Origin of the sequence: Pseudomonas sp. Pseusp88 (assembly GCF_047303955.1) — a bacterium.
Lineage (GTDB): Bacteria > Pseudomonadota > Gammaproteobacteria > Pseudomonadales > Pseudomonadaceae > Aquipseudomonas.
In genome coordinates this window covers 1-55,193 of the sequence record NZ_JBGLYM010000015.1, presented here as the reverse complement: position 1 = coordinate 55,193, position 55,193 = coordinate 1, and the positions used below count along the sequence as shown (strand labels likewise).

General features: G+C 61.3%; 57 protein-coding genes (1 of these 57 running past the window's edge). 25 read left to right on the top strand and 32 right to left on the bottom strand.

From position 1 onward, the window contains the following. Both rssB and rssC read left to right on the top strand, forming a co-directional pair. A protein-coding gene (gene rssB, locus ACCD02_RS18875; protein ID WP_413304944.1) for a two-component system response regulator RssB crosses the window boundary here: on the top strand, window positions 1-340 show its end. The gene continues 842 nt to the left of window position 1, outside the view; the window shows 340 of its 1,182 coding nt (coding positions 843-1,182); its start codon lies beyond the left edge, outside the window; its stop codon occupies window positions 338-340. Continuing rightward, entirely contained in the window at window positions 340-825 is a 486-nt protein-coding gene (gene rssC, locus ACCD02_RS18870) for an anti-sigma factor antagonist RssC (protein ID WP_259100600.1), read from the top strand. Before rssB ends, rssC begins: the two co-directional genes overlap by 1 nt. Window positions 826-1,008: 183 nt before the next feature. Here rssC and tal read toward each other — a convergent pair whose 3' ends face one another. The 4 genes from tal to ACCD02_RS18850 form a co-directional block, all read right to left on the bottom strand. Continuing rightward, window positions 1,009-1,941 carry a transaldolase gene (gene tal, locus ACCD02_RS18865; protein WP_413304941.1) on the bottom strand — a complete coding sequence of 311 codons (933 nt, stop codon included), beginning with the start codon at window positions 1,939-1,941 and terminating at the stop codon, window positions 1,009-1,011. Between the two features lie 149 nt (window positions 1,942-2,090). Beyond that, on the bottom strand, window positions 2,091-3,101 hold the full coding sequence (dusA, locus tag ACCD02_RS18860; protein WP_413304938.1) for a tRNA dihydrouridine(20/20a) synthase DusA: 1,011 nt from the start codon (window positions 3,099-3,101) through the stop codon (window positions 2,091-2,093). A gap of 174 nt (window positions 3,102-3,275) precedes the next feature. After that, on the bottom strand, window positions 3,276-4,013 hold the full coding sequence (locus ACCD02_RS18855; protein WP_413304936.1) for an MBL fold metallo-hydrolase: 738 nt from the start codon (window positions 4,011-4,013) through the stop codon (window positions 3,276-3,278). Then, a complete protein-coding gene (locus ACCD02_RS18850) occupies window positions 4,010-5,509 on the bottom strand; it encodes a purine-cytosine permease family protein (RefSeq protein ID WP_413304934.1) in 1,500 nt (499 codons plus the stop codon). Before ACCD02_RS18850 ends, ACCD02_RS18855 begins: the two co-directional genes overlap by 4 nt. A 357-nt stretch (window positions 5,510-5,866) precedes the next feature. Between ACCD02_RS18850 and selD the strand changes: the two genes are divergently transcribed. Then, the gene (gene selD / locus ACCD02_RS18845; protein ID WP_413304931.1) at window positions 5,867-6,901 is read left to right on the top strand and encodes a selenide, water dikinase SelD; all 1,035 of its coding nucleotides are present in this window, start codon (window positions 5,867-5,869) and stop codon (window positions 6,899-6,901) included. Further along, window positions 6,901-8,001: a tRNA 2-selenouridine(34) synthase MnmH gene (gene mnmH / locus ACCD02_RS18840; RefSeq protein WP_413304928.1), complete on the top strand. Its 1,101-nt coding sequence runs from the start codon at window positions 6,901-6,903 to the stop codon at window positions 7,999-8,001. Before selD ends, mnmH begins: the two co-directional genes overlap by 1 nt. A gap of 37 nt (window positions 8,002-8,038) precedes the next feature. On the opposite strand, the gene ACCD02_RS18835 is transcribed toward mnmH, so the two are convergent. The 15 genes from ACCD02_RS18835 to ACCD02_RS18765 form a co-directional block, all read right to left on the bottom strand. Then, on the bottom strand, window positions 8,039-9,094 hold the full coding sequence (locus ACCD02_RS18835) for a permease (RefSeq protein ID WP_413304925.1): 1,056 nt from the start codon (window positions 9,092-9,094) through the stop codon (window positions 8,039-8,041). A gap of 75 nt (window positions 9,095-9,169) precedes the next feature. After that, on the bottom strand, window positions 9,170-9,895 hold the full coding sequence (locus ACCD02_RS18830) for a GntR family transcriptional regulator (protein ID WP_413304922.1): 726 nt from the start codon (window positions 9,893-9,895) through the stop codon (window positions 9,170-9,172). Between the two features lie 11 nt (window positions 9,896-9,906). After that, window positions 9,907-11,202 (bottom strand): amidase, encoded by a 1,296-nt coding sequence (locus tag ACCD02_RS18825; protein ID WP_413304919.1) that lies wholly within the window; start codon window positions 11,200-11,202, stop codon window positions 9,907-9,909. After that, the gene (locus tag ACCD02_RS18820) at window positions 11,199-12,326 is read right to left on the bottom strand and encodes a M20 family metallopeptidase (protein WP_413304916.1); all 1,128 of its coding nucleotides are present in this window, start codon (window positions 12,324-12,326) and stop codon (window positions 11,199-11,201) included. Before ACCD02_RS18820 ends, ACCD02_RS18825 begins: the two co-directional genes overlap by 4 nt. Window positions 12,327-12,347: 21 nt before the next feature. Next, complete coding sequence (locus tag ACCD02_RS18815) at window positions 12,348-13,055, bottom strand: ABC transporter ATP-binding protein (RefSeq protein WP_413304913.1); 708 nt, start codon at window positions 13,053-13,055, stop codon at window positions 12,348-12,350. Window positions 13,056-13,058: 3 nt separating this feature from the next. Beyond that, window positions 13,059-13,832: an ABC transporter ATP-binding protein gene (locus ACCD02_RS18810; RefSeq protein ID WP_413304911.1), complete on the bottom strand. Its 774-nt coding sequence runs from the start codon at window positions 13,830-13,832 to the stop codon at window positions 13,059-13,061. Next, window positions 13,829-14,986, bottom strand: a complete 1,158-nt coding sequence (locus tag ACCD02_RS18805) for a branched-chain amino acid ABC transporter permease (RefSeq protein WP_413304908.1) — start codon at window positions 14,984-14,986, stop codon at window positions 13,829-13,831. The genes ACCD02_RS18810 and ACCD02_RS18805 overlap by 4 nt, the downstream gene beginning before the upstream one ends. Window positions 14,987-14,988: 2 nt before the next feature. Then, the gene (locus ACCD02_RS18800; RefSeq protein WP_413304905.1) at window positions 14,989-15,924 is read right to left on the bottom strand and encodes a branched-chain amino acid ABC transporter permease; all 936 of its coding nucleotides are present in this window, start codon (window positions 15,922-15,924) and stop codon (window positions 14,989-14,991) included. Window positions 15,925-15,992: 68 nt separating this feature from the next. After that, a complete protein-coding gene (locus ACCD02_RS18795) occupies window positions 15,993-17,162 on the bottom strand; it encodes a branched-chain amino acid ABC transporter substrate-binding protein (protein WP_413304903.1) in 1,170 nt (389 codons plus the stop codon). 370 nt (window positions 17,163-17,532) lie between these two features. Continuing rightward, window positions 17,533-17,817, bottom strand: a complete 285-nt coding sequence (locus ACCD02_RS18790) for a type II toxin-antitoxin system RelE/ParE family toxin (RefSeq protein ID WP_413304900.1) — start codon at window positions 17,815-17,817, stop codon at window positions 17,533-17,535. Further along, the gene (locus ACCD02_RS18785; RefSeq protein WP_413304898.1) at window positions 17,807-18,049 is read right to left on the bottom strand and encodes a CopG family ribbon-helix-helix protein; all 243 of its coding nucleotides are present in this window, start codon (window positions 18,047-18,049) and stop codon (window positions 17,807-17,809) included. Before ACCD02_RS18785 ends, ACCD02_RS18790 begins: the two co-directional genes overlap by 11 nt. Window positions 18,050-18,195: 146 nt before the next feature. After that, window positions 18,196-19,299, bottom strand: a complete 1,104-nt coding sequence (locus ACCD02_RS18780; protein ID WP_413304896.1) for a DUF2817 domain-containing protein — start codon at window positions 19,297-19,299, stop codon at window positions 18,196-18,198. A gap of 69 nt (window positions 19,300-19,368) precedes the next feature. Next, entirely contained in the window at window positions 19,369-20,208 is an 840-nt protein-coding gene (locus ACCD02_RS18775) for a phytanoyl-CoA dioxygenase family protein (RefSeq protein ID WP_413304893.1), read from the bottom strand. A 5-nt stretch (window positions 20,209-20,213) separates the two neighbouring features. Beyond that, window positions 20,214-20,993, bottom strand: a complete 780-nt coding sequence (locus ACCD02_RS18770; RefSeq protein ID WP_413304890.1) for an ABC transporter substrate-binding protein — start codon at window positions 20,991-20,993, stop codon at window positions 20,214-20,216. Window positions 20,994-21,030: 37 nt separating this feature from the next. Further along, window positions 21,031-22,206, bottom strand: a complete 1,176-nt coding sequence (locus tag ACCD02_RS18765) for a M20 aminoacylase family protein (protein WP_413304887.1) — start codon at window positions 22,204-22,206, stop codon at window positions 21,031-21,033. Window positions 22,207-22,405: 199 nt separating this feature from the next. Here ACCD02_RS18765 and ACCD02_RS18760 point away from each other — a divergent pair, with 199 nt between their 5' ends. Continuing rightward, complete coding sequence (locus tag ACCD02_RS18760) at window positions 22,406-23,320, top strand: LysR family transcriptional regulator (RefSeq protein ID WP_413304884.1); 915 nt, start codon at window positions 22,406-22,408, stop codon at window positions 23,318-23,320. A 205-nt stretch (window positions 23,321-23,525) separates the two neighbouring features. Here ACCD02_RS18760 and argE read toward each other — a convergent pair whose 3' ends face one another. The 12 genes from argE to ACCD02_RS18700 form a co-directional block, all read right to left on the bottom strand. Continuing rightward, window positions 23,526-24,671, bottom strand: coding sequence for an acetylornithine deacetylase (gene argE, locus ACCD02_RS18755; protein ID WP_413304881.1), 1,146 nt, complete (start codon window positions 24,669-24,671; stop codon window positions 23,526-23,528). Continuing rightward, complete coding sequence (locus ACCD02_RS18750) at window positions 24,672-25,346, bottom strand: DUF1028 domain-containing protein (protein ID WP_413304878.1); 675 nt, start codon at window positions 25,344-25,346, stop codon at window positions 24,672-24,674. It lies immediately after the preceding gene. A 61-nt stretch (window positions 25,347-25,407) separates the two neighbouring features. Continuing rightward, a complete protein-coding gene (locus ACCD02_RS18745) occupies window positions 25,408-26,226 on the bottom strand; it encodes an ABC transporter permease (RefSeq protein ID WP_413304875.1) in 819 nt (272 codons plus the stop codon). 1 nt (window position 26,227) lies between these two features. Next, on the bottom strand, window positions 26,228-27,082 hold the full coding sequence (locus ACCD02_RS18740) for an ABC transporter permease (RefSeq protein WP_413304873.1): 855 nt from the start codon (window positions 27,080-27,082) through the stop codon (window positions 26,228-26,230). Window positions 27,083-27,133: 51 nt separating this feature from the next. Beyond that, entirely contained in the window at window positions 27,134-28,162 is a 1,029-nt protein-coding gene (locus ACCD02_RS18735; protein ID WP_413304870.1) for a polyamine ABC transporter substrate-binding protein, read from the bottom strand. Window positions 28,163-28,330: 168 nt separating this feature from the next. Next, window positions 28,331-29,263, bottom strand: coding sequence for a 2-hydroxyacid dehydrogenase (locus ACCD02_RS18730; protein ID WP_413304867.1), 933 nt, complete (start codon window positions 29,261-29,263; stop codon window positions 28,331-28,333). Further along, entirely contained in the window at window positions 29,260-29,706 is a 447-nt protein-coding gene (locus tag ACCD02_RS18725; protein ID WP_413304864.1) for a type II 3-dehydroquinate dehydratase, read from the bottom strand. Before ACCD02_RS18725 ends, ACCD02_RS18730 begins: the two co-directional genes overlap by 4 nt. Window positions 29,707-29,722: 16 nt before the next feature. After that, window positions 29,723-30,337, bottom strand: a complete 615-nt coding sequence (locus ACCD02_RS18720; protein ID WP_413304863.1) for a glutathione S-transferase — start codon at window positions 30,335-30,337, stop codon at window positions 29,723-29,725. Window positions 30,338-30,365: 28 nt separating this feature from the next. Continuing rightward, window positions 30,366-31,403 (bottom strand): NAD(P)H-quinone oxidoreductase, encoded by a 1,038-nt coding sequence (locus ACCD02_RS18715; protein ID WP_413304860.1) that lies wholly within the window; start codon window positions 31,401-31,403, stop codon window positions 30,366-30,368. Between the two features lie 13 nt (window positions 31,404-31,416). Continuing rightward, window positions 31,417-32,577 (bottom strand): ABC transporter ATP-binding protein, encoded by a 1,161-nt coding sequence (locus tag ACCD02_RS18710; protein ID WP_413304857.1) that lies wholly within the window; start codon window positions 32,575-32,577, stop codon window positions 31,417-31,419. A gap of 29 nt (window positions 32,578-32,606) precedes the next feature. Beyond that, the gene (locus ACCD02_RS18705) at window positions 32,607-33,032 is read right to left on the bottom strand and encodes a RidA family protein (RefSeq protein ID WP_413304854.1); all 426 of its coding nucleotides are present in this window, start codon (window positions 33,030-33,032) and stop codon (window positions 32,607-32,609) included. A 136-nt stretch (window positions 33,033-33,168) separates the two neighbouring features. Then, entirely contained in the window at window positions 33,169-34,419 is a 1,251-nt protein-coding gene (locus tag ACCD02_RS18700; protein WP_413304851.1) for a flavin-containing monooxygenase, read from the bottom strand. A 318-nt stretch (window positions 34,420-34,737) separates the two neighbouring features. Between ACCD02_RS18700 and ACCD02_RS18695 the strand changes: the two genes are divergently transcribed. From ACCD02_RS18695 to ACCD02_RS18670, 6 genes are all read left to right on the top strand, one after another. Beyond that, complete coding sequence (locus tag ACCD02_RS18695; RefSeq protein ID WP_413304848.1) at window positions 34,738-35,712, top strand: LysR family transcriptional regulator; 975 nt, start codon at window positions 34,738-34,740, stop codon at window positions 35,710-35,712. 140 nt (window positions 35,713-35,852) lie between these two features. Beyond that, a complete protein-coding gene (locus ACCD02_RS18690; RefSeq protein ID WP_413304846.1) occupies window positions 35,853-36,011 on the top strand; it encodes a hypothetical protein in 159 nt (52 codons plus the stop codon). Window positions 36,012-36,130: 119 nt separating this feature from the next. Beyond that, window positions 36,131-37,654, top strand: a complete 1,524-nt coding sequence (locus ACCD02_RS18685) for an amino acid ABC transporter permease/ATP-binding protein (protein WP_413304843.1) — start codon at window positions 36,131-36,133, stop codon at window positions 37,652-37,654. 34 nt (window positions 37,655-37,688) lie between these two features. Next, complete coding sequence (locus tag ACCD02_RS18680) at window positions 37,689-38,561, top strand: phytanoyl-CoA dioxygenase family protein (protein ID WP_413304840.1); 873 nt, start codon at window positions 37,689-37,691, stop codon at window positions 38,559-38,561. 28 nt (window positions 38,562-38,589) lie between these two features. Beyond that, window positions 38,590-39,423 (top strand): ABC transporter substrate-binding protein, encoded by an 834-nt coding sequence (locus ACCD02_RS18675; protein WP_413304837.1) that lies wholly within the window; start codon window positions 38,590-38,592, stop codon window positions 39,421-39,423. A 59-nt stretch (window positions 39,424-39,482) separates the two neighbouring features. Then, complete coding sequence (locus ACCD02_RS18670) at window positions 39,483-40,229, top strand: class II aldolase and adducin N-terminal domain-containing protein (protein WP_413304834.1); 747 nt, start codon at window positions 39,483-39,485, stop codon at window positions 40,227-40,229. A gap of 374 nt (window positions 40,230-40,603) precedes the next feature. Here ACCD02_RS18670 and ACCD02_RS18665 read toward each other — a convergent pair whose 3' ends face one another. After that, window positions 40,604-41,746 (bottom strand): L-lactate dehydrogenase, encoded by a 1,143-nt coding sequence (locus ACCD02_RS18665; RefSeq protein WP_413304832.1) that lies wholly within the window; start codon window positions 41,744-41,746, stop codon window positions 40,604-40,606. A gap of 290 nt (window positions 41,747-42,036) precedes the next feature. Here ACCD02_RS18665 and ACCD02_RS18660 point away from each other — a divergent pair, with 290 nt between their 5' ends. From ACCD02_RS18660 to ACCD02_RS18595, 14 genes are all read left to right on the top strand, one after another. Next, window positions 42,037-43,224, top strand: coding sequence for an MFS transporter (locus ACCD02_RS18660; protein WP_413304830.1), 1,188 nt, complete (start codon window positions 42,037-42,039; stop codon window positions 43,222-43,224). Between the two features lie 320 nt (window positions 43,225-43,544). Next, window positions 43,545-44,549, top strand: coding sequence for an ATP-grasp domain-containing protein (locus ACCD02_RS18655; protein ID WP_413304827.1), 1,005 nt, complete (start codon window positions 43,545-43,547; stop codon window positions 44,547-44,549). Window positions 44,550-44,613: 64 nt separating this feature from the next. Further along, window positions 44,614-45,759, top strand: coding sequence for a trypsin-like peptidase domain-containing protein (locus tag ACCD02_RS18650; protein WP_413304825.1), 1,146 nt, complete (start codon window positions 44,614-44,616; stop codon window positions 45,757-45,759). A gap of 59 nt (window positions 45,760-45,818) precedes the next feature. Beyond that, window positions 45,819-46,955 (top strand): phosphoribosyltransferase domain-containing protein, encoded by a 1,137-nt coding sequence (locus ACCD02_RS18645; RefSeq protein ID WP_413304822.1) that lies wholly within the window; start codon window positions 45,819-45,821, stop codon window positions 46,953-46,955. Beyond that, window positions 46,945-47,703, top strand: coding sequence for a trehalose phosphatase (locus tag ACCD02_RS18640; protein WP_413304819.1), 759 nt, complete (start codon window positions 46,945-46,947; stop codon window positions 47,701-47,703). The genes ACCD02_RS18645 and ACCD02_RS18640 overlap by 11 nt, the downstream gene beginning before the upstream one ends. After that, entirely contained in the window at window positions 47,696-48,787 is a 1,092-nt protein-coding gene (locus ACCD02_RS18635; protein WP_413304816.1) for a cysteine protease StiP family protein, read from the top strand. The genes ACCD02_RS18640 and ACCD02_RS18635 overlap by 8 nt, the downstream gene beginning before the upstream one ends. Next, window positions 48,787-49,734, top strand: coding sequence for an HpcH/HpaI aldolase/citrate lyase family protein (locus ACCD02_RS18630; protein WP_413304813.1), 948 nt, complete (start codon window positions 48,787-48,789; stop codon window positions 49,732-49,734). Before ACCD02_RS18635 ends, ACCD02_RS18630 begins: the two co-directional genes overlap by 1 nt. After that, window positions 49,731-50,486 carry an HAD family hydrolase gene (locus ACCD02_RS18625; RefSeq protein WP_413304812.1) on the top strand — a complete coding sequence of 252 codons (756 nt, stop codon included), beginning with the start codon at window positions 49,731-49,733 and terminating at the stop codon, window positions 50,484-50,486. The genes ACCD02_RS18630 and ACCD02_RS18625 overlap by 4 nt, the downstream gene beginning before the upstream one ends. A gap of 2 nt (window positions 50,487-50,488) precedes the next feature. Then, a complete protein-coding gene (locus ACCD02_RS18620) occupies window positions 50,489-51,076 on the top strand; it encodes a TerD family protein (RefSeq protein ID WP_413304809.1) in 588 nt (195 codons plus the stop codon). Continuing rightward, a complete protein-coding gene (locus ACCD02_RS18615; protein WP_413304807.1) occupies window positions 51,073-52,242 on the top strand; it encodes a TerD family protein in 1,170 nt (389 codons plus the stop codon). Before ACCD02_RS18620 ends, ACCD02_RS18615 begins: the two co-directional genes overlap by 4 nt. 47 nt (window positions 52,243-52,289) lie before the next feature. Next, on the top strand, window positions 52,290-52,739 hold the full coding sequence (locus tag ACCD02_RS18610; RefSeq protein WP_413304805.1) for a tellurite resistance TerB family protein: 450 nt from the start codon (window positions 52,290-52,292) through the stop codon (window positions 52,737-52,739). Between the two features lie 44 nt (window positions 52,740-52,783). Beyond that, window positions 52,784-53,782 (top strand): TerC/Alx family metal homeostasis membrane protein, encoded by a 999-nt coding sequence (locus tag ACCD02_RS18605; RefSeq protein WP_413305122.1) that lies wholly within the window; start codon window positions 52,784-52,786, stop codon window positions 53,780-53,782. A 31-nt stretch (window positions 53,783-53,813) separates the two neighbouring features. Continuing rightward, window positions 53,814-54,389, top strand: a complete 576-nt coding sequence (locus ACCD02_RS18600; protein WP_413304802.1) for a TerD family protein — start codon at window positions 53,814-53,816, stop codon at window positions 54,387-54,389. A gap of 34 nt (window positions 54,390-54,423) precedes the next feature. Next, window positions 54,424-55,002, top strand: coding sequence for a TerD family protein (locus ACCD02_RS18595; RefSeq protein WP_413304800.1), 579 nt, complete (start codon window positions 54,424-54,426; stop codon window positions 55,000-55,002). Window positions 55,003-55,193: the final 191 nt, after the last annotated feature.

Genomic DNA, 55,193 nt, shown 5'->3' with positions numbered 1-55,193 from the left:
GACCTACGCCGTTGGCGGCCATTTGCCATTACCGGTTCTGTACACACCGGGTGAATCCCGCTACCTTGAAGGTCGGGGCCTGCCGGTGGGACTGTTCAACGAAGCGACTTACCAGGACCATGTGCTGGACTTGCCCGAGTCCTTTAGTCTGACATTGCTCTCAGATGGCATTCTGGATCTTTTGCCGGGTGATACACTCAAAGAGAAAGAAGCCATTTTGCCTGAACTGGTAAAAACGGCGGGCGGCAGCCTGGATGGTCTGCGTGAGATTTTTGGATTGGCCACGCTAGGGGAGATGCCGGATGATATCGCCTTGTTAGTGTTGAGCAGGAACCTTTAATGAGTACCGGTAGAATCCAGTTTGCCGAGCAGGAAGGCACCTTTGTCCTGAAGTTCGTGGGTGAAGTACGTCTGACACTGTGCTCGGCTTTGGATGCGACTATCGAGCGAATCTTCACCGCGTTGAATTTTTCGACCGTGGTGATCGATTTGACCGAAACCCGCAGCATTGACAGCACAACGCTTGGCCTGCTGGCCAAGCTCTCCATTTTGTCGCGTCAGAAGGTCGGGCTGCTGCCCACGGTTGTCACCACCCACGAAGACATCACGCGGCTATTGCAGTCCATGGGCTTCGATCAGGTGTTCAACATCGTCGACCGACCGATCCCGCGCCCCGAGTGTCTGACGGACCTGCCGTCCCAGGACCAGTGCGAGGACGTGGTCAAGGCCAAGGTATTGGAAGCACACAAAATCCTCATGGGCCTGAACGACTCCAATCGTGAGGCGTTTCATGACCTGGTCAATGCCCTGGAAGGGCAGCGTTAGAACGGTTCTGTACATTATCCGTAGGCGCTGCCCAAGGCTGCGAACGGGTTCTGCCTGATATACCGCTTTCGCAGCCTTCGGCAGCTCCCACCCGATCATGATCACATGTTATGGGTCGATGCCAGATCAACAGGTACAAAAAAGGGCGGCACCCGCAAAGGTGCCGCCCTTTTAGTCATGCACTCAAGCCTTTGCGGAAAGCAACGCTTCGAGTTTTTCCTGGTCACGGGCGAACTGGCGGATGCCCTCAGCCAGTTTCTCGGTAGCCATGGCGTCCTCGTTCGACGCCCAGCGGAACTGGCTCTGGGTGAGCTTCTGCGCAGCCTTGGCTTCGCCGGTAGTGCCTGGGGTCAGCTTGCGCTGCAGGGTGCCGGTGTCTTCTGCCAGCTTGTGCAGCAAGTCAGGGCTGATGGTCAGGCGATCACAACCAGCCAGTTCTTCGATCTGGCTCAGGTTACGGAAGCTGGCGCCCATGACGACGGTCTTGTAGTCATTTTTCTTGTAGTAGTTGTAGATACGGGTAACCGACTGTACGCCCGGATCTTCAGCGCCTACATAGTCCTTGCCTTCGGCTTTCTTGTACCAGTCGTAGATACGACCGACGAACGGCGAGATCAAAAACACACCGGCTTCGGCACAGGCGACGGCCTGGGCGAAGGAGAACAGCAGGGTGAGGTTGGTCTGGATACCGTCCTTTTCCAGGCGCTCGGCGGCACGGATGCCTTCCCAGGTCGAGGCCAGCTTGATCAGGATGCGCTCGCGGCCGATGCCGGCTTCATCGTACAGGCCGACCAGGCGGTTGGCGCGGGCATAACAGGCTTCTTCGTCGAACGACAGACGCGCATCCACTTCGGTGGAGACACGGCCCGGCACGACCTTGAGGATTTCCTGGCCGATGGCCACGCCGAAACGGTCGCAGGCCAGACCGATATCGCCCTTGCTGCCAGCGAACGCGGCTTTCAGGCGTTCGGCGTTGCTTTCGCTGGACGCCGCCTTGAGCAGCAGGGACGGGTTGGTGGTCGCGTCGACGGGCTTGATCTTCTCGATGGCAGCGAAATCGCCAGTATCTGCGACAACCGTGGTGAATTGTTTGAGTTGTTCCAGCTTGGAAGTCATGAGTGTGCTCTGTCCTGTAGGTTGAGTGACATTACCCCAGCGTTATCGGTCGCTCAAGGCTGAACCGACAACGGCATAACTGATTCCCGTGGTGCGCATTTGCGCAAACGCAGACAGGGTTGGAGCCCCATGCTCGCCACTTGTTCCCTTTATCGGCCTTCGAGCAACTGCGCCGCCTGATCCAGCAAGCCGAGGGGGTCGTCGGTCTTGTGGATATCCACCGACAGCAACTGACGGAAACGCCGTGCCCCCGGGAAGCCCGTGCCCAGCCCCAGCACATGGCGGGTGATGTGATGCATGGCGCCGCCTGTACGCAAATGCTCGGCGATATAAGGGCGCAATGCCGATAACGCCTGAGCCCGGGAAATGACCGGTGCGCTGCTGCCAAACAGTTGCTGATCGACTTCGGCCAGCAGATACGGGTTGTGATACGCCTCGCGCCCGAGCATCACGCCGTCAAACACCTTCAGGTGCTCGTGGCATTGCTCCAGGGTCTTGATTCCGCCGTTGAGAATGATCTCCAGATCCGGGAAGTCCGCTTTCAGGCGCGCCACCACATCGTAGCGCAACGGCGGAATATCGCGATTCTCCTTGGGCGACAGCCCTTCGAGAATGGCAATTCGCGCATGCACGGTAAAACTGGTGCAACCGGCCTCGCGCACTGTGCCGACGAACTCGCACAATTGCTCATAACTGTCCCGGCCGTTGATGCCGATGCGATGCTTGACCGTGACCGGAATCGACACCGCATCACGCATGGCTTTTACACAGTCGGCCACCACCTGCGGATGTCCCATCAGCACCGCGCCGATCATATTGTTCTGCACCCGGTCACTGGGGCAACCGACGTTCAGGTTGACCTCGTCGTAGCCCACATCCTGCGCCATTCGCGCGCACGCCGCCAAATCCGCTGGCACACTGCCGCCCAACTGTAACGCCAGCGGGTGCTCATCCTGGTGATAACGCAAAAAACGTTCGCTATCGCCATTGAGCAGCGCACCGGTGGTGACCATCTCGGTGTAGAGCAGGGTATGGCGGGAGAGCAGGCGCAGGAAGAAGCGGCAGTGACGGTCGGTCCAATCCATCATCGGTGCAACGGAGAACCGTCGAGACACTGGAAGCCTTGTATTGTCTGGGCTGGAGGCGATATTTGGTAACATATTGGTCAACGTGTTTTTACCACTTTTCGGGGTGTTTTCAGGGGCGTGTACCACGCAGATCCCTATCAGAAAACAAGAGTGCGCCAGTTTACCAAGAGCGGCAGCGGTTCGCCCTGAAAGCGGGCTACCTAGAACGAAAAATGCTCCGCATCTTTCAATGTGGAGCATTCGTCATCAGGCGTTGCCCGATTTGTGACCGATAAACCAGTCATCGATCATCTCGTTCAATCTCTTCCCCGAGAAACTCGCGAAGTGGCCGCCGTGCACGGTACGCACTGGTAGTTGACGCAAGCTTTGCAGGCTGTTGGCGTAGTCGGTGATGTCGGAGTGGTAGGCGTCTTCGATCAGCGGGCCGTCATAGATGATTTCGCCGCTGAACAAGGTCTGGGTGCTGGCTTCCCACAGGCTGATGCCGCCCGGGGAGTGCCCGGGAGTGTGCAGGACTTGCAGCACGCGGTCGCCCAGGTCGATGATGTCGCCTTCGTCGACCAGGCGCGTGGCCGGGGCCGCCTTGACCTGGTACTCGGTGTAGCACAGCGGGCAGTCCGGGTGGGCTTCAAACATCTCGTCGCCCACGTAGGGATCGGCCAGGGTCGCGGTCCGGGTCGGCGTCGCGAGGATATGGGCCTCGGCCGGATGGACCAGGCGTTCGCTGAACTCGTGATGCCCGGCGATATGATCGAAATGGGTGTGGCTCGCCACCGCCAGCAGTGGCCGCTCAGTCAGCCAGGGCAGTTGCTCGCGCAGGCTGACCACGCCCGACCCCGTGTCGATCAGCACGTCACGGTCACGGCCCTGGATGTGCCAGAGATTGCAGCGATAAAACGGCCGAACCCACGGCTCGTGGATCAGGCTGACGCCGTCGGCACGTTTCTGCACTTCAAACCACTGGTCACGGGTAACGATTTTCACGGTTCTGCGCTCAGGTTGCCCGGCAGTGCGCTGTCGCTGTCGGGCGCGGTGACATGACGCGGGCCATACACGGCCTCGGGTTCGGGGAACAACTGTAGCAGGCCCAGGTACAGGACGGCTGCAAGCCCGAGGGTGATCGGCAGACTGATATCGATGCCGCCGGCCAGTTCACCGAGGGCGCCGACAAACTGCCCCGGCAGGTTAACGAAACACAGGCCGACCATCGCGCTGGGAATCCATGCGCCCAGGCCACGCCAGTTCCAGCCGTGATGAAACCAGTAGCGGCCGCCGCTCTCGCCGCGGGTGAAAACCTGCAAATCCTGTGGGTCGTACCAGCCGCGACGTTTTACCAGGCCGATGATCATGATGATGATCCACGGGCTGGTGCAGGTGATGATCAGCACCGCGAAGGTCGACATGCTCTGCACCAGATTGAAGGTGAAGCGGCCTACGAAGATAAAGATGATGGACAGCACGCCGATCAGCACCGTGGCCTGGGCCCGGCTGAGCAGGCGCGGTGCCAGACTCGACATGTCCAGGCCGGTGCCATACAGGGAAGTCCCGCCGGTGGACAGGCCGCCGATCACGGCGATCAGGCACACCGGCAGGAAGAACCAGCCGGGCGAGATCGCCAGCAGACCGCCGACATAGTTGTTCTGGGCGATGTAGTCCGGTGCCTGGACGGCGACGATGGTGGCGGTGGCCAGGCCAAACACGAACGGGATAAAGGTTGCGACCTGGGCCAGTATGACCGCTCCCATGATCCGCAGTTTCGACGTGTCGCGGGGGATGTAGCGGGCCCAGTCACCAAGGAAGGCGCCGAAGGAGACCGGATTGCTCATTGCCACCAAAGCAGCGCCAATGAACGCGGCCCAGAAGCCGGGTTGCCCATGGCTGACAGTACCGGCGTAGCTGGCGTCGAACGGCCCGGCAAAGGCGAAGATACCCAGCAGGAACAGCAGGCTGGAGGCGGTCACGGCGACCTTGTTCACGGCCAGCAGCTCGCGGATGCCGTAAATGCAAACGATCAACACCAGTACGGCGAACAGGCCGTAGGCGATACCCAGGCTCAGGTCGGTTTCCGGCAGATCGAACAGGCGCTTGGCACCGCCGATCAGGGCGTCACCGGAACTCCAGACCGACAGGGAGAAAAAGGCGATGGCGGTCAGCAGTGAGAGGAACGAACCGATAATGCGCCCGTGCACGCCGAAATGAGCGCCGGACGATACGGCGTTGTTGGTGCCGTTAAGCGGACCGAACAGGCCCATGGGGGCCAGGATCAACGCGCCGAACAGTACGCCAAGGACGATGGAGCAAAGACCGGCCTGGAATGACAGGCCGAAAAGTACCGGGAAGCTGCCCAGTACTGCGGTGGAGAAGGTATTGCTGCCGCCGAAGATCATGCGAAACAGATCGAAGGGGGATGCTGTACGCGCGTTGTCGGGGATCTGCTCGACGCCGAAACTTTCAATCCGGGTCTGATGGGACTCGCTCATGTTGTCGCCTTCCTGTGCCGGTCACTGGACTTGTACGGCATCCGTTCGGGTGCCATTTTTTAGCCTGCGCGATGCGCAAGGTGTGGGGGCAGTTGCGAAAGTGTGTTGTCAGAGGTGTGGCCAATCCACTTCTAGGAACGGTTTTGGCGCTGCCTGCATGGAAGTCATGCAGCACGCCCGGAGAGTGTGCAAAGGCCGAGGAAATTTAAATCGTAAGGAGGAAATACTTAGTTCAGGAATCAATGAAGTGAAAACAGGGGGCGGCAGATTGCGTCGTTTGTACCGCATGGCGCATTCATCAAGGCGCGTTCGCTGCTCTGATAGAATACGGCCCCTCGATAAACAGAGGGGTATCCCATGAGCGAACCGGTCCGTTTGACCCAGTACAGCCACGGCGCCGGGTGCGGCTGCAAGATCTCGCCCAAGGTGCTGGAGGTGATCCTTGCCGGCAGCGGTGCGCAGAATCTCGATCCACGCTTGTGGGTGGGCAACGCTTCGCGCGATGACGCTGCGGTCTACGCCATTGATGAAGAACGCGGCGTGGTGTCCACGACCGATTTCTTTATGCCTATCGTCGATGATCCTTACGATTTCGGTCGCATTGCTGCCACCAACGCCATCAGCGATATCTACGCCATGGGCGGCGATCCGATCATGGCCATTGCGATTCTGGGCTGGCCGGTCAATCTGCTGGCACCGGAAATCGCCCGCGAGGTGATTCGCGGCGGCCGTGCGGTGTGCGATGCCGCCGGTATTCCATTGGCGGGGGGGCATTCCATCGATGCGCCGGAGCCGATTTTCGGTCTGGCGGTCACGGGGCTGGTGGAGAAGCGTTTCATGAAGCGCAACGACACTGCCACCCTCGGCTGCACCCTTTATCTGACCAAGCCCCTGGGTATCGGCGTGCTCACCACTGCCGAGAAAAAAGGCCTGTTGCGCGATGCTGATGTCGGTCTGGCCCGGGATCAGATGTGCACCCTTAATACTGCGGGCAGCCGCTTTGGCAAGCTGGCCGGGGTCAAGGCGATGACAGATGTCACCGGTTTCGGCCTGCTCGGTCACCTTGTCGAAATGGCCGACGGCAGCCAGTTGACCGCGCGCATCGATGCCAATGCCGTGCCGCGTCTGGCCAGCGTTGATTATTACCTTGAGCAAGGCTGTGTACCGGGTGGCACCCTGCGCAATTTTGACAGCTATGGCGAGCGTGTCGGCCCGCTGACCGAGGCACAAAAGCATCTGCTCTGTGATCCCCAGACCAGTGGCGGCTTGCTGGTGGCCGTGGCGCCGGAGAGTGAGACTGAGTTCCTGCAAGTCGCCGCCGGACTGGGCCTGGCCCTGCGTCCCATCGGTACGCTGAACGAGCGACAGACCCATGCCGTCGAGGTGTTCTGATGCGCGATAACAGCGCCGATCTGCAACATATTTTCTTGAATGACATCCCGTTGATGGACGTGCGCGCGCCGGTGGAGTTCACCAAGGGCGCCTTCGCCCAGGCTATCAATCTGCCGCTGATGAATGATGCCGAGCGCGAGGCCGTTGGCACCGCCTACAAGCAACAGGGTCAGCAGACCGCCATCGAACTGGGCCATCGGTTGGTGTCCGGCGCGACCCAGCAGGCGCGTATCGAAGCCTGGGCCGACTTTGCCCGGCGTCAGCCTGAAGGTTACCTGTATTGCTTTCGTGGCGGCCTGCGCTCGCAGATCACCCAACAGTGGCTCAAGGACATAGCGGGTATTCCCTACCCGCGTGTACTGGGCGGCTACAAGGCCATGCGTACTTTCCTCATCGAAACCACCGAACGGGCGGTGGCGGAGTGCGAGTTGGTGTTGATCGGCGGCTTGACCGGTTCGGGCAAGACCGAAGTGCTGGTCGAGCTGGACAATGGCCTGGACCTTGAGGGCCACGCCAATCATCGCGGCTCCAGTTTCGGCAAGCGCGTCAGCGGTCAGCCGGGGCAGATCGACTTTGAAAATGCCCTGGCCGTGGACATCCTCAAGAAACGCCATCGCGGTGCCGAGTCTCTGGTACTCGAGGATGAAGGCCGCGCCATCGGCAGTCGTGCAGTGCCCTTGTCGTTATACCGGCAGATGCAGGCTGCGCCCCTGGTGTGGTTGCAGGACAGTGTCGAGCGCCGGGTTGAACGGATTCTCAAGGATTATGTGATCGACCTGTGCGCCGAGTTTGTCGCGGCGCACGGTCTGGAAGCCGGGTTCAACGCCTTCGCCGAACGCTTGCGCCAGAGCCTGGCGAGCAATCTCAAGCGCCTGGGCGGTGAGCGCTATCAGCGCCTGGCGGCGATCATGGACAGCGCCCTGCAGGCGCAGCAGGCCACGGGGCAGGTGGATAACCACCGGCAATGGATCGAAGTATTGCTTAACGAATACTACGATCCCATGTACGCCTACCAGCGTGACAGCAAGGCCAAGCGCATCGAGTTTGCCGGTGATCATGGGGCGGTCAGGGAGTATCTGCGCCAGCGGCGTCGGGCCTGATGCTCATCTGGACCGTTGGAGCGAGGCTTGTGTTTTGCTACAGCAACAAGCCACCCACAATCCCGCTGACTATGCCCACCAGCATGGTCAGCAGCGCGACCGCCACCAGCACCCGGCGATCAAAGGATTTACGCAGCATCAACAGCGATGGCAGGCTGACGCTGGGCAAGGTCATCAACAGTGCCACTGCCGGAGCAGTGCCGAGGCCCAGACCCATAAGGGTCTGCACAATGGGGATTTCCGCTGCCGTGGGGATCACGAACAGAGTGCCGACGATTGCCAGGGGCACCAGCCACAGCCAACCATTGCCCATGGCCCCATCGACGTGGGGAAACAGCCAGACCCGCGCCGCGCCGAGAATCAACACCGCCAGTACATAGATCGGGATCGTGGTCCAGAACAGCTGCCACAGGGTCTTCATCCAGCGTGTCAGCAGGCTGCCGCTGTCGGCGTTGCTGGCGATCTCGACGGCTTCCACGGCCGCTTCCGGCAGGACCTCTGGTCGTGAGATGCGCTGGGCGAACAGTGACACCCCCAGCACCAGCACGATCCCGGCCACCAGGCGCAGGGCGCTGAATTGCCAGCCGAGTACAAAGCCCATGAAGATCAATGTCGCCGGGTTGAGCACCGGATTGGCGATCCAGAACGCCAGGGCCGCGCCCACCGACACATTTTGCCGGCGCAGCCCGGCTGCTACCGGCGCCGCGCAGCAACTGCACATCATGCCCGGCAGGGCGAACAGCCCGCCGCGCAGGGTGGAGCCCAAGCCAGCCTTGCCGAACACCCGCAGCAACCAGTCGCGCGGGATCAAAACCTGCACCAGTGAGCCAAGGATCACCGCCAATACAGCGGCTTTCCAGATGGCCAGGAAGTACACCTGGGCATAGGCCAGCGCCGCCGCAATGGGCGATGCCGGGTTATCGTTGATGATTGAGCCACCAATGCTATGGCTATCAGCCGCGACGAACGACTTGAGGTAATACGGCGACCACTTCACGTAGTACAGGCCGATCACCGCCACCAGCAGGAACAGCAGGGGTTTGTACCAGAACGCCCAGGGGCGGGAGGAAGATGGGAGTGACTGGCTGGGCATGGCGAGAATCCGTGGCGTAGACAAACACCTATGATACGCCATTGCCGTTTCAGCCAGAGCCATTGGTTGACAGAGTCAGAGCTGCTTCACTTCCTCACTGCGCACACGGGCGCTGTGCAACATATGCAGGGTGATCTTGCGTACCTCGGCCTTGCTCACGTCGATGTGTGCCTTGATCAGCCGCTGTGCTTCATCCGAGCGTCGTTGCAGGGCCGCGTTGAGAATCTGCGTATGTTCGGCATAGGTGGTGTCGATCCGCGCCTGTTGGGTGAAGTCGAGACGACGGATCACCCGGATCTTGTCGGACAGCTCGGCGTGAATGCGCGCCATCTGGGCATTGCCAGCCAGGTTCAGCAGGCTGGCATGGAATTGTTCGTCGAGCAGGATCAGTTCGTGGGCGTCGCTTGAGCGCAGGGCAGGCGCCACCTCCCAGATCGCCAGCAAGGCTTGCAGGGTTTCCTGCTGGCCAGGTGCGTTGTGTTCGCAGATGCGCTTGAGCGCGGTCTGCTCCAGAACGATGCGCACGTCGTAAAGCTCTTCGAAAAAGGTGAAGTCAAAAGGGCGCACCTGCCAGCCGGCGCGAAAGTGCACTTCCAGATAATGCTCCTGCTCCAGACGGAACAGGGCCTGGCGCACCGGCGTGCGACTGGCGTTCATGCGCTTGGCGATCTCGCCTTCGCTGAAGCGATCTCCGGGTAACAGCCGAAACTCGAAAATGTCCTGTTTGAGTTGGGCATAGATCCGTTCGGCGAGACCTTCCGGGCGTTCCTTGCCTGGGGCTGAAGCGGAGGCGAGCTGCATGTTCAGTCCTTCTATTCTCTCAAATGTTGCTCTGCCCAATGGCAGAAAGCCAGGGTATCCGAATCGCTGCCTTCAGGACCGATCAGCTGTACGCCCAGCGGCAGCCCGGCCGGACCCACGCCCGTCGGCAGGTGCACGCTGGGCAGGCCTAGGGCGCTCCAGGCCCGGGAGAACAGCGGATCGCCGGTACGTTCAAGGCCAGACTCGGCTTCACCGAGGGCGCTGGGCGTAAGCAGCAGGTCGCAACTGGCGAAGACGCCGGGCAGATCGGCACGGGCCTCGGCGAGACGGGCGTGATTGTAACGGTTTTGCGCGAAGTCGATCTGCTCGCCGATGGCCAGGCGCTGGCGCAGATTGTCGCTCAACAGGTGCGGATGGCAGAGGCGCTCGTGGGCCAGGGCCTTGAAGGCTTCAGCCCACATGATCAGGTCGTGGACTTCGGCCAGGGGCGTGAAGCTGGCGGGCAACTCGACGTCGATCACCTCGGCACCGGCCTGACGCAGACGATCAGCCGCAAGCTGCAAGGCCTCGCGGCTACCGGCGCTGGCGGCATGCCAGTTTGGCGTGCGGCACAAGCCGATGCGCGGCGTGCCGGTCATGTGCAATTCGCGCCAATGCGGCGCGTCGGCCATGACCGAGGTCAGCAGGGCGACGTCGGCGACACTGCGACCGAAGCCGCCGATGGTGTCCAGTGATTCACTGAGACTCTTGACCCCGGCGCGGGGGATCAGGCCGAAGCCCGGCTTGAAACCGACGACACCGCAATAGGCGGCGGGGCGAATGATCGATGCGGCGGTCTGCGTGCCGAGTGCCAACGGGACCATGTGGGCGCCCACGGCCGCCGCCGAACCGCTGGACGAGCCCCCCGGAGTGTGTGCGGGGTTGTGGGGGTTGCGGGTTGGTCCGGGGGTGAAGGTGGCGAACTCGGTGGTCACGGTCTTGCCCAGCACAATGGCGCCGGCCTGTCGGCACAGGGCCACGGCGGCGGCATCCGCCGGTGGTTGCTGCCCGGCGTAGATGGGCGAGCCGTAGGTGGATGGAAAGTCCCGGGTGTCAAACAGGTCCTTCACCGCCAGGGGCAAGCCATGCAACGGGCCGCTGATGGGGCCTGCATCGAGGGCGCGCGCCTGGGTCAGGGCCGCCTCGGCGTTGAGGGCGCACCAGGCCAGCACCTGCGGCTCGCGCTGGTTGATCCGTTGCAGGCAGGCCTGGAGCAGGCGCTCGGCGCTCAGGCGCCGCTGTTGCAGCAGTACTGCGGCTTCGCTGGCGCTCAGGCGGACCAGATCATCGTCATGCCAGACAGTCATGACTGGCACCAGTCGAGGATCATGCGCTGGTACAGCTCGCAGGCCTGTTCGATTTTCGCCACCTCGCAATATTCATCGGTCTGATGCGCCAGGTGGGTTTCCCCAGGCCCCAGGATCAGGGTCGGCGGATTGCCCAGCGGTGCAAGCAGTGCTGCGGCATCGGTGAAATAGGTCACGGTGCCTGGCGTTTGGGTAGTACCGGCCAAGGCCATGACCCGCTGTACCCACGGCGACTCGGGCGGGGTGTAGACCGGTGGCAGGTCGATCATGATTTCCAGTTTGATGTCAGCGCCCAGCAGTGTCTGCAGCGTGTCCTGGATGCGGGCGTGGGATTGCCCGGCAACGCTGCGGATATCGATGGTCAACTCGGCGGCATCGGGCACTGAATTGACGTTCAGGCCGCCCTTGATCAAGCCGACGTTGAGGGTCGGGCTGCCCATCAGCGGATGTGGCGGGCAGTCGAAAGTAAACGCCTGCAAGGCCAGTGCGGCCCGGGCGATCTTGTACACGGCGTTGTCGCCATGCTGCGGCATCGAGCCGTGGGCGGTGATGCCCGTGGCCCTGGCCTTGAGCCACAACGCACCTTTGTGCCCGACCAGCGGGTTGTTGTAGCTGGGCTCGGCCACCAGCAGCGCCCCGGCCGGTTGCAGCAGTCCCGGCTGTTCGGCCATGTGGAAAGCACCTTCGCAACCGGTTTCCTCTCCAGCGGTGATGATCAGGGTGACGCCCGCAGTCCCTGCCAGTTGCGGGCTGCAGGCGATGGCGGCGCAGACGAAGGCGGCGACACCGCCTTTCATATCACTGCTGCCGCGCCCGTAGAGCTTGCCGTCGACGATATCGCCGCCGAACGGCGCCTGGGTCCAGGGGGCATCGCCAAGGGGCACCACATCGACGTGGCCGGTAAAGGCCAGCGGCAGGCCTTTGTCCGGGTCGCCGATACGGGCGATCAGGCTGGCGCGACCGGGCGTCAGCTCGGTGAGGGTGCACCGGAACCCGTAGGGTTCGAGCAATTGCGCCAGATAGCGGGTGCAGTGGGACTCATCGCCCGGGGTATTGCTGGTGTTGATGGTGTTGACCCTGACCAGCGTCTGGGTCAGCTGTACCGGATCGAGATTGAGGTTCATCGCAGGGACTCCTGGTAAAGGTCAGCCGAAATACGCGGCCTGGACTTCGTCGTTTTCGCTGAGGCTGCGGGCATCGCCCTGGGCGACCATGCGCCCCTGGGACAGCACGAAACCGTAATGAGAGATCGCCAGTGTCTGGTGCACATTCTGCTCCACCAGCAGCACGCTGATGCCCAGTTGGGCGATGTCGGCGATGATGCGGAAGTTTTCCTTCACGTACAGCGGCGACAGGCCCAGGGACGGTTCGTCGATGATCAGCAGGCGCGGCTTGGCCATCAGCCCGCGGCCGATGGAAACCATGGCCTGTTCACCGCCGGACATGGTCCCGGCCAATTGCTCGCGACGTTCCTTGAGGCGCGGGAACAACTCATAGACTTCATCGGCGCGCCGGGCGATTTGCGCCGCATCGCAGGTCTGGTAGGCGCCCACTCGCAGGTTTTCCGCCACTGTCATCTTCGGGAAGATCTTGCGGCCCTCGGGTATGCAGGCAATGCCCTTGGCGATGATGCGGTGAGTCGGCAGGCCTATCAGGGATTCGCCGTTGAACAGAATCTCGCCGCGATTGGGCGGGGTCAGACCGAGGATCGAGCGGATCAGCGTGCTCTTGCCCGCGCCGTTGGCGCCGAGGATGCAGGTGATATGGCCTTCCTGCAGCTCCAGGGACAGGTCATGGATGACGTCGATGCGGTCGTAGGCGGTGGCGATGCGTTGCACACTCAGAAGGGACATGGCTCACTCCTTGCCCAGGTAGGCAACCTGGACCTGTGGGTCCTTGATGATGTCGGCGTAAGGGCCCTCGGCGATTTTCTTGCCATAGTTAAGCACTACGCAGCGTTCGGAGATCCGTTGGATCAGGTTCATTTCGTGCTCGATCAAGACGATGGCGAACGGAGCGACGCTTTGCCGGACCTTGAGCACGTCGTCCATCAGTTCGTTGGTCTCGTCATGGGTCATGCCCGCTGAGGGTTCGTCGAGCAGCAGCAGGCGCGGTTCGCTGATCAGCGCCCGGCATATCTCCACCCGACGCCGGTCCAGCATGCTCAGGTTCAGTGTCGGCTCCCAGAGCTTGTCGGCGAGCCCGGTGTTAAAGGTTTTCAGCAACTGGTGCACGCGCTCGACCATCTCGCCGTGCTGGCGCTTGAAGGCCTGGCGGCGGAACAGGTTGAACCACAGGCTTTCGTCCAGGTGGCGGGTATTGCCGATCACCACGTTATCGAACACGGTCAGGGGCAATGACAGGCGCAGGCGCTGGAAAGTGCGGGTAATGCCGTGGCTGTAGACCGTCTGTGGCGAGCGGCCACTCAGGTCTTCGCCGCCGAAGCGCACGCTACCGGCACTGGCCTTGTACAGGCCGGTGATGACGTTGAAACAAGTGGTCTTGCCCGAGCCGTTGGGGCCCAGCAGGGCGAGGATTTCCTGGGGCGCGATGTCCAGGTCCAGGCCGTCCAGTGCGGTAAGGCCGCCAAAACGCATGGTCAGGCCGCGAGTCTGCAACAGTGGTTTCATGATGGGCGCCCCGGGAAAAATTGACGAACCTTGCGCGGCAGCAGGCCTTGCGGGCGGAACAGCAGGATAGCGATCACCAGCAGGCCGTAGAGCAGAAAGCGGTATTCCTGAATGGATTGCAGTTTCTCCGGCAGGATCATGACGATCGCCACCGCAGGAATGATCCCCCAGGGGTTGCCGATGCCGCCCAGGATCACGATCGACACCAGGATCAGCGAGTCACCGAAGGTGAAATTGTTAGGCGCGACATAACCGGTCATCAGGCCGTAGCTGGCACCGGCGACGCCGATCAGGAAGTTGCCGAACACAAAGGCCATGACCTTGGTGCGGGCGATACGAATGCCGAACGCAGCGGCCGAGATCTCATCGGTGCGCACCATGTCCATGGCCACCCCCAGCCAGGAGCGCTCCAGGCGCCGGACCAGCCAGAACGCGACGCTGCACAGGATCAGCGCCAGGATCACGAAGTTGGCATAGAAGGAGATTTCGCTGTCGCCCCACTCCAGACTTTCGCCAAGGTCGATGCCGAACAGGGTCATGCTGGGAATACGCAGGCCTTGCGGGCCGCCGAAGCTGTCATTGACCTCCATGAAGGTGCGAAACAGGATGCCGAAGGCGATGGTGACCAGCGCCGCGTAGTGTCCTCGGGTGCGCAATACCGGCAGGATCAGCAGCGAGCCCAGGGCTGCCGCTACCAGCCCGGCGATAAGGATTGCCAGCAGATCCGGCACGCCGCTGTGCAGGGCCAGCATCGCAGCGGTGTAGCTGCCGATGCCGAAGAATGCGGCGCCGGCGAAATTGACGATGCCGGCATAGCCGAACTGAACGTTCAGGCCCAGGCAGGCGACGCTGTAGATCAGCACAGTGGCCAGCAGCAACAGGGCAAAGTGCTCGTCATGGAACACCCCGAGCAGAATCAGCACACCGGCAATACAGCCCATGCCCAGCAGGCGCGGGTGCCCGGCGGCGCTGCTGCCCAGGGAGCGGGCCAGGCCCAGGCGGCCTGATAGCAGCGCAACGACAGTGATGCCGATGCCGAGGAACAGGATTTCGAGCTGGCTTTCGGCATGCAGCAGGGCCCAGGCGGCCAGAAAACTCAGCCCCAGGGCGGCCAGCAGCAGGCCGCGAGAAGGTTTGGAAAAGAATGTGCTCATGGTCAGACTCGCTCACTGCTGCGTTCGGCGATGAGGCCGGTGGGTTTCCAGGCCAGCAGGACAATCACCACCACGAAGGCGAAGACATCCTTGTAGGCGCCCTGGAAGCCGGGAATCAGATGCGGGAGCGCGACGGCGCCAAAGGTTTGCAATGCCGCGAAAAGAAAGCCGCCGAGAATCGCCCCGTAGAAGTTACCCAGGCCACCGAGGATCGCGGCGCAGAAACCGATCACGCCCAGCAGCAGGCCGACGTTGAAGTTGATTTCGTTGTAGTACAGCCCGTTCATCATGCCGGCCATGGCCGCCAGGGCCGAGCCGAGGGCAAAGGTCAGCAGCACGATGCGTTCGAAATTGATGCCCATGACCCGCGCTGTCTCGCCGTCCTGAGCCACTGCACGAATGGCCAGACCCAGTTTGCTGCGGTTGATCAGCTGATGAACGCCGAAGATGGTCAGCCCACCTGCCGCCAGCAGGATTGCACTGTCGGCACGGATCGCCAGGCTGCCCAGGTGCCAGGTCGCGGTGGGTAGTAACTGCGGGAATGGCTTGGAGTTGGACCCGTCTGGGAAGAACAGGCGGATGCACTCGCGCAGGACCAGACCGAGCATCAAGGTGATCAGTAGAAGATTGATCGGCGGCGCATTGCGCAGCGGCAGAATCAGAAAACGCGCGACCAGGGCACCTAGGGCTGCGGTCACGGCCAGGGCGGCGATCAGCATGATCAGCAGTTGCAGCCAGGGGTTGCTGATGCCGATGGATTGCGCACCGAGGTAGGCGCTGAGACCGGCGAAGCCACCGATCATCAGGACGTCGCCATGGGAAAACTTGATCACGTCCAGCACGCCGAAAAACAGCGTAAAGCCTACTGCGACCATCGCGTAGATCATCCCGAGCATCAGCCCGTTGACCAGGTATTGACTGAGAATTTCCAGATTCATTGGCAAGGCCCGAATGCAAGTGAGTCAGGGCTGCGCCCAGGGGGGGCGCAGCCGGTCATGCAGGTGGCTTACAGGCCCTTGAGCTTGCGTGCTCCGCTGGCGTACTCGCTGTCCTGCCAAGGCACCCATTTGCCGTCCTGGACCACATAGCTGGTGATCAGCGGCACGATGTTCTGGCGGTGATCGTCGAAGGTCACCGGACCGATCATGGTGCTGGCATCCTTGGTGTGGTTGAGCTCATCGCGTACCTTGCGCCGGTTCGGCCCGACCTTGTCGATGGCGTCCATCAGCAGGTTGCTCGCGACAAAGGCGAACGGTCCGTAGGCTTCTGCGGGTTGGGCATATTTCTGCTCGGCGTAGGCGGCGAAGAACGCCGGGCCCGCCGCCAGTTTTTCCCAGGGCGCGCCTTCGATGAAGGACAGTGAGCCTTCGGCCAGATCCTTGCCGGTGCCTTCGATATAGGCGTCGGACTTGATCCCCGAGGTGCCCTCGAACTGCGCCTCGATACCCAGCTTCTCCATCTGTGAGCGGATGCGAATGCCGATGGGCGTCAGGCCGCCGAAATAGATGACCTGGGGCTTGAGCTGCTTGATCTGGGTAAGCTCGGCGGTGAAGTCCTGCTGGTCGGCCGTCACGCCGAAGGTCCCGACGATCTTGCCTCCGGCTTTTTCCAGCGCTTCGCTGAAGTACTTGTTGTGGCCCTTGCCGTAGTCGGTGGTGTCATGGATCACGGCAAACGTCTTGTAACCATGATCAACCATGAACTTCGCCGCTTCCTGGTTCTGGTTGATCATGGTGCCGTTGACGCGGTGCACTTCCTTGAAGTCGTTGGCGTAGGTGATGTCGGGGAGCACCGCGCCCCAGACGATCACCGGCAGGTTGAACTTGTGATAGACATCGACCGCACTCATTGCCACGGCCGAGCAGAAGTGAGTGATGCCGCCGACGATGTCTTTGTCCGAAGCAATCTTGGTCGCGATCTGTACCCCGACATTAGGCTTGCACTCGTCATCCAGAGCCACCAGCTCGTATTCATAGGGGCTGTCGGCCTTGGCGTTGTGCTGTTTAACGGCCAGCTCGGCGGAGTTGCGGCCGCCCAGACCGATGGCCGAACTACCACCCGTCAAAGGGCCAACAAAGGCGATCTTGACCACATCCTTGGCCAGCGCGAAAGGCGCGGTGAACAGGCAGGCCGAGAGAACAGCGGGGAGCAGCGCAACGGTGATCTTGGTACTCATGACGTCTCCTGGGGAATAACCGCGCCGGCGGATGTCGGCTGTTTTATAGAAATACGATCTTGTATACAAGATGGTATTTTCTATAAAGCAACAAGGATGCCAGGCATTACGTTCGGCTGCGTAAGGCGCAGCCCAGGGCTGAATATGTTGGCGCGCAGGGGATAGGTTGCTGCGATCTGGGGCTGGTTGCGGTAGCGGATTTTATTTACGTAGTTGTCGCAAGAGCGGGAAATCGGGCACTGCTTTAGTGCCTGTGGTCGACGCTGGTGCTTGGGGTACTGGATGGAGTATCGGTGGTCAGCTTATGGCGGGAATGGTGGCGAGCGGGGTATATCCGTACTCCGCGAAGGGAGGGGCGTGCAGAACAATGTCACCACTTGGCGCGAGGGCGCTGGCGTGTATGAAAGATGCCCAGGATTTGCAAGCGGTCACCGCGAACACGGTAGGGAATAAGGTAGGACCAGTTCGGTAAAGGCCATTCACGGGTATTTTTGACCCTGCCTTCGCGTCCCATACCGGGAAACCGAGCAAGCTTGTCTACGCTGGCAAAGACTGCATCAGAAAAGTCATCAGCAGCCTTAGGGTTTTCAAGAGCGATATAATGTGCCTCGTCTTCCAGATTGATCAGGGACTTATCCAGCCACTCAACCTGCATCGCGACTCCAGCGCCTGGCGCGCATCGCTGCGACCTGTTCATTGCTCGCGAATTTACCCTCGTCGGCTTCTTTTACGGCCTGTTCAATCTGCGCCGTAAGTGTTTTCTCGTGCTCGATATAGTCACGCAGAACATCCTCGGCCAGATAGCTCACACTCAGGCCGTTGCTTTTAGCCAGGTCGGTGAGGGAGTTGGAAAGGTCTTCTGGCAGGTCCAGGGAAATCCCGGTCATGGCAACCTCGGCGGTATGGTGGACAAAGATGAAGGTATGTTACACGCTCGAATCTCAGTAGGGACCGGCAGGTTGTCGCATGATTTGTCTGGAACATCGGCAGTCGGGTGACTGCATCTGCAGGCACACATCTCTCTCTAATCACATCAATTCTTGCCCATCGCCGCCAACGCCCGTTCCCAGACCTGCCGGGTACGTAGCCACACCACTTCCTGCCAATCCCTGTCGGCCGGATAGAACTGCTCCAGCAAGCCGCGCTTGATGGTGCGCCCGGTGTCATCGAGTGGGTCGCCATGCAGGTGCAGCCACTGGTCATCACGCAGGTAGCGATGTACGTCGGGACCGGGGTAAGTGCCGCATTCGATGACGAAGGGCATTAGCTGGACATTGGGCATCGCTTCTATCAACGCTTGTGAGGTATAGCCCGTGGAAGTTGCCGCGACGCCGGTATCGCTGACTGTATTGGCGCCGGTGACCAGGGTGTAGAGCCAGGGGCCGAACAGGGCCTGGGCGTCTGGCAGGGCGGGGTAGGCGACCTGGGTGATGGTCATCAGCATCGGGTGGCCATAATCACCCGCGCCGGTATGCAGGTCGAAGGTCATCACCACCTGAGCGTCGGCCAGGTGTGTAGCGATGATCTGACGCAGGGTGCGATTCGACCAACTGGCCTCGAAGCCACCGAAGAACAGGCCATCGGCGAACTGATATTGCCCGGCTTCGACAATCGACATCAGCCCCGGCCAACCGTGCTCATCAATAAGTGCGGCGAGGCGTGCGTCGGCCCCGTCGCGCTGCGGGCCATGCAACTGCGTGCAACTGTAGATGTCATGTACCGCTGCGTAAGCGGGGTTGGCGGGCAGCGCTCGGCTGAAGTCGAGGTAGTTGCGATTGAGGTCGATGTTGTCTTCGTTGACCCGGCGCATCCAGGCGGTGCCCCAGGGGTTGATCAGGTGGATCATCAGAATGGCGACGTCGTCGGGCAGGGGGCGGTCCTTGAGAGTTTCGAGCCAACTGCTCTGACAGTCGGAGCCGTAGTAGCCCTCCACGCCGTGAGTGCCGCTCAACGCTACCAGCAGCCGTTTCGCCTGGGGGTCGCCCAGCAATGCCACATCGGTACTCAGCTCTTCGCCGAATGGTCCGGTCAGAGGATGGGCATAGCGGGTCAGGCTGGCGCCGGCAGCAGTGGCGGCCTGGAGGAAACGCTCACGCAGGTCGCGATAGCTGGGGCTGGCAAGGAACGGGCTAGGCATGGCGGAATCTCGCGGATGTGCAAAAAAAGTGGTGCCCGGGGATTCTACAGGCGATGGCCATGCACCGGTTCAGCCGAGCAGTAGTGGAAATAGTGGATGGTCCATCACCGCACCTTCGGCCAGGGTTTCACGCAGGCCTGGAAACTCCGGCGATGTCACCCAGGGGCGCGGCGCATGGCGTACGTCATCGCCCAGCATCCGCACCGAGAACGCCCGGCGCCTGTGGCTGCCGTCGACACCGGCGGATGCATGCAGGGTCAGCATATTGAAGCAGACCATGTCGCCTGGTTGCAGTGCCCAGCCGAGGATGGGGAAGTCTTCGCGGTGTTCCTCTATTTTCGGCAGATCGGCGAGGCTGCCTTCGGTAAACCACTTGGCCTGGTTGTCCATGAACGAACGCGGCATCAGCCACGGCCCCAGATGAGAGCCGGCGACGAATTCCAGGGTCGAGGCCCGGCTGACCGGGTCTACGGGGATCCAGAAGCTGATGGTGTCTACGCCGCTGATGTTGTAGTAGGGCTGGTCCTGATGCCAGGGGGTGCGCTGGCGGGTATTGGGCTCCTTGACCAGAACATGGTCGTGATAGAGGCGTATCTGCTGGCTGCCGAGCAGACGCTGAGCGATGGGCGCCAGCGTCGAGTCATGGATGAAGTCCTTGTAATGGGCATTGTCCTGCCAGTTGCAGAAGTCCTCGAAAAACCATCCCGGGTCATCGGCACTGCTGGCGACCTTGGCCCGGGGGCTTGGCCGGGCAAGGTTCTCCTCGATGCCGGCCTGCAATCCGGCGACCTGCGCCGCCGTGAACGCGTTGCGTATGCACAATGCGCCATGCTCGCGGAAGAAGCGCTGGGCATCGCTGCCCAGTTCGTTGGCTGGAAAGTCACCATGACTCGGCGCGAATGTGTTCATCGCCATCACTCACCCGAGACGTCGTAGCTGAAGTACTTACTGGCAATACGCTGGTACTCGCCGGAAGTATGCAGGGCGGCTATGGCGTCATCCAGTTGCGTGCGCAGAGCGGCGTCGTCCTTGCGGATACCGATGGCGACCCCATTGCCGATGATGCTCTTGTCGGTGATCGGCTCTCCGGCAAAGGCAAAGTCCTTGCCCTGGGGTTTTTGCAGCAGGCCGCTATCGCCCTGGGCCGAGGCCTGGAACGAGGCGTCCAGTCGCCCCGAGGTCAGATCGGCAAAGACCTGGTCCTGGGTCTGGTAGGACTGGATGGTGGCGCCGGCCGGTGCCCACTCGCTCTTGGCATAGCTTTCCTGCAACGAGCCCTGCACCACGCCTACGGATTTGCCTTTCAGCGCCGCCGGGGCAGGTGTCAGCCCGGAACCTTTCCTGGCGATCAGCGAGGATGGCGCCACATACAGGCGCCGGCTGAAATCGACCTGCTGACGGCGCGCAGGGGTGTCGCTGAAGGCCGACAGAATGCCGTCGAACTTGCGCGCCTTGAGGCTTGGAATCATGCCGTCGAAGGTCTGTTCGACCCATACACAGCGCGCCTTGAGTTGCGCACACAGGGCGTTGCCCAGGTCGATATCGAAACCGGCCAGTGAGCCGTCCGGCAGTTTCTGCTCGAAGGGCGGGTAGCTGGGGTCCACACCGAAACGAATGACCTCGGCGGCGTGCCCCGAGGAGGCCAGCACAAACCCGCTGATCAGCGCGGCGTATTGCAGATTGATTCGCAGCATTTGAGGCCTCGTGAAGGTCGACAGGGTAGTGGGGAAATCAGCCGCGTGGTGCCAGGTAGGCCTGGGTCAGTTTGATCCAGTAACCGGCGCCGCGCATGAGGATGTCGTCGTTGAAGTCGTAGCGGGGGTCGTGAATCATGCAGCTTTGGTCACCCTCGCCATTGCCGATGATCAGGTAGCAACCGGGCCGTTCGCGCAGGAACCAGGCGAAGTCTTCGCTGCCATTGAAGGGCGCGATATCGGTCAGTACTTCGTCCTCGCCCAGCCAGTCCCGTGCCACCTGGGTCGCCAATTCGGTCATGGCCGGGTCATTTATCAGCAGCGGGTAATCGGCGCTGTAGTGGACATCGGCAGTAGCCCCGAAGGCATCAGCCTGGGCGTGGATGAGATGCTTGATCCGGGCCTCCAGGCTGTCGCGCACGGCGTTGTTCAAGGAGCGCACCGAGATCAGCATTTCGGCGCTGTCGGGGATCACATTGGAAGCCTTGCCTGCGGTAATGGAGCCGACGGTAATCACGCTCATTTCCTGCGGCGAGACGTTGCGCGAAACGATGGTCTGCAAAGCCATGATGATGCTCGCGCAGACCACCACCGGATCGACGCAGTGATGGGGCATGGCGCCGTGGCCACCATGGCCGTGAACGATGACTTTGATCTGGTCGGCAGAGGCCATGAAGGCGCCGGCGCGAAAGCCCAGCTTGCCGGCGGGATAGCCGGGCATGTTGTGCATGGCGAACAGGGCGTCACAGGGGAATTGCTCGAGCACGCCTTCCTGGATCATCCGCCGGGCACCGGCCAGGCCCTCTTCGGCAGGCTGGAAGATCAGGCGCAGGGTACCGTCGAAGTCGATGTCATCGGCCAACACCCTGGCAGCGGCGAGGAGCATGGTGGTATGGCCGTCATGCCCGCAGGCGTGCATCTTTCCGGGAGTCCGGCTGGCGTAGGGCAGGCCGGTCTTTTCCAGGATCGGCAGGGCATCCATGTCGGCGCGCAGGCCCAGCACCCGGGAACTGCTACCCTTGTGCAACGTACCGATAACGGCGGTTGCGGCGATCCCGCGGTGTACCTTGTACCCCCATTGCTCGAGACGCTCGGCGACCAGGTCACTGGTGGCGTATTCCTCGTAGCCAAGCTCGGGATGAGCATGGATGCGCTGGCGCAATTCCCGCATCTGGGCTTCGATGGGCTGCAATTTCTGCTGGAGGTGCGGCATTGGCAGGATTCTTCCATAGTCCGGGCATGGCATCGATTAACGGCCTGAACCGCCACATCACGCGCTCCACGGCGGAGCAGGCGCTTTGTTCTGGGGCGCGTATGCGGCGTTACGCGGTCCAGCATAGGCGCGTCACCTGGGGCCTCAAAGGCAATCGGCGTTGAACGCGGCAACCCTGGGTTAACAACGGCAGGTATCCATGAAGTTCTATCAACTCAACGCCCTGGTGGCCGTCGCCGACGCGGGCAGCATCCGTGGCGCGGCCAAGCGCCTGGACACGTCGCCGGCGGCGGTGACCAAGGCCGTGCAGAAACTGGAAAGCGAGATTTCCCTGCAGCTATTGGTGCGCAATACGTCGGGCATCGATTTCACCGAAGCGGGCAAGCGGTTACTGGTTCAGGCGCGCTTGCTGGTGGCACAGATGGACAGCGCCACCCATGTGGTGGCCGATTGCAAAGGCGAGCTGACCGGGCGCCTGTCGGTTGCGGTTACGCCCTGGCTGGCCATGACCCTGTTGCCAAAGGTGATGGTGAAGTTTCGCCAGCAGTTTCCCCATGTGCAGCTGGAACTGCATGAAGGCCTGCATTCGATTGCCTACCCACGCCTGCGCGACGCCAGCCTGGACCTGTTTATCGGCCGCCTGGACAGCCAGTGCTCCAACGTCGATCTGAACTATGTGCCGTTATTCACCGCTGATTGCGCGGTAGTGGCGCGGCGCGGACATCCTTTGGCCGACTGCCGCTCCCTGGATGAACTGGCTTTTGCCGACTGGATCCTGTCCGCCCGCCATGACGGTGAGTTCGTCGCCCCGGGCCACGTGCATTTCTCGCACTCGCTGTCGATTACCCTGAGCCTGCTGCGCGATACCGACATGCTCAGCATCTTCCCCTGGCCCCTGGTGGAGGTCTGCGCCCAGCGTGAGGGGCTGTGCACACTGCCCTTGCGCGAACCGGTGGGCAGTGCCCTGGTCGGGGCGATCAGTCGCAGCGGCCAGCCGTTGCGCCCGGCTGCGGAAAAATTCCTGACCTGCCTGATTGAAACCATCGAGCAGGAAATGGACTCGCCGCAGTCGCCCTACCGGCGGATGTTGCAGACGGTGGAGTGGGTGAGTTAAAGAGGATATAGAGGCCATGTGGGACCGGCTTCAGCCGGGAAGACGATAGCAGGCGCCAGAACCGTATCGACCCTGCCTAAGTTTTCCCGGCTAAAGCCGGTCCCACAAAAACCGTTCTGACTGAACAAGTACGATTTTTTCGTAGGAGCGGTCCGATGTTTACCACGCCACAGTGCTGGCAGGGTCGCGGCAACTCCTACGGGACCTATCGCAACGCCTGAATCAGCCGCTTCAGCATCCGCTCACAACCCTCAAGTTGCTCGATGCTGACAAACTCATCGGGCTTGTGCCCCTGGTCCATGCTTCCTGGCCCGCAGACCACCGTGGCAATGCCTGCGGCGTCGAACAGGCCGCCTTCGGTGCCGAACGCCACGGTGGTGAATTCGCTGGAGCCGCAGCATTGGGCGATCAGTTTCGCCGCTTCGCTCTGGGCATCGGTGGCCAGGCCCGGGTAGGACGACAGCTCCGAGAAGCGGATACCAGTGGCAGCATTGACCGCCTGCATTTTCGGCACGACCTGCTGCTGGGCGAAACTCTGCAATTGCCGGGCGATGTCGTGGGCATTCTGGTCGGGCAGGGTGCGGATCTCAAAATCAAAGCGGCAGTCGGCGGGGACGATATTCAGCGCCTTGCCGCCCGCAATGACGCCGGTCTGCACGGTGGAGAAGGGCGGGTCGAAGCGCGGGTCTTGCAGGTGCCCGGCACGCAGGCTGGAGCCGATGCGACCGAGTTCGCCGATCAGCTCGGCGGCATACTCGATGGCGTTCACCCCTTGCGGCGCGTAGGCGGAATGGCAGGCGGCACCATGCACGTCGCAGCGCATGGCCAGTTTGCCCTTGTGGCCCAGCACCGGCTTGAGTTCGGTAGGCTCACCGATGATGCACAACGCCGGTTTATGTGCACGTTGGGCCAGCCCGGCGAGCAGGCTGCGCACGCCCAGGCAGCCGACTTCTTCGTCGTAGGACAGGGCGATATGCACCGGCATGCGCAACGGCTGGGCCAGCAGTGCCGGGACAGCCGCGAGCACGCAGGCGATATAGCCCTTCATGTCGGCGGCGCCACGGCCATACAGCTTGCCGTCCTTTTCGCTCATCTCGAACGGCGGCACTGTCCACGGCTGACCATCCACCGGCACCACATCGGTATGCCCCGACAGCACCACACCGGGACGATCATCGCTGCCGATGGTAGCGAAGAGATTGGCCTTGCTGCGTTCATCATTGAAGATCAGCTCGCAGGACACCTCATGACGGGCCAGGTAGTTGCGCACGAACTCGATCAGTTGCAGGTTGGACTCGCGGCTGGTGGTATCGAAGCCGATCAGCGTGGCGAGGATCTCCTTGCTGTTCATTCATTCGTCTCCCGGCACGCCATAGCTCGGTGCCTTGGTCGGGTCGAGGGCGCGGGTCAGGTAGTCCTGCATCTGTGGCTTGTAATCCGCCCACAGTCCGGCCAGCACGCCCACCGGGTCTTGCTCGGCCCAGTCGACACGCAGGTCGATGATGGGCCAGCTTACTTCGCCCACCACCTTCAGCGCTGCGGAGTGCACCGGGCCGGCCTCGCCGCCGGCGGCCAGGGCGGCCTGCATGGCGGCAATCAGGCGATCGGCCAGTTGCCCGGCGGTGTTTTCAAAGGTCTTCACCAGCGCACCTATGACGGCGGTATCGGCCAGCATATTGCCCGCGCCGACGCATTGCTCTCCGGCGACCGCGTGGTAGCAACCCAGGGTCTGGCTGCCGCTGAAGAACGCCGTATTACCGTTGCTGTCGATGACCGTGACCTGGCGGAACTGGCTGTAGTTGTCGAATGCAGGCACCGTGGCCAGGGCTTGCTCGGGGGATAGCCCGCTCTCCAGCTGATCCAGGACATGACTGCCCAATGCCGGCAGTGTGATGTTCTGCGTCGATACCGCGCCGACCCCGGGGCGCAACCAGGGGCAGCGCGCGCCCACGGCGATGCTCGATGAGCTGATGGCGATGCCCAGCTGGCCGGTTTCGGCGCAACGGCCGATGATTGAAAAGGTCATGGTCTGTGATCCTGTCTGTGACTGATTCGGTGTCGATGTTCTGTCGGGTGTCGTGGGCCGCTCAGCGTGCCCCTTCGACGTTGAGCACGCGGCCCAGGCCAAGGAAGCGGTTGGCCAGGGTCAGCAAGGTGGCCGTGGCGGCGATATACATCACCGACAGCGCCGCCAGGGTCGGGTCGGCGAATTCGCGCACGTAGTTGTACATCGCCACGGGCAGCGTCTGGGTCGCCTGGGTGGTGACGAACAGCGACGCGGTGAACTCGTTGAACGAGAGAATCGCAGCGAATAGCCAGCCGCCGAACAGCCCGGGAATCATCAGCGGCACGGTAATGGTCCAGACCACACGCAAGGGCGAGGCCCCAAGGCTGGCAGCAGCCAGTTCGACGCGCTGCTCAAGGTTTTGCAGCGACACATACAGACTGCGCAGCACGAACGGCAGCACCAGTACGATGTGGCAGAAGATCACCAGGACGTAGCCGCGGCCCAGATTCAATTGCGACACCAGCATCAGCAGGCCCAGGCCGATGGTGAAGTGGGGGATGAACAGCGGCGACAGCAATACGCCCTCAAGCAGGCGCTTGCAGCGAAACTCGTAGCGGTGGATGGCAATGGCCAGGGTCGTGCCGATCAGTACCGCCAGGCTTGAAGCCCAGGCAGTGACGATCAGCCCGGCATAAAAGCCGCTGCGAAAGTCGTCGTAATTGACAGCCCGCTGGAACCAGCGCAGGGACCAGCCCCTGGGCGGAAAGAACAATACCGACGTGCTGCTGAACGAGGAGATGATCACCACAATGGTGGGCAACAATACGAACAACAGAATCAGCGCCACCAACAGGCGGCCCGCATGGGCGAGCCATTTATCGCGATGGGAACGGGTCATGTCAGTGGCCTCCGACGCTGTGCCGGGAGCGGGTCATGCGCTTGATCGCGCTCAGCAGCAGAACCGTTAATACCAGGCTGGCGACGCTCAGGGCAGCGGCGAAGGGGAAGTTCAGCGAAGAGAAGCCCAACTGATAGACCAGAGTGGCCACGGTGCTGACCTTGCCACCGCCAATCAGCTGCGGCGTGGCAAAGGCGCTGAAGGTCCAGGCGAAGGCGGTGGTGAGGCTGGCAACGATGCCCGGTAGCGACAGCGGCAGGGTGATGGTCATAAATGCACGAATTGGCCCGGCGCCCAGGCTGGTGGCGGCCTTTTCATAGGCCGGATCGATATGGGACAGCCCGGTGGCCAGCATCAGCACCATGATCGGCATGGTCACGTGAACGAGTGCCAGGACCACGCCGGTCTGGGTAAACATCAGTTGCAGCGGTTTATCGATCACACCCATGGCCAGCAGCAGGCTGTTGAGAAAGCCACTGCTGCCCAGCACAATGATCCATGAATAGGTGCGCACCACTTCGCCAAGAAACAGCGGCGTAATGGCGATGATCAAGATGCCCGACTTCAGCCAGCCGGTGCGCGTGCGAACCAGTGCATAGGCCAGCGGGTAGCTGAGCAGCAGGCCGAACAGTGCGGTCTTGAAACTCAGCGCCACGGTATTGAGAAACGCCTGGGCGTAAAGACTCTTGAACAGGCCATGGAAGTTGTCGAGGGTAAAGCCGCCGACGTCCAGCGAGCCCGGAATGAAGGCGCGCACGCTGTATTGCAGCACCGTCAGCAGGGCTATCGCCAGGCCCATGGCGGTCAGTGCCGAAGGCAGCACGAACCACAGGACAAACGCAGGTTTTCGAGTCATGAGTGTTTCCCGGCAAGCGGTCCTTAGGGCTGGCCGCTGAGGTGAAATAAATCAGTGGGCCATGATGTTTTCCGAGAACCACTTGCGCCATTCGGCGGACTTTTCGGCGCGCAGTTCAGGGTCGATATTCAAGGTGGCGTCCCACTGTGCGGGGGTCGTCAGCATCCCCGGCAAACCGGCAATTTCCGGGTCGACATGGGCATTGGTCACCACCGGGCTGCCACGATTGATTTTGGCGATCCTGGCCTGCACCTCAGGGGACAGGGCAATGCTCATGAACTTGTAAGCCAGGTCGGCATGCTTGCTGCCCTTGTTGATGCCCATGGCGTCGACGCCCAGTACGGCGCCCTCCTTGGGAATGGCGAGCTTGATGTCCACGCCTTCTTCCATCATGTGGTAAGCGTTCATGGAGAGCATGACCTGTACCGGCGTCTCGCCCGTGGCGATCAACTGCTGGCTGTTGGCGTCATTGGTGTAGAACGACTTGATATTGGGGATCAGCGCCTTGAGCTTGTCTTCGCCCTTTTCCCAGTGCCCGGCGTCGCTGCCGGAGAGCTTGGCCGAGACCGCGATGATATGGCTTGGGTCCCAGTCGGGCAGGGCCAGGGTGCCCTTGAGTTCGGGTTTCCACAGGTCTGCCCAGCTATTGAACGTCTCGCCCTGAGGCACCAGGTCCGGACGGTAGCCGATGGTATAGACATAACCCCAGACGCCGATGTGGGACGGACTCAGCCTGGCCTGCCGGACCAGGTTGGCGGCGTTGGCGATCCTGCTCATGTCCAGGGTTTCGAACAGCTTGTCGTGGGTATACAGCCAGCCGACGTGGGAGGTGGTGAAGGTCAGGTCGGTTTCCGCGATGCCCGCCAGTTTGGCCTTGTTCAGGCGGTCGATGGTGCCGCCGGTGACATACTCGACTTCGACCCCGGTTTCCTTGGTGAACTGCTTGCCGATGGCTTCGTCGATCAGGTCCTTGAAGCTGCCGCCCCAGGTGCTGACGATCAGCTTGTCGGCGGCATTGGCATTCGCGGCGGCCAGGAGGCTCGCGCTTAACAGGGTCAAGGCAATGGCATGACGCAGCATCTTCTATTCCTTCTGGCGGGTTCTGAACGGACTGACCTCTTGCCAACCTGTTTGCACGCAGGGCCTGGCTCGATGGGGTCATGATGGAATGGCGCAGCGGATCCGGTAAAACAGCCTTTGCCGGGCTTCTGCATCAGGATTTCCGATGCAGGCCCGACATGCGGTTTGTCAGTAGCCGCGAGCCGGATCGACCTGATGCAGTACTGCCTCGCCACGACCCAGGCGCAGTATGTTGTCCGCCACCTGTCGGGCGGCGCTGGCCGGGATGGCAACCGAGGCCAGATGCGGAGTGATCAGCACATTGTCCAGCGCCCACAGTGGATCTTCAGGGGGCAGTGGTTCGCGGTCGAAGACATCCAGGGTCGCTTCACCGATCTGGCCGCTGGTCAGCGCGTCAGTCAGTGCCTGCTGATCGACCACGGCACCACGCGAGACATTGATAAAGCAGGCGCCTTTGGGCAGCAGGGCCAGGCGTTCGGCGTTGAGCAGGCCGCGGGTCTGTTCGGTCAGGGGCAGCATCACCACCAGAATGTCGCTGCTGGCAAGGAACCCGCCCAGCGTGTCCATGCCGTTGACGCAACCGACCCCCTCGAGCTGCTTTGGCGAGCGCGACCAGCCGCGCACATCGAAGCCCTGGCGCGCCAGTTCCAGTGCGGCACAGGAACCCAGTTCACCCAGGCCCAGCACGCCGACCCGGACGCTGGCAGGCAGGCGCGGGTGCAGATAGTGCCAGCGATGTTCGCGCTGGGCGCGTTCGAAGGCGGGTATATCCCGGGCATAGCGCAGCACGGCAAACAGCACGTAGCTGGCCATCATGCGGCCCATATCCGGATCGGAAACCCGGGTGATGGGTACTGCGGGCAGGTCATCGCGTTCGACCAGTGCATCGACGCCGGCGCCGAGATTGACCAGCAGTTTCAGGTTGGGGAAGCGCGCGAAGAAGCCGTGCGGCGGCTTCCAGGTCAACACGTAGTGCACGCTGTCCGGGTCCTGGACCTCATCGTCGCGGCAGATGTGCACGCCCGGCAGCAGCGGGGCAAGCAGGGCGCTCCATTCGGTAAAACTGTCGAACTGACTTTGGAATACCAGGGTCGAGGTCATGGCTGCTGCTCCAGCAGTTCGGCCACCGCCGTCAGCGCCAGTCGATAACCCAGGGCACCCAGCCCGGCGATTACGCCGGTGGCGGCCTTGGACACGTAGGAGTGATGACGGAAGCTCTCGCGTTTCCAGATATTGCTCATGTGCGCTTCGATGATGGGGCCGTCGAACGCCAGCAGGGCGTCGAGAATCGGCACCGAGCTGTAAGTCAGGCCAGCGGCGTTGATGATCACGGCGTCGGCGTTCAGGCGCGCTTCCTGAATCCAGTCCACCAGCACGCCTTCATGATTGCTCTGGCGAAACTCCAGTTGCAGGCCCAGTTCGGTGGCGTGGCGCTGGCAACGCGCCTGGATACTGGCAAAGCTCTCGCTGCCATAGGTGCCGCTCTTGTCCAGGCCGTACAGGTTGGCGTTGGGGCCATTGAGGAAAAACACGGTGCGGGGCATGACGGACTCCAGGGCTTTATTCGAAGGGACGGGTGGCGACCATGGCCGTATGGCGGTCAAATTCGGCGAACCAGGCGGCTGTGGCCGGGTGCCCGGCGCGCCAGTTCAGGCTGGCAAAGCGGAAATCCAGATAGCCCAGGCCGCAGCCGAGCGTGATCAGGCCGATATCATCGGGAACCGTGCTGTAGTGCGGCACCTGTTTCTCGATGTCGGCAAGGGCGGCCCAGACCTTGGTCAATTGCCCGTCGAGCCAGCCATCCCACTGTTTGTCGGCGGGGCGGGCGACGGCTTCGTAGCGGGCCAGCATGGCGGCGTCCAACAGGCCGTCGCCGAGGGCCTGGCGGGTCAGGCTGAGCCAGCGTTGCCGACCCTCCCGGGGGAACAGCGAGCCACCGGCATGGCTGTCCAGGTATTCGCAGATCACCCGGCTGTCATAGAGCATCAGGCCGTCGGTGGTCTGCATGGCCGGGACCTTGGCCAACGGGTTGAAGGCAGCGATTCGCTCGTCACGGCGGATCGGGTGGGCGGCCGATTCAAGCTTCTCGATCTGCTGGCTCAGCCCCAGACAGTGGGCGGTCACCATGACCTTGCGCACGTAGGGCGAGGTGGGGGCGAAATACAGTTTGAACATGGGGGCGTTCCGCTCTGCGGGTGTCAGATTAAAATGCCGGATTGATCAGCAGCACCTTGCCAAGATTGGCGTTGCTCTCCAGCAGGCGGTGGGCATCGGCGGCCTGATCCAGGGGCAAACGGCTGTGGATCAACGGGCGTACCTGTCCCGAAGCCAGCCACGGCAGCAGATTTTCCTGAATGCAGCGGGCCAGGCGAGACTTCTCTTCGCGGCTCATGGGGCGCAAGGTGGAGGAGGTCAGACTCAGGCTTTTACGCATCAGCAGTTGCAGGTCCAGCTCGATCTTCGCCCCTTGCAGAAACGACAGGCTGACGTGACGCCCGCCCGGGGCCATGGCCGCAAGGTTACGCGCCACGTACGGGCCGCCGACGTTATCCAGGACCACATCAACGCCGCGTCCTTCGGTGCATCGGGCGATCACGTCGACGAAGTCCTGCTCGTGTCGATCAATGGCGCGCCAGACTCCCAGTGCCTGCAGCATCGCGATTTTTTCCGCGCCACCGGCGGTGGCAATCACTCTGGCACCGGCGGCATGGGCGCACTGCACGGCAAAACTGCCGACACCGCTGGCGGCACCGTGGATCAGCACGGTCTCGCCCGCCCCGAGGCGGCCCAGTTCAAACAGGTTGTGCCACACGGTAAAGGCTGCTTCCGGGACACCGGCGGCATCTTCCAGGGACAGTCCTGCGGGTACGGGCAGGCAGTGCTCCGCCAGGGCCAGGCAATACTCGGCATAACCGCCGCCATTGAGCAGGGCCATGACCCGATCACCGGGAACGAAGCCGGTGACGTCGCTGCCCACCGCAACCACTGTTCCCGCGGCTTCCAGGCCCAGTACATCGGTCACACCCGCTGGTATCGGCATGCCGCTGCGCTGCATCAGGTCGGGGCGGTTGACCCCGGCGGCGGCCACGCGAATCAGCAGTTCGCCAGCCTGGGGCTGCGGCATCGGTCGCTCGACGCTGCATAGCATGTCGGCTGCTCCCGGTTCGCGGGCGATAACGGCGCAGATCGTGTCAGGCAGCAGACGGCTGATGGGCGAGGTAACGGAATCAATAGCGCTCATGAAAGGCTCAAGTTCAGGAAGTGGGCAAGGCATCGGCGGCAAAGGCGCAGATGCCCTCGCTGTCGAAGCTCAGGCCAGCGGCAGCACCGACTGGCCAACGGGTCAGGGCGTCGAGGCCGGACTGACGGACGAACAGGCGTTTCTGGCCCAGGGCCGGGACGTCCAGATGAATGTCGACGTGATCGCCCTGGAACACATGGGTGACCACGGTGGCGCTGAGCAGGGTGTCCGGCCCCAGTGCAGCGAGGCGGATGTTTTCCGGGCGCACATAGATATCCAGCCGTGCACCGACTTCGGCATGAACGCGGTCAGCGGGCAGGCGCAGGGCGCTGTCCCCCATGGCCAGGATCGCCAGGTCGTCGCGGCTCAGGTAGCGGCCGGGGAGAATATTGACGTCGCCGACGAAGCTGGCCACGAACGGGTCCTCGGGGCGGCGATAGATCGAATCCGGGGTGCCGATCTGGCGCACATGCCCGGCAGACATGACCACCACTCGATCGCTCATGCTCAGGGCTTCGCTCTGGTCATGGGTGACGAATACGGTGGTGACCCCCAGCTTGCGCTGGATGTCCTTGAGTTCGATCTGCATCGACAGGCGCAGGTTCTTGTCCAGGGCCGAGAAGGGCTCGTCGAGCAGCAACACCTTGGGCCGGATTACCAGGGCCCGGGCCAGGGCCACGCGCTGTTGCTGCCCCCCGGAAAGTTCGCGGGGCTTGCGCTCGCCGAAACCCTGCAACTTGACCAGGGCCAGGGCCTGTTCGACCCGCTCGGCTATCTCTGCCTTGGCCACGCCGCGCATGCGCAGGCCGTAGCCGATGTTTTTTGCCACGCTCATATGAGGGAACAGGGCGTAGTTCTGAAAGACGATACCGATCTCCCGCTGGTAGGGCGGGGTTTCGGTGACCAGTTGGCCGTCAATGAAAATCTCGCCGTTATCCGCTTCGGCGAAACCGGCCATCAGGTTGAGCAAGGTGGTCTTGCCGCAACCGGATGGTCCCAGCAAAGTGATGAATTCGCCTTCGTGGATCTTCAGCGAGACCTCATGCAGGGCAATGGCGTCACCGAAGCGCTTGAGCACCCTGTCCAGTTGCACGGCAATATTGATCTTCGCCGTGGCAGGGCTGTCCACGGCCACGATCGCAGGTGCTGAGGTCTTGATCTGTGCAGTTGCCATGGGCGCTCCGTGGCTCGATGGGGAGAATTTCAGGCGCCGGTCCAGTCGTCCGGGATCACCGCAATCACATCGATTTCCATCAGCCACTCAGGCTGACCGAGGCCGGAAATCACCAGGCCGGTGGAGATGGGGAACACGCCCTTGAGCCATTTGCCGACCACCTGATACACCGGCTCGCGGTAGCGCGGGTCGATGATGTAGGTGGTGGTCTTGACGATGTGGGACAGGTCGGAGCCCGCTTCTTCCAGCAGTTGCTTGACGTTTTTCATGGCCTGTTCGGCCTGGGCGCGGGGGTCGCCGAGACCGACCAGATTACCGTCAAAGTCAGTGCCGATCTGGCCGCGCACATACACCGTGTTGTCGGCGCGCACGGCCTGGCACAGGTCGTTGTCCAGGGTCTGGTTGGGGTAGGTCTGCTTGGTGTTGAACATCCGGATGCGGGTGTGAGTAGGCATGTCGGGAGCCTCCTGGAGAAGTGAATGGAGCAAGCTTCACATTGCCCCGGCTTTGCCGAAACCAGCATTTGGACGGGGCAATGCTTAGGAAAAACCGAAGCCCGGGATTGGCCAGTGCGCCACCCCGGGAAGCAGCTCAGGATGGCTCGTAAGCCATGTATTCGTTTTGCAGGACGATATGGTCGGCGATGTATTTCGCGTCATGCCACACGCCATAGATAAACGAAGAAGCGCGGTTGACCAGGTTGGGCAGGCCGAGGAAGTAGATGCCGCTTTGCGCACAGATCCCGCGCTTGTGGAAGGGCTCGCCCTTGTCATCGAAAGCATTGACCTGCAGCCAGCTGAAATCGAACTTGAAGCCGGTGGCCCAGAGAATGGTGGTAATGCCGGCCTGCTCCAGGTCCAGACTCAGGACCGGATGGGTCAGGCAGTCCGGATCAGGCAGCAGCTCCCAGGCATCGGGTTCCTGGGGGAACGGCAGGCCGTTCTGCTCGATATAGGCATCGGCATCACGCAGCACGTCGAAGTACGCCTTGTCACCCTCGGCGACGTTGGCTGCCAGGCCCGGCTCGAATTCCATGACGCCGTTATTGCAGGACTTGGTCAGACCGACCAGGGTGATGCCCTGATGGGCGAGGCGGCGGAAATCTACGGTCTTGCCGCCTTCATAGCCGCTGACGGCAAAGGCCACGTGCTTCTTCTTCGGGGTGATGCGCACTTCATCCCACAGGCCCAAGGCACCCAGCCACCAGCAGTAGTCGCGACCGCGGTACGAGCGAGGCGGGCGGTAGTGCTCACCCACCGAGAGGTAGACCTTCTTGCCTGCCTTTTGCAGTTCTTCGGCAATCTGCGAACCGGAAGCACCGGCGCCTACTACCAGCACCGCGCCCTCGGCCAGTTGGCCCGGATTCTTGTAGGCACACGAGTGCAGCTGCTGGACCTTGACCTGTTCGGAAACTATGTCCGGCATGGCCGGGCGCTGGAAAGGGCCGGTCGCCGCGACCACATTGGCGGCTTCGATAACGCCTTGGGAAGTCGTCACCTTGAAGCCGGGGCGGCCGACGTGACGTTCGACCTTGAGCACTTCGACACCGGTGCGGATCGGCGCATTGAGCATGGCAGCATAGGCTTCGAAGTAGTCGGCCATGCGCTCTTTCGGCGGAAAAACTTCCGGGGAAATGTTGCTGAATTTCATGCCCGGAAAGCGATCGTGCCAGGCCGGGCCGTTGGCAACCAGGGAGTCCCAGCGCTCCGAACGCCAGCGTTCGGCGATGCGGCTGCGCTCCAGTACAAGATGCGGCACCCCCATGAGTGAAAGATGCTCGCTCATCGCGACACCCGCCTGGCCTGCGCCGACCACCAAGGTGTTGATTTTTTCTACAGACATTTGGGTTTCCTAAATTAAAACGACCTTGATCGGTTTCGCCGATGCCATTGCATCAGCAGCACGTCGAGAAGGCACAGGAGCCTTGCAGACTTCATTCATCCACGGCGGCCAGTGTGATCAAGGGTGGTTCTGATAGGAATTCTGCTTTTTGAACGTAGAGCTTAGGAAAAACCGAACCCCGCTTGAACGTGGGCAACGGGATGATTGCACCTCGTCGCGTGCAGAGAGGTGGTCGGACTTCCCGGCATGAACTCTGCAACGCGGTCAACTCAAGGTTGGCACCGTTGTTCGCCAATCCGTGCAGATGTGGAGGGCTTCATGCTCAGTCGTATTACCCAGCGCCAGCTGGAATATTTTGTCGCTTCCGGGGAGGCCGGCAGCATCAGCGCGGCATCCGAACGCATTCATGTGTCGTCACCTTCCATCTCGGCGGCGATCACCCACATGGAGGCCGAGCTGGGCATTCAGTTGTTCATCCGGCATCACGCCCAGGGCATCTCCCTCACCGCAGTGGGACGCCAGGTCATGCAGGAAGCCAAGTTGATTCTGGAGCAGATGAGCAATCTTTATACGATTGCCTCCGAGTCGCTCAATACGGTACGCGGTCCGTTGCGCGTGGGTTGCCTGCACTCGCTGGCCCCGATGATCACGCCTGAGCTGGTGTTCGGTTTCGGCCGCGCCTTTCCGGGAGTGCGTATTACCCAGGTGGAAGGTGATCACGAGCAGTTGCTGGAAAAACTGCGCAGTTCCGAGATCGATATCGCCCTGACCTACGACCTGGTCAGCAGCGCCGATATCGACTTCCAGCCCCTGGCCAAGCTGCCGGCGTACGTGATGGTCGGTGACTATCATCCCCTGGCCAATCTGCCTGCGGTGACTACTCAGGATCTGGAAAACTATCCCATGGTGTTGCTGGATATCCCCTGGAGCCGGGAGTATTTCCTCGGCCTGTTCACTCAGACCGGTACTACGCCGAACGTGGTCATGCGCTCCAGCAATCTGGAAACCGTACGGGCCATGGTCGGTAATGGCGTGGGCTTTACCATTGCCAATGCCCGGCCCAAGGGCAATATCTCCCAGGACGGCAAGCGCCTGATCCGTATTCGTCTGTCCGGTGACCTGCGACCCCTGCAACTGGGTTATGCCACAGCCACCAATGCCCAGCTGTCCCGGGTGGTCTCGGCGTTTACCGAGCGATGCCGCATGTTCGTGTCCGACCAGTACATCCCCGGCATGGCCGCACCGAGCTTCTTTGACCCCCATACCGTGCGCCCGGCTGCCGATATCGGCTGAGCAGTCTCGCACCACTGTTGATCATTCCTCGAAACAACCTCTGCTTCGGATTTTCTCGCCCCAGTTGTAAATCAGAAACGAATTTAAGCAACGGCTCCCGGCCTGCAGACTTTCAGCAAGAGACAAGCCCAGGGAGGACCATGGATGCGCTGCACCAACGTGTGGCGTCCGCGCGGCGCGTGGAATGGTTGCTGCGCTTTTATGGGGCGATTCGCTGGCAGGCTGGTCAGGCGCGCAACACGACACATAAAAAACGTCATACCGCTGCATCGGTTCTGCCTACGCACTGGTCCAGTTAATCCTAATTGACCGTGAACGCCTCTCTCCCCGAACCTCGTTTCAACGGTGCATACCGTCAGACGTATTCGAGCGGGGCGTCCGGTTGCACTTTCTGATTTTTTTGTTGAGCACGGCGACGATGACATTCGACTGGAATTACATGTTTGGTTTGCTGGCCGATGCCGAGTTCTGGCGAGCGACCTGGACCGTTATCAAGCTGAGCTTCGTGACCTGGGTACTGAGTATCGGCCTGGGTTTCTTCGTGGCCCTGGCCAAGCAGTCGAAACGCCCGCTGCTGAACGCTCCGGCCCGTGCCTATATCTGGCTGTTTCGCAGCCTGCCGCTGCTGGTCCTGCTGATCTTTGTCTACAACATTCCCCAAGCATTTCCTGCCGCTTCGGCGGTGCTGGGCGACCCGTTCTGGGCCGGTCTGCTGGCCATGGTCCTCTGTGAAACGGCCTACGTTGCGGAGATCCATCGCGGCGGCCTGCTGTCGATTCACAAGGGCCAGGCCGAGGCGGCGCGGGCCCTGGGCCTGAAGTTCCTGGGCACCCAATGGCGGGTAGTGATTCCTCAGGCCCTGCGGGTGGCCTTGCCGTCCCTGGCCAACGAATACATTTCCATCGTCAAGCTCAGCTCCCTGGTGTCAGTGATCTCGCTGACCGAAATCCTCATGGTCGGCCAGCGCCTGTATTCGCAGAACTTTCTGGTCATGGAAACCATGGCGGCGGTGGCGTTCTACTACGTGCTGATCGTCACGGTGTTCGACTACCTGCTCAAACGCCTGGAGAAGTTTCTCGACGTCAATCAGCGCAACGTCTCCCGGGTACCCGATGCCGAAGTCCTCGCCCTGGCGACCCAGCAGCGTGCCGTGGTGCAGCGTGCAACCAGCAGCGAGCCACAGGTCCCGGCGTTGCAGGCCAGCCGTCTGCACAAGGCTTATAACAATGTCGAGGTACTTGGCGCCGTCAGCCTGCAGATCCAGCCCGGTGAAGTGGTCTCGGTGATCGGCCCGTCCGGTTCGGGCAAGACCACGCTGATTCGTTTGCTCAACGGCCTTGAGCAGATCGACAACGGCGATATCAAGATCAACGGGCAGCCCTTCATTCATCTGAGCAAACAGGGCGCTTCGATGCCGCAATATGTCGAGCACGCCGAGCACCGCCTGAACATCGGCATGGTGTTCCAGAGCTTCAACCTGTTCCCCCATCTGACCGTGCTCGACAACCTGCTGATGGCGCCGCGTTACCACCGCCTGGGCCGTATCGAAGAGCTCAGGCAACAGGCCTACGCGCTGCTGCACAAGGTGGGCATGCTCGATCACGCCTGGAAGTACCCGCATCAGCTGTCCGGCGGCCAGCAACAGCGGGTAGCGATTGCCCGGGCCTTGATGATGCGTCCACAGATCATGCTGTTCGACGAGCCGACCTCGGCCCTGGACCCGGAGAAAGTCAACGAGGTACTGCAGGTCATCGAGGCACTGGCGAAGGAGGGCATCACCATGGTGATCGTCACCCACGAGATGAATTTCGCATTCAAGGTTTCCGACCGGATCGTCTTCATGGAGAAGGGCCGCGTGGTTTGTGATGACAAACCCCAGGTGCTGCGCAGCGGCCACAACCCTCGCGTCGAAGCGTTCCTCAAGGATGTTTCGCTGGCATGACCCTTAATTTTTCAGGTTGCAGGAAGAGCAGAACATGATCGAGCAATGGCAGGTTGAGCAATTTCACCGGGACGGCTTCCTGGTGGTGGAAGGGGTCCTGGCGGCCGATGAGGTAGCGGCGCTGCAGCACGACTTCGACCAGTGGGTTGAAGAGAGTCGCGGCCATGCCGAGGGCTGGGGCGAAACCATCGACGGTCGTGCGCGCTTCGATCTGGAGGGCGATCATCGTGCCGATCATCCGTCGTTGCGCCGGGTCAGCTCGCCGACCGAGATTTCCCCGGCCTACCGGCAGGTGGCACTGCAGTCGCGCATGGCGGCGATTTCCGCGCAGTTGATCGGCGGTGGCGGTACGCGTTTCCATCACAGCAAAATCAACTCCAAGCTGCCTCACACCGCCACCCAGGTGAAGTGGCACCAGGACTTCCTGTTCACCCCCCACAGTAACGACGACATCGTCACCGCCTTGTTGATGGTCAGCGAAGTGACCCCGCAGAACGGCCCGCTGAATGTGATCCCCGGCAGCCATAAAGGTCCGCTGTGGTCGCACTGGCACGAGCAGCGCTTCACCGGCGCGGTGGATGACCGGGTCGTCGAAGAACATTGCCAGGAGCCGGTTGCCTGCTTCGGCCCGGCCGGTTCCGTGTGCTTCATGCACACACGTTTGTTGCACGCTTCAAGCCCTAACGAGACCGAGCTGCCGCGCACTCTGTTCATCAGCGTCTATGCCGCTGAAGACGCGCTGCCATTCGGCGAAAACCCTCTGCCCAGCCAGCACTCCGGCCTGATGGTGGCCGGTCAGGAAAGTGGCCTTGTGCGCTCCACGAGCAATCAGATGCGCTTGCCGCAGAAGCCGCGCGGTGCCTCTTTCTTTGTGCAACAGGCTGGCCAAGACCAAGCCACTGCCTAACTTTTCTCAACCTTGCGGGTACTAATAAATGACAGCGATGCACAAGTTGGTTCGTCCTATTGCCCTGAGCCTGATCGGCGCAGCGGTGGCAATGACTTCGTTGGCGGCTTCGGCCTTTCAACAGGATGGCAAGATCGTCGCCGGTTCTGACGTGACCTTCTTCCCCTACGAATACATGGACAACAATCGCCCGGCCGGCTTCGATATCGAGTTTCTCGACGGCCTGGGCAAGGTCATGGGGCGCAAGGTGGAAACCGTCGACACGCGCTTTCCCAACCTGATCACCGGTCTGCAGGGTGGCCGCTTCGACGTGACCAATTCGTCGATGTACATCACCGCCGAGCGGGTGAAAGTCATCGACATGATTCCTTACCTGAAAAGCGGCGAATCGATCCTCGCCCTCAAGGGCGGCGAGTTCCAGCCCAAGCGTCCGGAAGACTTCTGCGGTCACAAGATCGGTTCCATGGCTGCCACGTCCTGGCTGGCGCAGATGAACAAACTCTCGGCAGAGTACTGCGTCAAGAATGGCCTCAAGCCTATCGCGATCAGTGAATACGCCACCGACCCGCAAACCACCCAGGCCATGCTTGCTCACGCCGTCGAAGCACAGATCACCGACGCCGCCGTAGCCCGTGGCGTGGTCGACAAACTCGGCGGTCGCGTGGTGATTTCGTCCGATACCCTGATTTACCCGGTACTCAATGGCTTGGGCGTGAAGAAGGGCAACGACGAGGTCAAGAAGGCCCTGGTCGACGCTCTGGCCAAATACCGCACCACGCCGGAATACGCGGCGCTGCTGAAGAAGTACAACTTCCAGGCGCCTACCGATGAAGACATCGCGACCCTGATGCCTAAACCCTGATAAGAGGCTATGGCGTGGGCCGCACTCCGTTGTGGCCCACGCCCTGCGGAGAAAGATTCATGTCGTTAACTTCAGAAGAGCAGGCCTTCGAAAAGCAGGCTCGCATCGATCTCGCGGCGACCTTGCGCATCGTTGCTCACCTGGGCATGCATGAGGCGGTGGCCAATCATTTCAGCGCTGCGGTGTCGGCGGATGGCAAGAAATTCCTGATCAACCCGAAGTGGAAACATTTCTCCCGCATCCGCGCCAGCGACCTGTTGCTGCTGGATGCTGACGACCCTGCCAGTGCCACGCACCCGGATGTCGACTCCACCGCCTGGGCGATCCATGGGCAGATCCACCAGCGCCTGCCTCAAGCTCGCACAGTGCTGCATTTGCATCCGGTCTACACCACGGCGGTAGCCTGCCTGGCCAAGCCTCAGGTGTTGCCGATTGATCAGAACACCGCGCGCTATTTCAACCGGGTTGCCGTCGATGAAATGTACGGCGGCATGGCCGACACCGAGGCCGAGGGTGAGCGCCTGGCCGGGCTGCTGGACGGCAAGAGTCGCCTGCTGATGGGCAATCACGGGGTCATGGTGATCGCGCCGAATATTGGCGAAGCCTTCGACGATATCTGGACCCTGGAGCGGGCCTGCCAGATCCTTGTCACGGCATGGTCCACCGGACAGCCGTTGCGTGTGCTGTCGGACGAGGTTGCCGAGAAAACCGCCAAGGGCTGGGAAAAAATCACCGACTTCTCCCGTCGTCACTTCGAAGAAATGAAACAGCTGATGATCGATGCCGATCCTTCTGTCCTTGACTGATGGAGCAGTAAACGCCTTGTGGGACCGGCTTTAGCCGGGAAGGCGTCGCGGGGTTCAAAGTCTCTTTCCCGGCTGAAGCCCGCAGTAGTCCGTGAATATCATCGAATCTGTAGGAGCGGATTCATCCGCGAAGGGGCCAATACATCCAACACATTAGCGGCGTCCGGAATAAAGCTTTCGCGAATGAATTCGCTCCCACAGTAGCCCGTGAATATCATCGAGATCTGTGGGAGCGGATTCATCCGCGAAGGGGCTACTCTGGCTTTACAGCAAACATAGAATCTCCCACGGTAGTCTCTTTCCAAGTCAGGCTTTGGCGTATCAGGCCACCGGCTCAAGCCTCTCGCCAGCATGCTGGCTTCTGCCACCTGGTTTCAGCGCCTGAGCAGAATATCGCGATTGACCTCGCGGATATCGGTCCTGCCGCAGAACGCCATGGACAGGTCCAGTTCGTTCCTGATCAGCTCAAGTGCCGTGCTTACACCTTGCTCACCCAGGGCGCCCAACCCGTAGAGCATGGCGCGGCCGATATAGGTGCCCTTGGCGCCCAGGGCAATCGCCTTGAGCACATCCTGACCCGAACGAATGCCACCATCCAGATGCACTTCGGCATAGCTGCCGACTGCGTCGACGATGGCCGGGAGTGCCGAAATGGATGAGGCCGCACCATCTAGCTGGCGCCCGCCATGGTTGGATACGATGATCGCATCGGCACCGGCCTCTACTGCCAGCCGGGCGTCGTCGGGGTCCTGGATCCCCTTGACGATCAGTTTGCCGCCCCAGCGCTGTTTGATCCACGCCACATCCTGCCAGGACAGGCGCGGGTCGAACTGATCCCGCGTCCAGTCGACCAGAGAGCTGATGTTATCGACGCCTTTGGCATGGCCGATGATATTGCCGAACTGACGATTGCCGGTGCGCAGCATATTCAGGCACCAGCGCGGTTTGCTGGCCATATTGGCGATATTGCGCAGGGTCGGTCTGGGCGGGATGGACAGGCCGTTCTTCTTGTCCTTGTGGCGCTGGCCGAACACCTGCAGGTCCATGGTCACCACCAGGGCCGAGCAGTTGACGTTGCGCGCGCGTTCGATCAGGTCTTCGACGAAGCTTCGGTCACGGGTCACGTAGACCTGAAACCAGAACGGATGACGATCCGTGCCTTGCGCCACCGCTTCGATGGAGCAGATGCTCATGGTCGACAGGGTGAAAGGGATGCCGAAGTTCTTCGCCGCCCGTGCCGCCAGAATCTCTCCGTCGGCGTGCTGCATGCCGGTCAGACCGGTAGGGGCAATGGCCACTGGCATGCTCACCGGCACACCGACCATGCTGCTGGCGGTGCTGCGTTGGGTAATGTCGAACGCCACACGCTGGCGAAACTCCAGGCGCTGAAAATCCGCCTCGTTGGCGCGGTAGGTGTATTCGGTCCAGGAGCCGCCATCGACATAGTCATAAAACATGCGCGGCACCCGCTTGCGTGCGAGCCTGCGCAGGTCTTCGATACAGGTAATTTCAGCCATGTAATCCGTAAACCCGAGTGAGAGAAGCATCAAGCTTTACAGCGCGCAGCGTGGGCGCGAAACCAGTATTTCCGGCGGGCAGTGGTTAGGCAAAAGTGAAGCGCGATTGCGCCGCAAACGCAGTGGTGGTCGGGCCTATGCAAAGCTCATCTCAATTCAGCTGTTGGCGTGGTGCCTCTCGCCAACAGGTCGAATAGGTGCAGGTTTTCATATCCTGACTCCTGAACTGCACTAACCAACTGCGCCCATGAGCATGCTAAAAACGCTATCCCCCTGCATGGAAGGCTTCAATGGACAGCTTGCCCCCGGCTCAAGGCGACACTCACTTCGGTGCCTTCTGCATTGCCAGTTTTCTGCTGTCGGTTGCCTACGGCGCAACCTTTCTGCTGTCGCTGCTGGTGAGTTCCTTTGGCGGCAACGAAAACAACGCCGGGCAAGTGTTTGCCGTGGCGATGGTCAGTACTCTGGCCACGGTGCTGTGCTCCGGGCATGTCCTGCAGCGCTTGGGTGCTGCGCGCTGCATTGGCCTGGGAGCGCTCTGCCTGGTGATCGCCTCACTGGGCTTTGCCCTGGTGCCGGGTCTGGGAGTCGCGCTGCTGCTCTGCGGATTGATGCTGGGCATTGGCTGGGGGCTGTTTTATACCGTCGGGCCGATCATGGTGGCCGCAATGGTCAAGCCAGCGCGCCGAACCCACTGCTTTGCGCTATTGTCGGGCAGCATGCTGACGGGGATTGGCTGTGGTCCCTTGGCGGGCAAGCTGGCAGGGTATTTCGGGTTGCCTGTGCAGGCGGCTTTTTTCTGTGCGGCGATCGCTGCCACCCTGGGCGGTGCCTATTTCTGCTGGCTGGACGCGCGGGGGGGAGAGTCGACTCACCGGCCCGGCACCCCGGCGCATATCAGTCTTGCGTCGGCCGTTGAGGTACTGCGTTCGCGCTCGGCTTTTTCGATTGTCATGGTTGGCCTGGGCGGAGCAATCTTTGGTGGCCTTGGCAGTTTCCAGACCAGCTATTGCGCCAGCCTCGGGCTGGACTACTCGCTGTTTTTCACGAGCTTCATGGGCGCGGCCATCGGTTGCCGCCTGTTCATTTCCGGATGGCTGGTCAAGCGCGATCCGTTCGCCGCCTCGGCGGTCTTGACCACCTTCATGCTGATCGCCGTCAGCGGGTTCGATCACTGGGTGCATGACAGCTTCAGTTACGTAGTGACGGCGGCGTTGCTCGGGGTTGGTTACGGGCTGAATTACTCGGTCATCAACGGTCTGGCCGCCAATGAAGCGCCACCGGGCCTGACAGCTCAGGCCCTGTTGCTGTTCAGCCTTGCCTATTTCATTGGCGTATTCGGCTTCCCCTTTATTGCCGGCAAGGTCATTGCCGACATGGGTGTGCACGGGATGTTGTTGGGCGTGGGGGCAATTGCCGCGCTGGTCTGGGTGCTGAGCGTGGGGCGCTGGGTTCGGGCAATGCTTGTGCGGGAATGATTTGCAGATTCTGTCATTTGACTGGCATGAAGTTCCTGTGGATTTGTGTCTGTCGCACACCTGCATGGCGGCAATATGCCATGCCTGAAAGCACCTCCCTCCTGTAAAAACTGTGCACCCGTTCACCTTCGCTCGGGTTACGTTTTGAAACTATTGTTTACCCGCCGTGTACTAATACACGCCACTGGTTGGACTTTGCCTTAGGCATAATGGCGCCCTTTAGCGTGCCGGTCCGCCATCCTTCAAGAGATGCCCACTGTTTTCCGGGCCCGCCTTGACCTTGTCTTCATCCATTCGCATGCCTCAAAGGTGCTTTTTCAATGATCTGGTTTCTCGAAGGGCAGGCCTCTCAGCGCGACGTCATTATCGGCGCCCGCGATGCTTTGCCTTCAGGTACCCGTATTGTTGCTTCCCATCGCCGTGACCGCCCGGAGATTACCGGCGAGGCCGACCTGGGTCTGCAGGAGCCCGAGGACCATGAAGAACGCCTGGACTGGGTGATCGCGACAGCCAGGGCTCATTCGATCAAGGTGGTGGTCGCCGGGCGGATTGGCGGCTCCTACGAAGCTCATCGCGCCGATTTCGAAGCGGCTGGCGTGGTGCTGGTGACCGGTGGTAGCTCGATGCGCACTTTTGAGCTGGTGGACGACAAGAGTCTTTTTACCGCCGAGGCTGAGCGGGTCGGCCTGGCCTGTGTCCCGGCGATTACCGTGACCAACGCCCAGGAGCTGACCAGTGCCTACGAGACCCTGGCGGCCGCGGGCGAGGTCTGCGTCAAACCCACCGTGGGCATCTATGGTCAGGGGTTCTGGCGCTTCAAGGACGGTATCGATCCATTCCGCTGCTTTGCCAATCCGGATGCCCGTGAGGTCGATTTTGCCGCTTACCTCCAGCTTTACCAGACCCAGGCAGACCGCCCGGCGATGCTGGTAATGCCTTATATGGCCGGGCCGGAGTGTTCCGTCGATATGGTGTGCGAAGCGGGGCGGGTGGTCGGGTTCGTCGGCCGCCGCAAGCAGGGCGTGCACCAGACCTTCGAGCGAGACAGCGCGGCGGTCCGTCTGGCGCTCAAGGCGGCAGAACACTTTGGCTGCGACGGCATCGTCAACGTGCAGACCCGCGACGACGCCGATGGTGTGCCGCATCTGCTGGAGATCAACCCGCGCTATTCCGGCGGCATCGGCTACACGCGCGCGACCGGTATCAACCTGCCGGGGATCTTCGCCACGCGGCGTCTGGGCTACGCTGAGCCGGTCGGCGAGTGGATCGATGGCGTGCGGGTCAAGCCGATTACCGTTGCCGTCGCCGTCCCGACCTCATGCTGACCGGCAATAGCGTCATCATGCATGGCTATACCGATGTACACATTCATACTCATGGAGTGAGAGCATGCTTCTGGCAACAGGCGCCAATGCGGTTCTAGCGTCAGCCGATACGGGCTGGACGCTGGAGGTCGATCAAGCGGCAGCATTCGGTGCGACTGCGGCGATCGCCTTGCTGCCCATGGATGACAAACGCCAGCCCAAAGGCACGCCTGCACTGTTCCATACCCCGCAAACGCAGTGGATGGAGTGGAGCGGGGAGCCTGCGAAGATCGGCTGCCGGCTCAAGCTGGCCAGTCTTCCGGCTGGCAGCGACCGCGTGCTGTTGGTGGTCTACACCTTTGCGGCGATTGGCCCGGTCAGTGAACTGGGCAGCCTGCGCCTGGAAGTGGACGGCAGCATTGAGCATCACCTCGATCTGCGCAAGAACGGCGAAGCGGCAATAATCGTCGGCGAATTCTACCTGCGCGGCGGGCAATGGAAGTTTCGCGCGCTGGCGGAAGGCTCGGCCTACGGCCTGGCGGCCATGGCGCGGCGCATGGGCATCACCATCGACGACGGCAACCCCGAGCGTCGTGGGCCTGGTCATGACCGTGCCAGGCCCGGTGAAGGTTCAGGCGGTGCAACGGGTACCGGCTTTGCAGTGTCGGCGGGAGTTGTGCTGACCTGCGCCCATGTGATCGAAGGCATGCAGAACATCCATATCAGCTCATTTAACGGCCGCTACCCCGCAGAACCTGTCATGGTGGACGGTCGCAATGATATGGCACTGCTCAGGGTTCAGGGTGTCAATCTGGAACCGGTGCATTTTTCCGGCGGCCCGGGCTGTTCGCTGGGCGATTCCGTGGTCGCCATTGGTTACCCGCTGTCCGGTCTTGCCGGTGGGGGCACCCACGTGACCCAGGGCGGTGTGTCTGCGCTGTTCGGACTGCACAACGATTCGAGTCTGTTGCAGTTCACGGCAGCGATTCAGCCGGGGTCCAGCGGCAGCCCGTTGTTCGATTCAGCCGGAGCAGTCATCGGCATGGTCACCTCGTCGGTGCCGGATGCGCAGAACATGAACTTCGCAGTGAAGTCCAACCTGCTGCTGTCGTTTCTCGATGCCTGCCACATCGGTGCTGTCAAAGACGTGGAAAAGTCGTCTCTCAATGCCGCCGAGATCGCTCGTCGGGTCCAGCCCTCGCTTTGGAAAGTCGAGGCGCGCAGTCACTAGAAACGTTCACCGTTTATCGCGCACCTCAGTTACATCACCATCGGCCACAGGGAATCAGTATGGAGCTCACCACCACGAGCCAGCAGTCGACCAAGCTCAGCGTATCGCTGTTGCGCGGATCGCTTCACGTCGACGTAGATCCCTCCTCGATTGCCCCCGAGAGCCTGTTTGGCTTTGCAGAGCGGCGTAACCCGAAACGCGCATTTCTTTTTGTTTCCCGCGTGCTGGGCAAGCACATTCCGGTCCGGCCTGCGGTGATGCAGGCCAGCTACGAGCATCTGGCGGCAAAGATCCCGGTCGATCTACCCGGCCCGGTACTGGTCATCGGCATGGCCGAGACCGCCGTGGGCCTGGGCGCCGGCGTGCATCGCGCCTACAGCGCAACCCGTTCCGACAGCCTTTATATCGTCAGCACCCGTCATCCCGTAGGCGAGCAGATGTTTGCCCGCTTCGAGGAGGAGCACAGCCACGCCAGCGCGCACCTGATCCATATGCCGGTGGACCCGGCGATCCGCGAAATGATGCTCAACGCGCGTTCCCTGGTGCTGGTCGATGACGAAGCCTCAACCGGCAAGACCTTTATCAACCTGCACAGGGCCCTGGCCGACGCCGGCCTGAGCAAGGTCGAGCGGGTCGTCACCTGCGTGCTCACCGACTGGTCCGCAGGCGCGGTGTCCAGTTCCATCGGTGCGAGTGCCGATCAGGTCTCGCTGCTGCGCGGTGCCTACCATTTCATCGAGGACCCGGACGCTCTGTTGCCGGAAATGCCCGAGACCGGCACCGTCGCCGTGGGCGAATGGCCCATCGATCCGCGCAATGACTGGGGACGCCTGGGCGTGCGATCGGTGGCCGATACTCTGGCACCGGATCTTCAGGTCAAGCCGGGTGAGCGCATCATCGTCCTGGGCACCGGCGAATTCGTCTGGAAGCCGTTTCTCCTTGCCGAGCGCCTTGAACGGGCCGGAGCCGATGTGCATTTCAGCTCGACCACCCGCTCGCCCATCGCCATCGGCCATTCGATTCACCATGCGCTGTCCTTCTCGGACAACTACGGGCTGGGCATTGTCAACTTCCTCTATAACGTTGCCCCCGGCCAGTTCGACCGGGTGTTGATCTGCAGCGAGACTGATGTCCTGGCGGTGCCGTCTGCGCTGATCGAAGCGCTTAACGCCGAGGTAATCGTCGATGGCCGCTAATCGCCCCCTCGCTCTGGTCGATCTCGACGACACGTTGTTTCAGACCGGGCGCAAGATGCCTGAAGGCAGCCCGCGCCATCCGGCTTCGTTCGACGTCAACGGCGGCGTCAGTGGCTATATGAGCGACGTGCAGAAAAGCTTCGTCGAGTGGCTGCTGGCGACCACCGATGTCGTGCCGGTCACGGCCCGTAGCGCCGAGGCATTTGGTCGCGTACGCCTGGGCTTCAACCAGGGCGCCGTTTGCTCCCATGGCGCCGTGATTCTCAACCCGGACGGTTCGGTGAATGCCGACTGGCATGCGCTGATGGGCGAGCGTCTCGACGCCTATCAGCAGCGTCTGCCCGCACTCTGTGCCGATGCTTTGCAGATCGGCGAAGAACTGGGCATTTCCCTGCGTGGCTGGGTAGTTGAAGAGGCGCAGCAACAGCATTACGTGGTAATCAAGCACAACGACGGCACCGACGCGGACTTGCTGCGGGTGCTCGAACATATCCGTGGTCGCGGCCTGCTCGACGGCATGCACGTGCACAGCAACGGCAACAACCTGGCGCTGCTGCCCGAGGGGCTGGCCAAGCGTGTGGCGGTGGAACACCTGCTGGAGCTGGATCGCGCCGTTAATGGCGTGCGGCCGATACTGGGTTTTGGCGATAGCATCACCGATCTGGGCTTCATGGACCTGTGCACCTTCTGGTCGACCCCGGCGCGCAGCCAACTGGCTGCCATGGTCAAGGGCGCTCTCCATGGATAACGCCTTCGCGCAACTCAATACCGTGGGCAGCGGCAGTTACTTGCCAGCAGATGTGCACTTTCTGCTGCAACCGGTCGATATGGCGATGACTGACGTTGTTGAAAAAGAGCGGCTGATCCAGAGCCGACAAAAACACTATTCCGAGATGATCAGCGAGGAATCGGCGCCTTCGGCCACGCATATGGCGCTCTATGAGCGTGCCATGACCCAGAACGCTGTGCGTATGGCCGCTGATGTGCAGTCACTGGCGCTGGCACTTGATGCCCAGTATCAGGGGGCGAGCATTGCCCTGGTGTCCTTCGTGCGCGCCGGGTTACCCCTTGGCGTGCTGCTGCGTCGGGCGTTGATCGAGCGGGGCCGTGATGCCCATCACTATGGCATCAGCATCGTCCGCGATCGCGGTATCGATATGGTGGCCCTGGAGTTGATCATCGGCCGCCACGGCGCCGAGAACATCGTCTTTGTCGATGGCTGGACCGGTAAAGGTGCCATCTCCGGGGAAATCCAGCGCTGTCTCGCTGGCGATTCGCGTTTTCCCCGGACGCCGCGGCTGGTAGTACTGGCCGACCCCTGCGGGCGGGCCTGGCTTGCGGCATCGTCCGACGACTGGATCATTCCGTCGGGGATTCTCGGCGCTACCGTTTCCGGTCTGGTCTCGCGCTCTATCTGGCCTGCCGCCGGTGGCTTGCATGGCTGTGTCGTCTATAAGCACCTGCACGAACATGACGTCACGGTCGACTTCATCGAGCGCATCGAAGCCGTGCGCTCGTCAGTACAGGTAGCACCCGCCCGGCCATGGAGCGAAGAACAGGCCCTGGCCCTGCAGGCATCCGCCCTTGGTGTGGTGGAGCGGCTGGCCAATCGATTCCAGATTGCCAACCTCAATCGCATAAAGCCCGGTATTGCCGAGGCGACCCGTGCGGTGCTGCGTCGTGTTCCTGATCGGGTGCTGGTGCGTGATCGTGCCGACCCGGACGTGCAACTGCTGATGCACCTGACGGGCCTGGCCGGTATCGACGTGGAAGAAGCCGGTGCCGAACTCGGGCCTTACCGAGCGGTTACCATCATTCGGAGTGTGAGCTGATGAAGCGAATTTCTCCTTACGCCCTTGGCGCGACGCTATATATGCCCGCCACCCGGGAAGACATCCTCGATATCGCTCTGGGCCATAAGTTGCCCGAGCTGCGCTCGCTGGTGATCTGCCTGGAAGACGCCGTGGCGTTCACTGATGTCGATACGGCCCTGCAGAACCTGCGTGACCTGCTGCTGCGGATCGAAGCCTGGGGCGGTCGTCCGACCAACGGGCCTCTGGTGTTCGTACGGCCCCGGGATGTCGAGATGGCCGCTGTGCTCAACGACTGGCCGCTGATGTATCTGATCGACGGCTTCGTGGTGCCCAAGTTGACGCTGGCCTCGTTGCCCGCCTGGGCCGGTGCGGTGTCGGACCCGCGCCTGGCGCTGATGCCGACTCTGGAAACCCGCGAGGTGTACAGCCCCAATGCCATGGTCGAATTGGGCGAGGCCCTGGCCCTGACCTTGGGTGAGCGGATCATTGCCCTGCGCATTGGCGGTAACGACCTGATGGGGTGTCTGGGCCTGCGCCGCAATCCGTCTGCGACGCTGTATCAGACGCCCATGGGCTACGTGATTCCCATGCTCGCCGGAATTCTTGGCGCGCAAGGCTTTGCCCTGACCGCACCGGTATTCGAGTCAATCGCGTCACCTGCGTTGCTGACGGAGGAACTGGAACTGGACCTTTCCCACGGCCTGGTGGGCAAGACGGCCATTCATCCGGCGCAGATACAGCTGATTCACGAAGCACTTCGCGTCGGGATTGAGGAACTCAATTGCGCCCGGCTGATTCTCAATGAGTCTGCCCCGGCGGTTTTCAAGCACAACGACGCGATGTGCGAGCCGGCAACCCATTTCAATTGGGCGACGAAAATTATCGAACGGGCGCAGTGGCATGGGGTGAAACAAACCGATGTCAGTCTTATGGAACCCATTCGCCTGGCCGAGGTAGGTCGATGACACAAGAAATGCTTGAAGCAGGCCCTGATGGGGCAAAGGTGCTGTCGGTATTCGATTTCGACGGCACCCTGACGACCCGGGACAGCTTCGTCCCGTTCCTCAAGTTTGCCTTTGGCAATCGTGCTTTTGCCTGGCGCATGGTGCGTATGCTGCCCTCAGCCCTACGCTACCTGGGTAAAGGTCTGACACGAGATGAATTAAAAGCGAACTTGATCGCCAACTTTCTTACCGGCATAAAAGTGGATTGGGTGGAGCAGAAAGCCGTGGAGTTCCGCGCGCGCTTCTGGTCACGGCTGATGCGTCCGGCGGGCGTGCAGTCCGTTGCCGGTGAATTGGCTTCCGGGGCCCAGGTGACCATTTGCTCGGCCTCGCCCAGCCTGGTGCTAAGGCCCTTTGCCGAGCATCTGGGCATCAAGCTGATCGCCACTGAACTAGAAGTGGTCGATGGCTATCTGACCGGGCGTTTGAGCGGCAACAACTGCCGCTGTGAGGCCAAGGTACTGCGCCTGGAGGCGGTCTACGGGCCGCTCACGCAGTATCGCCTGCGGGCCTGGGGCGATACCCGCGGCGACCATGAACTGCTGGCCGCCGCCCAGGACGCCCACTGGCGGCACTTTCACCCGGCCTGGCAGCGCGGTCGCCTGCGCATCGCCAGGATCGGCAGCCGGGTCAAGCCCGGGGAAGCCACACAGAATTCGGTAACAGGTGTCTCTGGCGTTGGCCAGGGGCCGAATGATCAACAAGGAGCGTAACGATGGCATTGACACTCACCAAGAACCAGACGATTTCCCTGGAAAAAACCGCAGGCAGCAGCCTGAGCAAGATTTCCCTCGGTCTGGGCTGGGATGCCGCGAAAAGCGGTTTCTTCGGCAAACTGATGGGCAACGGTGGCGAAATCGATCTGGATGCATCCTGCATTCTGTTCGACGAACAGCTCAAGCCGGTGGATCTGGTCTGGTTCCGCCAGTTGCAGTCCAAGGACGGCTCGATCCAGCATTCCGGCGACAACCGCACCGGCGAAGGTGATGGCGACGACGAGTCCATCGCCGTTGATCTGAGCCGATTGCCAGCCAGCGTCAAATACCTGGTGTTCACCGTCAACAGCTTCACCGGGCAGAATTTCGAGAAAGTCGAGAACGCTTACTGCCGTATTTCCGATACCGCTGCCCGCAAGGAGCTGGCCCGTTTCAACCTGTCCGAGAAGGGCGGCCATACCGGTATCGTCATGGCCAGCCTGACCCGTGGCGCGGGTGGCTGGGACTTCAAGGCCGTCGGTGTGACCACCAATGGCCGCACTGCTGACGATCTGGTCAGCCTGGCGGTCGAGGCCGTGCGCTCATGACTTCCCTGGTACCGGGTGGCAACGCGCCGGTTGCCACAGGTTCACTGCGCGTCGACGTAGCCTATAGCCCGCTGGCGGGGGCCGATATCGACGTCTCCGCGTTTGCCTTGAACGTCGACGGCAAGGTTCGCGGCGATCAGGACATGTGCTTCTACGGCCAGCCCAACGTGCTGGGCGGTGCCGTGCAGATGACCGACGCTGCTGCCGGGCGTGCAACCTTCACCGTTGATCTGAGCCGCCTGGATGCTGCTGTCGAGCGCGTGGCGCTGACGGCGACGATCCACGAAAACAAGGCCAGTTTCGCGGGTGTCTCGACCTTGAGCATTACCGTAGCCGGTGATATCGATGCGCAGATTCCCACCGGCGGCATGCAGGAAACAGCGTTGATCCTGGGCGAGTTCTATCGTCGCCAGGGCGCCTGGAAGTTTCGCTGCGTCGCCCAGGGGTTTGCCGGTGGCCTTGAGCCATTGGCCAGGCACTTCGGTGTCGAAATCGCTGCCGCCCCGGCACCTGCGCCGTCCGCCGCGCCGCAACCCGCGCCGGAGCCAGTTGCACCCAAGGCCACGGTCAGCCTGAGCAAGGTCACCCTGGACAAGACCCGTTCCTCCATCAGTCTGGCCAAGACCGCTGCCGGTTTCGGCGAAATCAAGGTCAACCTGAACTGGAACCGGGGCAAGTCCGGTGGGGGCTTCTTCTCCAAGAGCAAGTCCATCGATCTCGACGTCGGTTGCCTGTTCGAGTTGCAGGATGGCTACAAGGGCGCGGTCCAGGCCCTGGGTAATGCCTTCGGCGACCTGAAGAACGAGCCTTACATTCAATTGATGGGGGACGACCGTACCGGCTCCGTTTCCGATGGTGAATGGCTGCATATCAACGGCCAGAAATGGAGCGAGATCCGTCGCATCCTGGTCTTTGCCTTCATCTACGACGGTGCGCCGAACTGGCGGGAAACCGACGGTGTGGCAACCATCTTCGTACCCGGGCAACCGGAAATCGAAGTACGTCTGAACGAGGAGGGCGGTCGTCTGGGAATGTGCGCCATCGCGTTGCTGGAAAACGACAACGGCGCCGTCAAGGTTACCCGCAGGGTCGATTTCCACAAGAGTCATTCGCCCATGGACCAGGCTTACAACTGGGGCATGCGCTGGTCTGCCGGCTCCAAATAAACGTTGATTTCGCGAGGCAGTTTGCCTCGCTTTCCGAGGATTGCATCATGTTGGAATGGCTCAAAACCAATGCGGCAAAGGCGCGTGAAGCGCTCACCACCGAAGTCTCGAAGTTCAAGAACAAGAACTTCATGGAAGCGACGGCTGCAGCCTGCGCGATGATCGCGGCGGCTGACGGTGAAGTCTCTTCTTCCGAGAAAATGAAGATGACCGGCTTCATCAACAACTCGCCGGAGCTCAAGGTGTTCAACCTGAGCGACGTGATCAAGGCGTTCAACGACTCGGTCAGCAAGTTCGAGTTCGACTACCAGATTGGTCAGGCCGAAGCCCTGAAAGTCATTAACAAGATCAAAGGCAACGACGGCGCTTCGCGTCTGTTGGTGCGGGTCGCCTGTGCCATCGGTGCGTCCGACGGTAACTTCGACCAGAAAGAAAAGGCGGCTTGCCGCCAGATTTGCCTCGAGCTGGGTCTGAACCCGGCTGATTTCGAACTTTAAGGTACTTAGTCTTGGATACGCAGATTGGTTTTCCCCCACTGACCATGGCGGTTTTCGTCGGGATGGCCGTTGGCGCCATGCTGTTGGACATGGTCACGCACCGCGGCGACAAGCCGGTATCCCTGGCCAAGGCGTCGGTATGGTCGATCTTCTGGATCGCCCTGTCCCTGGCCTTCGCCGGGTTCCTTTATGTGCAGCACGGCCCGGAAGTGGCCAGCCTGTTCGTTACCGGTTATGCCCTGGAAAAAGTCCTGAGCGTCGACAACCTGTTTGTCTTCATGGCCATTTTCGCCTGGTTCAAGGTGCCTGACGGCCTGCGTCACCGCGTGCTGTACTGGGGCATCATCGGCGCCATCGTGTTCCGCGGCGTCTTCGTCGCCATCGGTACCGGACTGCTGGCCTTTGGCCCGTGGGTCGAGGTGATATTCGCGGTGATCGTGGCCTGGACGGCAATCATGATGCTCAGGGCCGGCGGTGATGACGAGGAAGAGGAAGACTATTCCACTCACCTGGCCTACCGCTTCGCCTCCAAGCTGTTTCCGGTGTGGCCGAAGCTTTACGGCAACCAGTTTTTCGTCAGCCGCAAGACCCTGGAAGGTGAAATCACCAAGCCGGAAAACGCTGGCATGAGTCTGGCGGCCAAGGGCGCGATCTTCGCCACTCCGTTGTTCCTTTGCCTGGTGGTCGCCGAAGTCTCGGACGTACTGTTCGCCTTCGACTCGGTGCCTGCGGTTATCGCCGTGAGTCGCGAGCCGTTGATCGTTTACTCGGCCATGCTCTTCGCCATCCTCGGTCTGCGCACCATGTACTTCGTTCTCGAAGCGCTCAAGCGTTACCTGGTTCACCTGGAAAAGGCAGTGATCGCGCTGCTGTTCTTCATCGCCATCAAGCTGGGCCTGAATGCGACCGACCATCTGTTCCATCATGGCTACAGCATCAGCGCCAACACCAGCCTGCTCATTGTCATGGTGGTACTGGTCATTGGCATCGTTGCCAGCCTGATCTTCCCGGCCAAGGAAGAAACAGAGACCGAAGCGAATTGATCCTTAATCACAAGTAAAGGAGTTGTTGAAAATGGCATTGTCTCTTCAGAAAGGTGCAAACCTCTCCCTGTCGAAAACCGACCCGTCCCTGTCCAAGCTGCTGATCGGCCTGGGCTGGGATCCACGGGCGACTGACGGTACCGAGTTCGACCTCGACGCCAGCGCATTCCTGCTCGGCAGCAGCGGCAAGGTGCGCAGCGACGCAGACTTCATCTTCTACAATCAGCTCAAAAGCGCTGATGGCTCTATCGAGCACACTGGTGACAACCGGACCGGTGCCGGTGATGGCGACGACGAATTGCTCAAGGTCGACCTCAGCCGCGTTCCGGCCGATATCGACAAAGTCGTGTTCACCGTGACCATTCACGAAGCCGATGCGCGCAAGCAGAACTTCGGCCAGGTGGGCGGTGCGTTCATCCGCATCGTCAATGAAGTGACCGGTGCCGAAGTCGTGCGTTACGACCTGGCCGAAGATGCGTCCACTGAAACCGCGATGATTTTCGCCGAGCTGTACCGCAACAACGGCGAATGGAAATTCCGCGCAATTGGCCAAGGCTATGCCGGTGGCCTCAAGGCAGTCGCCAACTCGTTTGGCATGAATTTCTAAACCAACTTTCCATCAACGATCAAGGAATAAGACCATGGCTGTAAGTCTGTCCAAAGGCGGTAACGTCTCGCTGTCCAAAGAAGCTCCGGGCCTCTCTGAAGTAACGGTAGGTCTGGGTTGGGATGCCCGTGTTACCGACGGTCAGGAATTCGACCTCGACGCCTCGGTGTTTGTTGTCGGTGAAAGCGGCAAGGTCCTCGACGATGCCAGCTTCATTTTCTACAACAACAAAAAATCCGCCGACGGCTCCATCGAGCACATGGGCGATAACCGTTCGGGCGCAGGCGATGGCGACGACGAGCAAGTCAACGTCAAGCTGACCGGCCTGGCACCCCTGGTGAAGAAGCTGGTGTTCGCTGTGACCATCCACGACGCCGAAGGCCGCAAGCAGAGCTTCGGTCAGGTCGGTAACGCCTACATCCGTGTAGTCAACAAGGCGGACGGCAAGGAGCTGGCACGCTACGACCTCAGCGAAGACGCTTCCACCGAAACCGCGATGATCTTCGGCGAACTGTATCGCAATGGTGAAGAGTTCAAGTTCAAGGCCATCGGCCAAGGCTTTGCCGGTGGCCTTAAGCCGTTGGCTGAAGCCCATGGCGTGGCAATCGGCTAAAGCCGAGCTGCTACGAAAAAGCCCCTGCATGTCAGGGGCTTTTTTATTGCTGTTGGCAGCTGATTCAGTGGCAGCGCATTGTGTGAGCGAATTAATTAGCGAAGGCGGTTGTTAAATAAAAGGCCAAATAGCGAATTAATTAGGTGCCCCACGGTTTTTAACAAACAAGCGGGCGGGGTGGCCCGCGAATA

What these genes read in the sequence shown, in the direction of transcription:
- rssC (WP_259100600.1), top strand. Translation starts at nt 340, where the DNA reads ATGAGTACCGGTAGAATCCAGTTTGCCGAGCAGGAAGGCACCTTTGTC.
- tal (WP_413304941.1), bottom strand. Translation starts at nt 1,941, where the DNA reads ATGACTTCCAAGCTGGAACAACTCAAACAATTCACCACGGTTGTCGCA.
- dusA (WP_413304938.1), bottom strand. Translation starts at nt 3,101, where the DNA reads ATGTTACCAAATATCGCCTCCAGCCCAGACAATACAAGGCTTCCAGTG.
- ACCD02_RS18850 (WP_413304934.1), bottom strand. Translation starts at nt 5,509, where the DNA reads ATGAGCGAGTCCCATCAGACCCGGATTGAAAGTTTCGGCGTCGAGCAG.
- selD (WP_413304931.1), top strand. Translation starts at nt 5,867, where the DNA reads ATGAGCGAACCGGTCCGTTTGACCCAGTACAGCCACGGCGCCGGGTGC.
- mnmH (WP_413304928.1), top strand. Translation starts at nt 6,901, where the DNA reads ATGCGCGATAACAGCGCCGATCTGCAACATATTTTCTTGAATGACATC.
- ACCD02_RS18835 (WP_413304925.1), bottom strand. Translation starts at nt 9,094, where the DNA reads ATGCCCAGCCAGTCACTCCCATCTTCCTCCCGCCCCTGGGCGTTCTGG.
- ACCD02_RS18830 (WP_413304922.1), bottom strand. Translation starts at nt 9,895, where the DNA reads ATGCAGCTCGCCTCCGCTTCAGCCCCAGGCAAGGAACGCCCGGAAGGT.
- ACCD02_RS18825 (WP_413304919.1), bottom strand. Translation starts at nt 11,202, where the DNA reads ATGACTGTCTGGCATGACGATGATCTGGTCCGCCTGAGCGCCAGCGAA.
- ACCD02_RS18820 (WP_413304916.1), bottom strand. Translation starts at nt 12,326, where the DNA reads ATGAACCTCAATCTCGATCCGGTACAGCTGACCCAGACGCTGGTCAGG.
- ACCD02_RS18815 (WP_413304913.1), bottom strand. Translation starts at nt 13,055, where the DNA reads ATGTCCCTTCTGAGTGTGCAACGCATCGCCACCGCCTACGACCGCATC.
- ACCD02_RS18810 (WP_413304911.1), bottom strand. Translation starts at nt 13,832, where the DNA reads ATGAAACCACTGTTGCAGACTCGCGGCCTGACCATGCGTTTTGGCGGC.
- ACCD02_RS18805 (WP_413304908.1), bottom strand. Translation starts at nt 14,986, where the DNA reads ATGAGCACATTCTTTTCCAAACCTTCTCGCGGCCTGCTGCTGGCCGCC.
- ACCD02_RS18800 (WP_413304905.1), bottom strand. Translation starts at nt 15,924, where the DNA reads ATGAATCTGGAAATTCTCAGTCAATACCTGGTCAACGGGCTGATGCTC.
- ACCD02_RS18795 (WP_413304903.1), bottom strand. Translation starts at nt 17,162, where the DNA reads ATGAGTACCAAGATCACCGTTGCGCTGCTCCCCGCTGTTCTCTCGGCC.
- ACCD02_RS18790 (WP_413304900.1), bottom strand. Translation starts at nt 17,817, where the DNA reads ATGCAGGTTGAGTGGCTGGATAAGTCCCTGATCAATCTGGAAGACGAG.
- ACCD02_RS18785 (WP_413304898.1), bottom strand. Translation starts at nt 18,049, where the DNA reads ATGACCGGGATTTCCCTGGACCTGCCAGAAGACCTTTCCAACTCCCTC.
- ACCD02_RS18780 (WP_413304896.1), bottom strand. Translation starts at nt 19,299, where the DNA reads ATGCCTAGCCCGTTCCTTGCCAGCCCCAGCTATCGCGACCTGCGTGAG.
- ACCD02_RS18775 (WP_413304893.1), bottom strand. Translation starts at nt 20,208, where the DNA reads ATGAACACATTCGCGCCGAGTCATGGTGACTTTCCAGCCAACGAACTG.
- ACCD02_RS18770 (WP_413304890.1), bottom strand. Translation starts at nt 20,993, where the DNA reads ATGCTGCGAATCAATCTGCAATACGCCGCGCTGATCAGCGGGTTTGTG.
- ACCD02_RS18765 (WP_413304887.1), bottom strand. Translation starts at nt 22,206, where the DNA reads ATGCCGCACCTCCAGCAGAAATTGCAGCCCATCGAAGCCCAGATGCGG.
- ACCD02_RS18760 (WP_413304884.1), top strand. Translation starts at nt 22,406, where the DNA reads ATGAAGTTCTATCAACTCAACGCCCTGGTGGCCGTCGCCGACGCGGGC.
- argE (WP_413304881.1), bottom strand. Translation starts at nt 24,671, where the DNA reads ATGAACAGCAAGGAGATCCTCGCCACGCTGATCGGCTTCGATACCACC.
- ACCD02_RS18750 (WP_413304878.1), bottom strand. Translation starts at nt 25,346, where the DNA reads ATGACCTTTTCAATCATCGGCCGTTGCGCCGAAACCGGCCAGCTGGGC.
- ACCD02_RS18745 (WP_413304875.1), bottom strand. Translation starts at nt 26,226, where the DNA reads ATGACCCGTTCCCATCGCGATAAATGGCTCGCCCATGCGGGCCGCCTG.
- ACCD02_RS18740 (WP_413304873.1), bottom strand. Translation starts at nt 27,082, where the DNA reads ATGACTCGAAAACCTGCGTTTGTCCTGTGGTTCGTGCTGCCTTCGGCA.
- ACCD02_RS18735 (WP_413304870.1), bottom strand. Translation starts at nt 28,162, where the DNA reads ATGCTGCGTCATGCCATTGCCTTGACCCTGTTAAGCGCGAGCCTCCTG.
- ACCD02_RS18730 (WP_413304867.1), bottom strand. Translation starts at nt 29,263, where the DNA reads ATGACCTCGACCCTGGTATTCCAAAGTCAGTTCGACAGTTTTACCGAA.
- ACCD02_RS18725 (WP_413304864.1), bottom strand. Translation starts at nt 29,706, where the DNA reads ATGCCCCGCACCGTGTTTTTCCTCAATGGCCCCAACGCCAACCTGTAC.
- ACCD02_RS18720 (WP_413304863.1), bottom strand. Translation starts at nt 30,337, where the DNA reads ATGTTCAAACTGTATTTCGCCCCCACCTCGCCCTACGTGCGCAAGGTC.
- ACCD02_RS18715 (WP_413304860.1), bottom strand. Translation starts at nt 31,403, where the DNA reads ATGAGCGCTATTGATTCCGTTACCTCGCCCATCAGCCGTCTGCTGCCT.
- ACCD02_RS18710 (WP_413304857.1), bottom strand. Translation starts at nt 32,577, where the DNA reads ATGGCAACTGCACAGATCAAGACCTCAGCACCTGCGATCGTGGCCGTG.
- ACCD02_RS18705 (WP_413304854.1), bottom strand. Translation starts at nt 33,032, where the DNA reads ATGCCTACTCACACCCGCATCCGGATGTTCAACACCAAGCAGACCTAC.
- ACCD02_RS18700 (WP_413304851.1), bottom strand. Translation starts at nt 34,419, where the DNA reads ATGTCTGTAGAAAAAATCAACACCTTGGTGGTCGGCGCAGGCCAGGCG.
- ACCD02_RS18695 (WP_413304848.1), top strand. Translation starts at nt 34,738, where the DNA reads ATGCTCAGTCGTATTACCCAGCGCCAGCTGGAATATTTTGTCGCTTCC.
- ACCD02_RS18690 (WP_413304846.1), top strand. Translation starts at nt 35,853, where the DNA reads ATGGATGCGCTGCACCAACGTGTGGCGTCCGCGCGGCGCGTGGAATGG.
- ACCD02_RS18685 (WP_413304843.1), top strand. Translation starts at nt 36,131, where the DNA reads ATGACATTCGACTGGAATTACATGTTTGGTTTGCTGGCCGATGCCGAG.
- ACCD02_RS18680 (WP_413304840.1), top strand. Translation starts at nt 37,689, where the DNA reads ATGATCGAGCAATGGCAGGTTGAGCAATTTCACCGGGACGGCTTCCTG.
- ACCD02_RS18675 (WP_413304837.1), top strand. Translation starts at nt 38,590, where the DNA reads ATGACAGCGATGCACAAGTTGGTTCGTCCTATTGCCCTGAGCCTGATC.
- ACCD02_RS18670 (WP_413304834.1), top strand. Translation starts at nt 39,483, where the DNA reads ATGTCGTTAACTTCAGAAGAGCAGGCCTTCGAAAAGCAGGCTCGCATC.
- ACCD02_RS18665 (WP_413304832.1), bottom strand. Translation starts at nt 41,746, where the DNA reads ATGGCTGAAATTACCTGTATCGAAGACCTGCGCAGGCTCGCACGCAAG.
- ACCD02_RS18660 (WP_413304830.1), top strand. Translation starts at nt 42,037, where the DNA reads ATGGACAGCTTGCCCCCGGCTCAAGGCGACACTCACTTCGGTGCCTTC.
- ACCD02_RS18655 (WP_413304827.1), top strand. Translation starts at nt 43,545, where the DNA reads ATGATCTGGTTTCTCGAAGGGCAGGCCTCTCAGCGCGACGTCATTATC.
- ACCD02_RS18650 (WP_413304825.1), top strand. Translation starts at nt 44,614, where the DNA reads ATGCTTCTGGCAACAGGCGCCAATGCGGTTCTAGCGTCAGCCGATACG.
- ACCD02_RS18645 (WP_413304822.1), top strand. Translation starts at nt 45,819, where the DNA reads ATGGAGCTCACCACCACGAGCCAGCAGTCGACCAAGCTCAGCGTATCG.
- ACCD02_RS18640 (WP_413304819.1), top strand. Translation starts at nt 46,945, where the DNA reads ATGGCCGCTAATCGCCCCCTCGCTCTGGTCGATCTCGACGACACGTTG.
- ACCD02_RS18635 (WP_413304816.1), top strand. Translation starts at nt 47,696, where the DNA reads ATGGATAACGCCTTCGCGCAACTCAATACCGTGGGCAGCGGCAGTTAC.
- ACCD02_RS18630 (WP_413304813.1), top strand. Translation starts at nt 48,787, where the DNA reads ATGAAGCGAATTTCTCCTTACGCCCTTGGCGCGACGCTATATATGCCC.
- ACCD02_RS18625 (WP_413304812.1), top strand. Translation starts at nt 49,731, where the DNA reads ATGACACAAGAAATGCTTGAAGCAGGCCCTGATGGGGCAAAGGTGCTG.
- ACCD02_RS18620 (WP_413304809.1), top strand. Translation starts at nt 50,489, where the DNA reads ATGGCATTGACACTCACCAAGAACCAGACGATTTCCCTGGAAAAAACC.
- ACCD02_RS18615 (WP_413304807.1), top strand. Translation starts at nt 51,073, where the DNA reads ATGACTTCCCTGGTACCGGGTGGCAACGCGCCGGTTGCCACAGGTTCA.
- ACCD02_RS18610 (WP_413304805.1), top strand. Translation starts at nt 52,290, where the DNA reads ATGTTGGAATGGCTCAAAACCAATGCGGCAAAGGCGCGTGAAGCGCTC.
- ACCD02_RS18605 (WP_413305122.1), top strand. Translation starts at nt 52,784, where the DNA reads ATGGCGGTTTTCGTCGGGATGGCCGTTGGCGCCATGCTGTTGGACATG.
- ACCD02_RS18600 (WP_413304802.1), top strand. Translation starts at nt 53,814, where the DNA reads ATGGCATTGTCTCTTCAGAAAGGTGCAAACCTCTCCCTGTCGAAAACC.
- ACCD02_RS18595 (WP_413304800.1), top strand. Translation starts at nt 54,424, where the DNA reads ATGGCTGTAAGTCTGTCCAAAGGCGGTAACGTCTCGCTGTCCAAAGAA.